Source organism: Streptomyces sp. NPDC039480 (assembly GCF_055597165.1).
In genome coordinates this window covers 1-57,671 of the sequence record NZ_JBVITX010000004.1, presented here as the reverse complement: position 1 = coordinate 57,671, position 57,671 = coordinate 1, and the positions used below count along the sequence as shown (strand labels likewise).

Genomic DNA, 57,671 nt, shown 5'->3' with positions numbered 1-57,671 from the left:
CGGGCGTAGATCTTGGTGACGGCGTCCAGGGGCTTGCGGTTGTCACCGTGATAGGTGAAGGCGATGTCGTACGTCTCGACGTCGTAGCCGGGGTTGCCCAGGTGCGGGAAGAGCCGGTCGCCGATGCCGAGCGGGGTGGCCGGTGACGGTGCGCCGGCCGCGAGGAGGGCGGTGGACGCGGCCGCAGCGATCAGGGCGGCGCCGATACGGGGGGTACGGAGGGCCTTCGGCCGGGAGGCCGTGGTCCGAGGGGTGAGCAGCATGAACCACCGCTATCAGCGCGCGTCTTGTCAGCACGTGACGGCGCGCGCCGAGACACTCGAACGGGTCGCCCGGTGCGCCCCCTCCGACCAGGGCACCGCGCGAGGGCGGGCTCTTCAGTGAGCGGCGGCCGCCGGGTGCTGGGCTCGGTTCACGTCGTACACCCCGGGGACCGCGCGCATCGCGCGCATCAGCCCCGGCAGGTAGGCGGCGTCGGGGAGTTGCAGCGTGTACGTGTGGCGCACGCGCTGTTGGCTCGGCGGCTCCACGGTCGCCGAGATGATCTCCACTCCTTCGAGGGCGATCGCTTCGGTGAGGTCGGCGAGGAGGTGCGCCCGGCCGAACGATTCGGCGATCAGGGTGACGCGGCACTCGGCGGTGTCTCCCCAGCGCACGCCGACCTCCGCGCGCCCCGCCTCCTTCATGCGCTCCACTCCGGGGCAGCCGATCCGGTGGACGGTCACCACGCCCCCGCGGACGGCGAAGGCGGTGATGTCGTCGGGCGGCACCGGCGTACAACAGCCGGCGAGGCGCACGGTCGCGCCCTCGCGGTCCACGACGGCGTTCGCGGCGGCGGGCCGCAGGACTCCGGCCGGCTCCGGCTTGGGCACGGGTGCCGGGGCCTGCAGGGGCGGCCGCTGCACGGAGGGGGTCGGTACGGGGGCCGCGGGCGCCGGGTGTGAGGTGAGCCAGCGCCGGATGGCGATCCGCGCGGCGGGCGTGCGCGCATGGTCCAGCCACTCGCGTGACGGCCCGGAGGTGAGGTCCTGGCCCATGAGGAGCTGCACGGTGTCGCCGTCCCGCAGGACCGTGCTGAGCGTCGCCAGCCGGCCATTGACCCGGGCGCCGATGCAGGCGTGGGCGTCCTCGCCGTACTGGACGTACGCGGCGTCCACGCAGCTGGCGCCTGCGGGCAGGCCGAGCGTGCCGCCGTCGGGCCGGAAGACGGCGATCTCGCGGTCCTGGGCGAGGTCCTCCCGGAGCGTCGACCAGAACGTGTCGGGGTCGGGGGCGGCCTGCTGCCAGTCGAGGAGCCGGGAGAGCCAGCCGGGCCTGGTGGGGTCCACGCGCTCGTCGTCGGCGCCGTCGGACGGCTCCTCCGAAGGAGGAGCGTAGGGATTGCGCAGGGCGACGACGCCCGCTTCGGCGACCTGGTGCATCTGATGGGTGCGGATGAGGACTTCGGCGACCTCGCCGTCGGCGCGGGTCACGGCCGTGTGCAGCGACTGGTAGAGGTTGAACTTCGGTACGGCGATGAAGTCCTTGAACTCCGAGACGACCGGTGTGAAGCAGGTGTGCAGCTCTCCGAGGACTCCGTAGCAGTCGGCGTCCTCGTTCACGAGGACGAGGAGACGGCCGAAGTCGGAGGCGCGCAGCTCGCCGCGCTTGCGGTGCACGCGGTGCACGGAGACCGAGTGCCGGGGCCTGATGAGCACTTCGGCCGTGATGCCCGCGTCGCGCAGCACGCCGCGCACCTCGCCCGCGATGTCCCCGAGAGGGTCGTCCGCGCTCGCCTCATTGGCGGCGATCATGGCCTTGACCTGCGCGCACTCCTCCGGGTGGAGGATCGCGAAGACGAGGTCCTCCAGCTCCGTCTTGAGTGCTTGCACACCGAGGCGCTCGGCGAGCGGGATGAGCACGTCCCGGGTGACCTTGGCGATGCGGGCCTGTTTCTCGGGCCGCATGACACCGAGGGTGCGCATGTTGTGCAGGCGGTCGGCGAGCTTGATCGACATGACGCGTACGTCGTTGCCGGTGGCGACGAGCATCTTGCGGAAGGTCTCGGGCTCCGCCGCCGCTCCGTAGTCGACCTTTTCCAGCTTCGTGACGCCGTCGACCAGATAACAGACGTCGTCGCCGAACTCGGCGCGCACCTGGTCGAGCGTCACGTCCGTGTCCTCGACCGTGTCGTGGAGCAGGGACGCGGTCAGGGTCGTGATCTCCGCGCCGAGCTGGGCGAGGATCAGGGTCACCGCGAGCGGGTGGGTGATGTAGGGCTCACCGCTCTTGCGCGTCTGGCCGCGGTGCGAGGACTCGGCGAGGACGTAGGCGCGGCGGAGGGGCTCCAGGTCCGCGTCCGGGTAGTGGCCCCGGTGGGCCTCCGCCACATGGCCGATCGCGTCGGGGAGCCGATCCCGGGTGCCGGATCCGAGGAGAGCGGCGCGCCCGAGCCTGCGCAGGTCGAGACGGGCGCGGCCGCGCCTGCGCTGGGCCCCGGACACGACGGGGCCGGGCGTGGCCGGATTCGTGGCCTCCGCACTCATGAGCACCTCCGGCTGCTTCGACCGGCGGTGATCGGACGGTGGCGTACTCCGTCCGGGCCGGTGCTTGATGCTACCGAGCCCATCACGCGGCGCTGACCGCCTCTCGCCGAGCGTGAAACGGATCACCCATTCGAGCGACACTTCATGAGGTTGCCGTTTCGATCCATGCGGGCGTGATCTCGCCTTCGGCGACGATCACGGCTCCGCCCGTCATCTCGATCTCGCCGTCGGGCCGCTCGGTGATCACCAGGCGCCCGCCGGGCAGATCGACGGTGTACGTGACCGGGGCGCCGGTCACGGCCGGGTCCAGGCCGTCCTTGCGGGCCGCCGCGACGGCCACGGCGCAGGCGCCGGTGCCGCAGGAGCGGGTCTCGCCCGCGCCGCGCTCGTGCACGCGCATGGCGACGTGGCGTGGGCCGCGGGGGACGACGAATTCCACGTTCGCCCCGTCGGGGTAGGCGGAGGCCGGGCTGAGGGGCGGCGGGTCGTAGAGGTTGCCCGCTTCGGAGAGGTCGTCGATGAAGGCGACCGCGTGCGGGTTGCCCATGTTCACGTTGAGCGCGGGCCAGCGGTGGTCGCCGGCCGAGACGGTGACGTCCCCTTCGGGGAGCAGCGCCTTGCCCATCTCCACGGTGATGTCGCCGCCGGACTCGGCCTTGGCGATGTGCACGGTCTTCACGCCGCCGCGGGTGGCCACTGCCAGGTCGCCCTCGCCGACATACCCCGCGTGCTGCAGGTATCGGGCGAAGACGCGCACTCCATTGCCGCACATCTCGGCGATCGACCCGTCGCCGTTGCGGTAGTCCATGAACCACTCGGCGCGGTCCGCCAGGTGGCGCGCCTCGGGGTGGGCGGCGGAGCGCACGACGTGCAGGAGGCCGTCCCCACCGATGCCCGCGCGGCGGTCGCAGAGGGCGGCCACAGCGGTCGGGGGCAGGTCGATGGTGTTGTCGGGGTCGGGGATGATCACGAAGTCGTTCTCGGTCCCGTGCCCCTTGAGGAAGGCGATCCGCGTGCTCATTCCTCGATCGTACGGGGTGGGTACGACACCCGGTCACGCGGTGCCGTACGGGCGACGCCGAGTGCAGGCGGCCTCAGCGGAGTCTGGCCACCCGCCACACGGCGAGGACCACGGCGCCCAGGAACAGCAGGGCGTACCCGGAGACGACCCGCCAGTCCGGGCGGCGCCCGGAGCCGCGCTCGGGCAGCCCGGGCCAGGTGTGCCCCACGCGGCGGGCGGCCATCATGCCCCAGCCGGCGGCGCAGCAGCTGAGCAGCAGCCCGAGCATGGCGACGACGGCGCCGCCGTCGCCGAACTCGAAGGCGAGCGGGAACGCGAACATCAGGGATCCGACCGCGGCCAGGATCACGATGGGTGCGAGCTGCCAGACGCGCAGCCGGGGCTGCGGGCGCAGCTCGACCTCGACCTCGGGCTCCTGGGACATCTCGTCCGGGTCGGGGCCGTCGTCCGTCACGCTGTCCCGGGTCTCGTCGGGACCGTCGGGACTCAACTGCTCCCCGCCGTCATGTGCGGTGTCACGAGGGCCGGCCTCCATCGCCACGCGCCCTCCCACTTCGGACTTCACCGGTCGATCGATGGTCGATGATGGCACGGCGTCAGGTGCCGGGATGACCGCCGGAGCGTCCCGATGCCATCACGTGATCAGGCTGTGACCGGTCGTTCGACCAACGCCAGTGCGCGTGCCGGGAGTTCCTCGCGGTCGGCCACCGCCCCACTGAGCCAATGCACCCGTGGGTCGCGGCGGAACCACGAGTCCTGGCGGCGCGCGAAGCGCTTGGTGGCGCGGACCGTTTCGGCGCGCGCCTCGTCCTCCGTGCACTCTCCCGCGAGCGCCGTGAGCACCTGCTGGTAGCCGAGCGCGCGGGACGCCGTACGCCCCTCCCGCAGCCCCCTGGCCTCCAGCGCGCGCACCTCGTCGACCAGGCCCAGGTCCCACATGCGGTCCACGCGCGTGGCGATGCGTTCGTCGAGTTCGGGTCGTGCCACGTCGACGCCGATCTGGACGGTGTCGTAGACCGAGTCGTGGCCGGGGAGGTTGGCGGTGAAGGGCTTGCCCGTGATCTCGATGACCTCAAGGGCGCGGACGATCCTGCGGCCGTTGCTGGGCAGGATCGCCCGGGCCGCCTCGGGGTCGGCGGCGGCGAGGCGGGCGTGCAGCGCTCCGGAGCCGCGCAGCGTGAGCTCTTCCTCCAGGCCGGCCCGCACGGCGGGGTCGGTGCCGGGGAACTTCAGGTGGTCCACCGCGCCCTTGACGTACAGGCCGGAGCCGCCGACGAGGATCGGCCAGCGCCCCTCGGCGAGGAGACGGTCGATCTCGGCGCGCGCCAGCTTCTGGTACTCGGCGACACTGGCCGCCTCCGTGACGTCCCAGATGTCGAGGAGGTGGTGGGGCACGCCGCCGCGCTCGTCGGGCGTCAGCTTGGCGGTGCCGATATCCATCCCTCGGTAGAGCTGCATCGAGTCGGCGTTGACGATTTCGCCGCCGAGACGCTGGGCGAGGAAAACGCCCAGATCGGACTTTCCTGCCGCGGTCGGACCGACGACGGCGATGACCCGCGGGGCGGGGGTTGCACTACTCACCGCCCCAGTCTCGCAAACCCCGCGCCCCCTTCCCGAACGAGCGACGTGACGGCACGGCTCTGAGGTCGTTGCCTGTTGCGAGGTTCCGGCCGCCGGTTTCGAGGACCGATCACCCGGGCGACGCAATGAGACGCACCGGGCGGGGCGGGATTTCGCCCACACGAGTAACGTATGGAGTAGATATGGGCGTTTTTGCACGGTTCCGTCGGAAGGCCAAGGACGGCGAAGAGGCTTCGACGGCCGAAGCGGCTGCGGACACGCCGACGGTCGAGTCGGAGGCGGCCGAGAAGGCTCCCGAGGCCGACGCCGATGCGAAGCCCGCTGCCGAGGCCGAGAAGGACGCCGAGGGCGCTGCCGACGGCAAGTCCGCCGAGGCTGCCGAAGAGGCCGACGCGGACGGCGTGGACATTCCGAAGCAGCAGTCCGCGGAGAAGGCCGCCGACAACGAGGCCGGTGAGGGCGCCCGCAAGTAGCTCCCCGGCGAGGGAAGGTGGACCCATGGGCTTCCTGGACCAACTGAAAGCCAAGCTCGCCCCCGCGAAGGACAAGGTCTCGCACCTCGCGCAGCAGCACGGGGACAAGATCGACCAAGGCCTGGACAAGGCCGCGAAGGTGGTCGACGAGAGGACCAAGGGCAAGTACAGCGACAAGATCCGGACGGGCACGGGGAAGGCCAAGGACGCCGTCGACCGCCTCGCCGGGCCGGACCAGGGCAAGGACGCGGGCGGCGGCACCACCCCGCCGACGCCTCCGTCACCCCCTCCGGCTTCCTGAACCGCAGCGGCGGACGGCCGCGGAGCAGCGCGCTTCGCGGCCGCCTCCGCATGTCCGGACGCATCTGCCTGTCGGGGCGGCAGCGACATCCCCTGTGACGGCGACATGGCTTGGCGGCGACGCCCTGCGTGGCTGCTACGGCGCGCGGGCGACTCCGTACACCAGGGCCCGGCGCCGGGCTCTGGAAGCGCCTCAGGAAGCCGCGCTACGACCAGGCAGCCACCACGTACCCCACGCCGTACGGCGCGTCCTCATAGAGCAGCTCGCCGCTCAGCGCCGCGCCGTCCGCCGCGCCGGCGAGCACCTGCCACGGCGCACGGCCCGCCGCCTTCAGCTCCGCCGCGAGACCCGCGTCCAGCGCCTTCAGCGCCGCGATGTCGGCCGCGCCGAGCGCACGCCCCACCTCCGCGTCGAAGCCGGCCGCACGCTCGTCGAGGTACCCCGGAGCCTTCAGGGTGCGGCACGCGCTCGCGTCGCCCATCACGAGCAGTGCCACCCGGTCCGCCCGGGCTGCCATTTCCCCTCCGAGTTGAATACACCGCTCGGCGGCAAGTGGTTCCCCCACGCCGAGACCTTCCACCGGAGCGGTCGACCACCGCGTGCGTTCGAGGAGCCAGCCGGCCACGGCGAGCGACGACGGAAGATCCCGCTCCTCGGCGTCGTCCGGCGTGTGCCGCGGCGCCGGTCCGAGACGTACGTCGATGTCCACGCCGAACCCCCGGAACGACCCGCGCGCGCCCTGCGGGTACGGCCCGCGTCCGCTCTGTCCGGCCGGGCCGACCACGAGGAGCCGGTCGGGCCGCGCGGCGGCGAGCACTCCGATGGCGTCCGAGCACGCCGCGCGCGCGGCGTCCAGTTCAGGGGCGGCGCCCGCGGCGACCTCGGGGACGAGCAGCGGCGGAGAAGGGCAGACGGCTGCGGCGACAAGCATGATCCGCAGCGTAACGCGCCCCTTGGAGGCGGTGGCTACCGAAGCGGTCAGTCGCAGCCGCAGCCGCTGCCCGTCGCGACCGGGAGCGGCTCGGGAGCACCGATCTTCGGCAGCCCCAGCATCACGCCGGCGGGCTTCGCGGCCGCCTGGGCGTTCCGCTTCTCCCAGGCGTCGCCCGCGCGCGTGGGACGCACGTTCAGCACGGCGCCCTCCGCCAGCAGGTGGTGCGGCGCGGCGTAGGTGATCTCGACGGTCACGACGTCGCCGGGGCGTACTTCGGTGTCCGGCTTGGTGAAGTGGACCAGGCGGTTGTCGGGGGCGCGGCCGGACAGGCGGTGCGTGGCGCCGTCCTTGCGGCCCTCGCCCTCGGCGACCATCAGCTCCAGGGTGCGGCCGACCTGCTTCTTGTTCTCCTCCCAGGAGATCTCCTCCTGGAGGGCCACCAGACGCTCGTAACGCGACTGGACGACCTCCTTGGGGATCTGCCCCTCCATGGTCGCCGCCGGGGTCCCGGGGCGCTTGGAGTACTGGAAGGTGAAGGCGCTCCCGAAGCGGGCCTCGCGGACCACGTGCATCGTCTGCTCGAAGTCCTCCTCGGTCTCGCCGGGGAAGCCCACGATGATGTCGGTGGAGATCGCCGCGTCCGGCATGGCGGCGCGGACCTTCTCGATGATGCCCAGGAAACGATCCTGCCGGTACGAGCGGCGCATCGCCTTGAGGATCGGGTCCGAGCCGGACTGCAGCGGCATGTGGAGCTGCGGCATCACGTTCGGCGTCTCGGCCATGGCTGCGATCACGTCGTCCGTGAAGTCGCGCGGGTGCGGGGAGGTGAAGCGGACGCGCTCCAGACCCTCGATCTTGCCGCAGGCGCGCAGCAGCTTGCTGAAGGCCTCGCGGTCGCCGATGTCCGAGCCGTACGCGTTCACGTTCTGCCCGAGGAGGGTGATCTCGGAGACGCCCTCGGCGACGAGGGCCTCGATCTCGGCGAGGATGTCGCCGGTCCTGCGGTCCTTCTCCTTGCCGCGCAGCGCGGGCACGATGCAGAAGGTGCAGGTGTTGTTGCAGCCGACGGAGATGGAGACCCAGGCCGCGTACGCGCTCTCGCGGCGGGTCGGCAGCGTCGACGGGAAGGCTTCGAGCGACTCGGCGATCTCGACCTGCGCCTCCTCCTGGACGCGGGCGCGCTCCAGGAGAACCGGCAGCTTGCCGATGTTGTGCGTGCCGAAGACGACGTCGACCCAGGGCGCCCTCTTGACGATGGTGTCGCGGTCCTTCTGGGCCAGGCATCCGCCGACGGCGATCTGCATCCCGGGACGCTTGGTCTTCATCGGCGCCAGGCGGCCGAGATTGCCGTACAGACGGTTGTCGGCGTTCTCGCGCACGGCGCACGTGTTGAAGACGACGACGTCGGCATCGCCGTCCGCCCCTTCGGGCGCACGTTCGTAGCCGGCGTCCTCCAGGAGGCCCGACAGCCGCTCGGAGTCATGGACGTTCATCTGGCACCCGTAGGTGCGCACCTCGTAAGTCTTCGCGCTCATCTCGCCCCCCAGGGTACGGGGTCGCCACGCGCGCGTGCCCTCGGATTCCGACCTCGGCGCCGGGACGCGGGCTCCGGAGTGGCGCGGTGTGACCTCGCCCCTGGTCAGCACGGTGACCGGCTGGCAGGATCGCGCGCATGCTCAAGGCACTCCCCGACATCAGCAGGCGCCGCGCCCTGCAAGGCTCCGCAGCGGCCCTCGTGGTGTTCGGGCTGCTGTTGTGGTGGCTGGTGCCCATGGGTGAGGACTCCCCGAGTGGACGGATGACGTTCAGTACGGGCGTGAAGAAGGGTGTGTACGAGCGGTACGGCAAGCTCCTGCGGACGGCGATCTCGGAGGACATGCCGAACGTCGACGTCGAGCTCCTCAACAGCGAGGGTTCGCAGCAGAACGTCGCGCGGGTGGCCACCGGGAAGGTCGACTTCACCATCGCCGCCGCCGATGCCGTCGAGACGTACCGTCTGAACGCCGAGCCGGGCTGGCACCGGCTGCGGGGGTGCACACGGCTGTACGACGACTACGTACAGCTCGTGGTGGACCGGTCCTCGAAGATCGACTCCGTCGCGGATCTGCGGAACAAGCGTGTGGCGGTGGGGCAGGAGCACTCCGGAGTGCGGCTGATAGCCGACAGGGTGCTCGACGCCGCGGGCCTGGACCCGGTGAGGGACATCAAGCCGGTGTCCGCCGGGATCGACACGATGCCCGACCTCCTGAAGAACGGCTCCATCGATGCCTTCTTCTGGTCGGGCGGGCTCCCGACCACCTCCGTGCGCGTGCTGTCGAACGAGATGGACATCAAGCTCGTGAAGCTCGGCTACCTCGTGGACTCGCTGCACAAGCAGGGTGGCGCCTCGCGCTACTACCGGGCCGCGACGATGCCGGCCGACGCCTATCCCGAGGCTCAGCTGGGATCCGCCGTGCCGACGCTGGCCGTGGCGAACCTTCTGGTGACCACGGACCGGGCCGATGCCGAACTGACCGAACGACTGACCCGCACCGTCATCGACAGCCGCGACCACATCGGCGACGAGGTGCACGCGGCCCAACTGGTGGATCTGCGCACCGCCCTGTTCACGGACCCGCTGCCGCTGCACCAGGGGGCGCGCCGCTACTACCGCTCGGTCAAGCCCTGAGCCGTCGTGACGCGGCTTCCGCCCCTCATGTGCGGCTACGGCTGCCCGAGGGGGCCGCCGCGCGGGACGCTGACCGTCACCTTCAGTCCGTGCGGTTCGTGATGTGCGTACGAGATGGAGCCGCCGCCCGCCGCGAGCAGGGCCCGTGAGATGGACAGGCCGAGCCCCGAGCCCTTCACGTTCTGGTGGCGGTTGCTGCGCCAGAAGCGGTCGCCGACGCGGGTGAGCTCGTCCTCGGTGAGGCCGGGGCCGCCGTCGGTGACCACGACGGTCGTCGTCATGTCGCAGGAGGAGACCGCCACGTGGACCGGCCCGCCCTCGGGTGTGAACTTCAGGGCGTTGTCGATCACGGCGTCCAGCGCGCTGGAGAGGGTCACCGGGTCGGCCCAGCCGGTGGTGGCCGGGCACTCGCCCGTCAGCCGCACGCCCCGCTCGTCGGCGAGCGGCCGCCAGGAGGCGACGCGCTCGGCGGCCAGCTCCCCGATGTCGGTGAGGCTCAGGTCGGCCGCGACGTGTTCGGCGAGCGCCAGGTCGAGCAGGTCGTCGAGGACCTGGGCGAGGCGCTTGCCCTCGGTGCGGACCGAGGCGATCTCTTCATTGCCCTCGGGCAGCTCGAGGGCGAGGAGCTCGATGCGGAGCAGGAGGGCCGAGAGCGGGTTCCGCAGCTGGTGGGAGGCGTCGGCGACGAAGGCGCGCTGCTGCTCAAGGACGTCCTGGACGTTGTCGGCCATCTCGTTGAACGACCGGGCCAGGCGTCTGAGTTCCGGCGGCCCGCCGGCCGGCGCGACCCGGGACCTGAGGCGCCCTGTCGCTATGTCGTGCGTGGTCGCGTCGAGGATGCGCACCGGGCGCAGCACCCAGCCGGTGAGTCGCAGCGCAGCGCCGACCGCGAGGAGCATGGCCGCCGACTCGCCGGCGCCGATGAGCAGCCAGCCGTGCAGCGTCTGGGAACGCATGCGTCCGGTCGGCGAGTCCGTGACGACGACGGCGATGACGTCGCCGTCCTTGATCACCGGGGAGGCGACGGCCAGCCGTCCCCGCTGCCAGGGCCACACCTGTTCGGGGTCATGGCTGCCGCGGGAGCGGAGCGCTTCTTCGAAGGCGTCCCGCAGGGCTCCGCGGCGGGGCAGGAACCAGTCGTTCGGGGACTGGGCCATGGCGCCGTCGTCGCGGTAGAAGACGCCCGCGCGGATGCCGTACACGTCGTGGTAGTCGTCGAGTTCCTTCTGCAGGGTCTCCCGGCGCTCGTCCGTGCTGCCCATTTCGAGCGGCCCTGTGGGGCGTTTGGTGACGAACTGCGCGAGTGAGGCGAAGCGGGCCGTGTCGTCGATCCGGTCGACGACCACCTTCTGCTGCTGGGCGGCGGCGACGCTGACGGCGAGCGGAAATCCGAGCGCGAGCAGGACGCCCGCCATCAGGATGATCAGCAGCGGGAGGAGCCGAGAGCGCACCTGTCCTCGCTCTTCGCTACGCGGCCGGGGCGACGAGGCGGTAGCCCACGCCGCGCACGGTCTCGATCAGGGCCGGCATGTGCAGCTTGGAACGCAGGGAGGCCACGTGCACCTCCAGGGTGCGGCCCGTCCCTTCCCAACTGGTGCGCCACACCTCGCTGATGATCTGCTCCCTGCGGAACACCACTCCGGGGCGCTGGGCGAGGAGGGCGAGCAAGTCGAACTCCTTGCGAGTCAGTTGGACAACCGAACCGTCCACGCTGACCTGCCGGGTGGGGAGTTCGATGCGTACGGGACCCAGCCGCAGGTCGCTGTCTCCAGGGGTCGACGCGTCAGTGGGGGCGGGACGCCGGATGACCGCATGGATACGGGCGATGAGTTCCCCGGTGTCGTACGGCTTCACTACGTAGTCATCGGCTCCGAGGTTGAGGCCGTGAATCCGGGAGCGTACGTCGGAGCGCGCCGTCACCATGATCACCGGAATCGAGCCGCGCTTGCGGATCTTGCCGCACACCTCGTAGCCGTCCTGGTCGGGCAGCCCCAGGTCGAGAAGCACCACTCCGAAGGGGGGCGTTTCGGCGGGCAGCAGGGCCTGGAGGGCCTCCTCGCCGCTGCGGGCGTGCACGACGTCGAAGCCGTGCCGGGCCAGGACCGCGGACAGGGCGGCGGCCACATGATCGTCATCCTCGACGAGAAGCAGTCGCATGAGGGCCCCCTCCAGTTCATCGGTCGTTCCGTTGTGGCCGGTAGTCATGGCCGGTGGCCGCGCGAGCGCCCCAAGGCATCCACGCCGATGGATAAGGACCGCGTCAAGAGGGTTCAGGGCGTCGGCACGTTCCGTTACCCACCCGGTACGCACTCCGTGGGCCGTCTTCACACGGTGTGTCCGGTTGCGGCCGGATCGTTATGCTCAATTTCCCCTCAGATGTAATGACGCTGGTCGCACTGGGTTATTACTGTCCTCCCAACCGAGGAGGATGGAGCAACAAGCCGTGACCGAAGTATCGGTGACCAAGGACGCCATACCGCCTGGGGCGGACGACCTTGTCGTGCTGAAGAACGTCAACAAGCACTTCGGCGCTCTGCACGTCCTCCAGGACATCGACCTGACCATCGCCCGCGGCGAGGTCGTCGTCGTGATCGGCCCCTCGGGGTCCGGCAAGTCGACCCTGTGCCGCGCCATCAACCGCCTGGAGACGATCGATTCGGGAGACATCTCGATCGACGGCAAGCCGCTGCCCCAGGAGGGCAAGGAGCTCGCCAGGCTCCGCGCGGACGTGGGCATGGTCTTCCAGTCCTTCAACCTTTTCGCGCACAAGACCGTGCTCGAGAACGTGACGCTGGGCCAGACCAAGGTGCGCAAGATCGGCAAGGCGGAGGCGGAGACGAAGGCGCGCGGTCTGCTGGACCGCGTGGGCGTCGCCTCCCAGGCCGACAAGTACCCCGCGCAGCTCTCCGGCGGTCAGCAGCAACGCGTCGCCATCGCGCGCGCGTTGGCGATGGACCCCAAGGTGATGCTCTTCGACGAGCCGACATCGGCGCTCGACCCGGAGATGATCAACGAGGTCCTCGAGGTGATGCAGCAGCTCGCCCGGGAGGGGATGACGATGGTCGTCGTCACCCACGAGATGGGTTTCGCCCGCTCCGCGGCCAACCGCGTCGTCTTCATGGCAGACGGCCGGATCGTCGAAGAGGCCGTGCCGGACCAGTTCTTCAACAACCCGCGCAGCGACCGGGCCAAGGACTTCCTGTCGAAGATCCTTAAGCACTGAGGCTCCCACGCCGTCTCAACACCAGTCGAAACAGAGGATGTTCACCATGAAGCTCCGCAAGTCCGCTGCCGCCGTGGCAGCCGTCGCTGCCATCGCGCTGACCGCCACCGCCTGCGGCGGCAAGGAGGGCTCGGCCGGCGACAAGCCGGAAGGCCCGAACGGCAAGGACACGAAGGCCCTCAGCTACACGGTCAAGAAGGACGCTTCGGTCGACTCGTCCGTGTTCAAGGACGCCAAGGAGCGCGGCAAGCTCATCGTGGGCGCCAAGGCCGACCAGCCGTACCTGGGCTTCCAGGACCAGTCGACCAAGGAGTACTCCGGCTTCGACATCGAGATCGCCAAGATGATCGCGGCCGATCTCGGCTTCTCGGCGAAGCAGATCGAGTGGAAGACGATCGACTCCGGCGCGCGTGAGACCGCCGTCTCCAAGGGCGACGTCGATCTGATGATCGGCACGTACACGATGAACGACGAGCGCAAGAAGCAGATCGACTTCGCCGGTCCGTACTACCACGCCGGTGCCTCCCTCCTCGTCCGCAAGGATGAGAAGGACATCAAGGGCCCCGAGACCGTCCGCGGCAAGAAGGTCTGCTCCATCGTCGGCTCCACGCCGCTGCAGAACATCAAGAAGCCGAAGTACGGCGCCAAGGTCACCGAGCTGTCCAAGTACTCCGAGTGCGTGGCCCAGATGCTCAACAACCAGGTCGACGCCGTCACCACCGACGACGCCATCCTGATGGGCTACGCCGCGCAGAACCCCGGCAAGCTCAAGGTCGTCGGCAAGCCCTTCTCCGACGAGCCGTACGGCGTCGGTCTGAAGAAGGGCGACAAGGCGCTGCAGAAGGCCGTCGCGGACGCCATCAAGGCGCACCAGGAGAACGGCGACTACAAGAAGGCGTTCGACGCCACCATCGGCAAGTCCGGCTCCGAGTACAAGGACCCGCCGGCCTTCACCGACCCCAAGTGACACCCCGCGCCCCGCTTCGTACGGTCTGACGGGCCGTGCGGGGCGGGGCGTGTTGTGAGCACATCGCCGTCCGACCGCCCTCTCGCGGAGAATTCATGAACGTACTGACCGACAACCTGTCGCTGTTCCGCGAGGGGTTCATCGGCACCGTGGAGCTGACCGTGGTCAGCGGCGTCATAGCCATGGTGCTCGGCGTGATCATCGCCGCCTTCCGGGTCTCCCCGGTCCCGCCGCTGCGCGTCTTCGGCACCCTGTGGGTGAACATCCTCCGGAACACCCCGCTGACGCTGCTGTTCCTGGTGGCCTTCTTCATCCTGCCGAAGATCCTTTTCCCGGACATGGACTCCTTCGTCCTCGGCGTCACGGCGCTGGGCTTCTACACGTCGTCCTTCGTGGCCGAGGCGCTCCGCTCCGGCATCAACACCGTGCCGATGGGGCAGGCCGAGGCGGCCCGTGCGATCGGCATGAGCTTCACCCAGGTCATGCGGGTCGTGGTGCTCCCGCAGGCCACCCGCGCGGTCATCGCCCCGATGGGTTCGATCTTCATCGCGCTGACGAAGAACTCCGCGATCGCGGGTGGCTTCGACAACGTCGACCTGTTCAACGTCACCAAGACCCTGAGCAATGACGGTTACGACATCACGATGATCTTCGTGTGGGTCACGGTCGCCTACCTGATCATCACGTACGCCATCAATGGCGCCTTCCGGCTGCTGGAGCACCGAATGGAGGTCGCCCGATGAGCGCCAGCGTTCTCTTCGACGCACCGGGCCCCAAGGCCAAGTTCCGCAACAGGATCTACTCCGTGGTCGGCACCGTGGCGGTGCTCGGCCTCGTTGCCTGGGTGGTGCTGCGGCTCAACGAGAAGGGCGAGTTCGACGGCGCCCTGTGGGACATCTTCAACTACTCGGGCATCCGCGAGAACATCTTCGACGCGCTGCTGGCCACACTGAAGGCCTTCGCCCTCGCCGGTGTCCTGTCGCTGGTCTTCGCGGTCGTGCTGTGTGTCGGCCGGCTCTCCGACCACCGCCCGATCCGCTGGTTGTCGGTCATCTTCATCGACCTGTTCCGGTCGATCCCGCTGCTGATCACGATCTTCGCCCTCTGGGTGGGCATCCTCGGCGACATGACGCCGCTGTGGGCGCTCGTCCTGGGTCTGACGATCTACAACGGCTGCGTCCAGGCCGAGGTGCTGCGCGCGGGCATCAACGCCGTGCCCAAGGGCCAGAAGGAAGCGGCGTACGCCCTGGGTCTGAACAAGACCCAGGTGATGACCACCATCCTGTTCCCGCAGGCCGTGCGGTCGATGCTGCCGACGATCATCAGCCAGCTCGTGGTGACCCTCAAGGACACCTCGCTCGGTTTCATGATCCTCTACCCCGAGCTGCTGTACTCGGCACGGCTGATCGCCAACAACACGCCGGTGAACGGCAACTACCCGTTCGTCCAGACGGTCACCGTCTTCGGTGTCATCTACATCTCCCTCTGCCTCGCGCTCTCCTCGCTCGCCACCTGGATCGAGAAGCGCGGACGCCGGGCCAAGACGGGCATCGTGGTGGCCGCGGCCGCCGAGCCCGCGGAGGCTCCCGGCGTGCTCGACGCGGCCACTCCGCTCGGTCCGTCGGTCGCCGCGGAGCCCGCGCCGACTGCTCCAGCCGCTCCGGCCGCGCCCGCCGACGCCGGCGCAGACGGGCCCGAGGACGACCCCAAAGGCCCAGTTGGAAAGTCCAACTGACGCTCTGTAGGTACAGTTGTGGGGGACGGTGATGGCGCCGTCCCCCACACGCGTTGTCGGGTGAACACCGGTGCCATCGTCACTTGACGCAAGCACCGGCAATGGGTTGCATACGTTCTGTGATCGTGCACCGGGCTCCAACTGCCAGTTTCTGTACGTACGTCCAGCGCTTCCGGGCAGTCCGGACCCTCGGAGCCCGACGGGCCGGAGGGTGTGCGCCGTGGACCCGGTGATCGTCGTCGGCGCGGGCCCCGTCGGGCTCGCCCTCGCCCTCGCTCTCGCCCGCCACTCGGTGCCCACCGTCGTCCTCGACGAGGGACCGGGCAAGGACGAGCAGCGGCTCGCGCGGACCGCCGTGCTCCGTGAGGACACGGCGGCGTTCGTGGAACGGCTCGCGGGTCACTCGTTCGGCGACACGGAGTCGGGCGCACGCTGGACCGGCTGGCGCTCCGTGCGGCGCAAACAGCTGATGCGGGAGCTGGAGTTCGACGACGAGACCCCCGCTCCGCTGCACCTGCCGCAGCACGTCCTGACAGGCGCCCTGCGCGACGCCATCGCCGACGAACCGCTCGTCAAGGTCGTGGTCGAGAACAAACTCGACTCCCTGGAACAGGACGCCGGCGGGCTGACCGCGCACACGCGCGGGCCGAAGGGCACATGGTGGCGGGGCAGTTATCTGGTGGGCTGCGACGGTTCCCGCTCCACCGTGCGCAAGCTCCTCGACGTCCGCTTCCCGGGACGTACGGCCGTCGAGCGACACGCCGTGGCCGCGTTGCGCACGGAACTTCCCTGGCCGGGTCAGGCGTTGTTGCACCGGATGCCTCCGTGGCGCCACGGAGGCGCCGAGGTGACCGGCCGTCCCCTCGCCGACGGCGTGTGGCGGATCGACTGGCTGCTTCCGCCCCGCGGTGACCTGGTGACGCCCGACGCCCTCGTCGTGCGCATCCGGGAGACCCTCGCGGGCTGGTGCGGGGGCTCGACACCGCCGTACGAACTGCTCGACACGGGCGTGCACACCGTCCACCACCGGCTCGCCCGGCGGTGGCGGGTCGGCCGCGCCTTCCTCGCCGGGGACGCCGCGCACCTGCTCGGCGCGCTCGGCAGCCAAGGGCTCGACGAAGGCCTGCGGGACGCCGACAACCTCGCGTGGAAACTGGCGCTCTCCTGGCATCACGGCGCACGCGAATCCCTGCTCGACAGCTATCAGGTCGAGCGGCGGGCCGGCGTGGCCGCTCGGCTGCGAACCGCCGACCAGTCGCTGCCCGCGCTGCGCGGCGGCAAGGGCCTGCGCTCGTACGTCCCCGGCTCCGCGCGTGGCCACGACACGCTCCTCACGGACGGCCACGTGGGGCGCGGCCCGCTCGGCGCTCCCCCGTCATACGCCGAGTCGCCCTTGGCGGCCGCTCCGTCCGAGTCCGTCACGGTGGTCGGGACGGAGCCAGGGGCGCCGGTCGCCGATGTGCGGGTGACGGCACCGGACGGCTCTTTCGTACAGCTGCGGGACCGGCTCGGGACGGGTCACCTGCTCGTCGTCCTCGTCGCGCCGGGCACCGTCGTGTGGGAGCGGCGGCACTGGGTGACCGCCGGGATCATGCCGCGGCTCGCGGCGGCCGTCACGGCGCTGCCCCACCCCGCGGAGCTGCTCGTCGCGGAGAGCTATCCCGGGGCCGCCGCCCACTCCGTCCTGCTCGTACGACCCGACGGCCATCTGGTCACCGCCCTCTCCGGAGTGCGGCCTGCCGAGCTGTACGCCGCGGCCGAAGCGGTGCTTGGCGGCCCGGCGTCGCCGGGGGCCGGGGGCGGCGGGGACGGGAACGGGAAGCGGGTGGAGGGGGGCGCCCGAGCGGACGAGGCGCAGAGTGCGGCGGGGGTCACGCGGCGTTAGGCGGTGGGTGGGAGATACCGCGTGGGTGGGAGCACTCAGAGCCATCACGTGGGTCGCCTTCGGGTCCTGTTCGGAGTCCTGTTCGCCGTCGGTGCGTGCCTGGCTCGCATGCTGAGCCAGGGTTGACCGGCCTCGGGCCTCATGGTCTACTCCGGATCGTGACCGACACCGATGTTCGCCTGTGGCGGAGGGTCCACATGGACCTCGTCCGCTACGCAGGCTGCGTGTGTCACCCGTCCTGCTGAACTCGCATCTCTCCCTCGCGCGCCGAGCCCCGTTCCGGGCTGTCTCGCGCGCGCTTCCGCGAACTTCCAGGACGGTACCCGTGTCTGTTGCCCCTTCCTCCCCCGCGCCCTCGACCGCGCGTTCCTCGGCGCCCACCGCCGCCGAACTCCTCGACTTCGTCCGCCGCGCCGCGTCCGATCCCGAGCTCGTCGCCTCCCTGCCGCTCGACCCCGAGGGCCGGACCTGGGTGCGGCTGCAGGGGCCCGGCGGCAGCGAGGCCTGGCTGATCGGCTGGCCGCCCGGCACGGGGACCGGATGGCACGACCACGCGGAGTCGGTCGGCGCCTTCCTCACCGCGACGGGCACCCTCAAGGAGAACTCGCTCGCCGCCCGTCTGCCCACCGACGGGTGGAAGACCTTGGAGCTCTCCGACGACGTCGACCGCGAACGGAAGCTGACGGCCGGCGAGGGCCGCGCCTTCGGCCGTAACCACGTGCACGAGGTGCTGAACGAGTCCACGACCGAACACGCCGTCTCCGTACACGCCTACTACCCGCCGTTGCCACGGATCCGCCGCTACAGCCGCACCGGTGACGTGCTCCGCCTGGAGTCCGTGGAGCGCCCGGAGGACTGGCAGTGAGTGACCGAGAGCGAAGCGACGGAGAGCACAGCGGTCGGCAGCCTGCCGGTGAACAGCCGCTGGGCATTGACGAGTTGCTGGAGCGCGTGCGGCTCGGCCTCGATCGGCTCACTCCGGAGAGGGCGTACGAGACCGCCGAGAGCGGAGGCCTGCTGGTCGACATCCGCTATGCGGCGCTGCGGGAGCGCGACGGGCTGATCCCCGGAGCGCTCGTCGTCGAACGCAACGAGCTGGAGTGGCGCCTCGACCCGCAGGGCAGCCATCGCGCTCCGGAGGCCACCGGTCACGACCTGCGCGTCGTCGTGGTCTGCAACGAGGGGTACGCGTCCAGCCTCGCGGCCGCCTCCTTGCGGCAGTTGGGGCTGCGCCACGCCACCGATCTCGTCGGCGGCTTCCAGGCGTGGCGGGCGGCCGGGCTGCCGGTGGTGGCCGCCGGGACGTGAGCACGCGCGCGTGGGTGCCCCTTTCCTGAAGCTTTCCCTCAAGCTCTTCCTCAAGAGGGGGCACCCTTCGCGTACAGGCTCTACTCCTTGGCCGTCGCCACCGTGACGGGAAGCGGCCTCAGGGCGACGCGGCCCGGCAGGGTGGTCGCGGCGAGGGCGAGCAGCCCGGCGACGGCCACCACGGAGACGTACACCAAGGGGACGACCGTCGGTGCCGCACTGCCGGTCATCCCCACGCTGAACGCCGTCAGGACGGCGAGCGCCACCCCGCTGCCCAGCGCGACGCCGATGAGCAGGACCGACAGCGCCTCGGCGCGCAGCATCCGCAGGACCTGGCGGCGCGTGGCACCCGCGAGACGCAGCATCGCGAACTCACGCACGCGCTCGGAGACGGACATGGCGAGGGTGTTGACGACAGCTATGGCGGTGAAGGCCAGCACCAGGCCCATCGCCAGGAGGTTCACCTCGGCGTTGGCCTGTCGGCTCTCGGCCTGGAGACCGTCCGCGGCCGCCGGGGAGAGAACGCGTACGCCGGGGAACTTCTGGACGCCCGCCGCGAGTTGTTCCTGTGTACGGCCGCTCTTGACGAGGACAGTGCCGGCGAGCGGGTTGTCCACGTGGCGGGCGACCAGGTCGTGCGCCATGGTCAGATCGCCGAACCCGAGGCCGCGTGCGTACACGGCGCGGACGGTGAGTTCCGTCTTCGTGCCGTCCCCCAGGGTGAACCTGAGCGTGCTGCCCGGCTTCAGGCCGAGCCGGTCGGCGGCGAGTTCGCTCACGGCAACGGTGTCCTCGTCGAAGTCCTCGAGCGATCCGGCGGTGACGTCCGGGTCCCAGGTCCGGGTGAGGCCCTCGGGGGTGACGCCCTGCGCCGGGTACTTGTCGAGCCCGACACGGACCGTCGTGCGGACGACCTCGGTGGCGGCCTCGACGCCTTCGGTCGTACGCAGCTTCCGTGCGGCCTCCGCCGGGACGCCCGGCCCCTGCGCGGCCAGCACCCAGTTCGCGCGGATGCCTTCGCGGGCCTGGGCGCGGGCGGCGTCGTCAAGGGTGGGCTGGACGAAGAGCACCGTGCAGGTCATGCCGGTGAGAAGGGCGAGCGGAGTGACGACGGCCGCCATCCTGGCCGCGTTGCCGCGCAGGTTGGCGTGGGCGAGCCTGCCGCCGGGGCCGGTCAGCCGGAGAGGGCCCCGCAGCAGTGCCGCAGCCGCCCGGACCACGAGCGGCCCCAGGAGCGCGATGGCACAGGCGAAGACCACCACGGCCAGGAACGTGACGGGAGTCGATGCCGCCTCGGTGTGCAGCACGCTCAGCACGGCGACCAGGACGATCCCTCCGGCGAGAAGCACCAGACCCGCGACGATACGGCCCCAGGCGGGCCCACGCCGCTCGACCCGTGCCTCGGCGAGTGCCTGTGCCGGGCGGATCCCGGCGATCCTGCGCCCCGCGATGCGGGCGGCGGCCCAGGCACCCAGCAGGGTGGCGGCCACGGCCACGAGGGGCGGGAAGGCGCTGACGGCGCGTTCGAGGGTGGCGGGCACGACTCCCGATGCCACGAATCGGCCGTGCAGCCAGCCGCCGAGCGGAATTCCGGCGAACGCGCCGGTGGTCCCCGCGACGGCACCGACGATCAACGCCTCACGGCCGAGCAGCCTGCGGATCTGCCGCGGGGTCGCGGCGACGGCGCGCAGCAGGGCGAGTTCGCGGTGGCGCTGCTGGACCGAGAGGGCGAAGGTGCCGACGACCACGAGGACGGCGACCAGAAGGGAGGTGCCACCCATGGCGCCGCCCATGCTGACGAGCTTGACGCGCGCTCCCGCCGCGTCCAGGAACTCCACGGGCCCGCGGCCGTCCCCGGCGCTGACCTGGGCCGTCGTCCCGTCGAGAGCGCGTTCGACCGCCTCTTTCAGGTCGGCGACGGAGGTGCCCTCGTCCGGTACGACACCGAAGGCGGTCACCTTTCCGGGGTGCGCGGCGAGCCGCTCGGCCTCCCCGGAGGAGAAGAAGAGCGAGGTCTGGTGCGCCAGGGCGCCTGCCTCGGGTGCGGCGACGCCGGTGATGCGGTAGTCGCGCGGGCTCTGCGTCGACTGGACGGTCAGATGGTCACCCGGCTTCAGACTCGCGCGTTCGGCGAGGTCACGATCGACGACCAGATCATGAGCCGCGCGCGGAGCCTTTCCGTCGACGATGCGGAAGGGAGTGAGCACGGCGGACTTCCAGGCATGCCCGTACGAGGGTTTACCGGCGCCCCTTGCAGCGTCAGGCAACAACGGCTGCGCGAGGAAAGTGAGTTCGGGCACGACCGTAGCGGCCCCCGGCACCCTCTTGAGCCTGTCCTCGATGTCGGCGGCCGGCAGCCAGGCTCTCTCGGCGATCGGTTTCGCCTTGTGCTTGACCTTGGTCTTGCCCTTCTTGTGCTTGACCTTGGTCTTGCCCTTCTTGTGCTTGACCGTGGTCTGGTGGACGTTCTGGTCCGCGGAGACGATGACGGGTGTCGCGGCGTAGCGCTCGGTCTTGATCGTGCCGCGCAGGCCGGTCTCCAGGAGGGTGCCGCAGGCCGTGATGAGGGCCGCGGCACACATCAGCGCGAGGAAGGCGCCGAGGAATCCGCCTTTGCGGTCTCTGACCGTCTGAAGGGCGTAGCGCAGCATCATCATGAGGAGGTCTCCGGCTCGGGGAAGGCCTTCGGTGCGGGGAAGGCGAGGAAGCGCGTGAGGACGGTGCGGGCGTCTGCCGGGGTGTCCGCGTCGGACCGCTTGTAGCGGTTGAGCAGCGCGATGTACTCCTCGAAGAACGCGTGGAGTTCGGGGAGGGTCAGCCGGATCGTGCCCCGCGAGTAGGGCAGCGCGTCGGCCCACTCGTCGGGTTCGGCGGCGTTCGGCCCCTGTTCCTCCTGGCTCCGCTCCCGCTGCAGCCGCGCGAAGAGTTCCAGGTCGGCGGTGTACGAGAGGTTGTTGAGCTCGTCCATGACGAGCCGCGTCTCGGGGCTCTGCCGACTGCGCGGCGGAAAGCGCCGGTCGCCAGGAACGGCCCGCCACCAGCGCTCACGCCCGTGTCCCGAGCCACGCGTCTCCTCGACGAAGCCGTATCGGGCGAGTTCGCGTAAGTGGTAGCTGGTCGCCCCCGTGTTGAGGCCGAGGGCGCGGGCGAGCGTCGCGGAGGTGGCCGGGCCGTGCACGGTGAGGTGCTGCAGCATCTGCTGCCGCCGCGGCTGGGCGAGCGCCTTGAGAACGCGCAGGTCGCTCAGTTCTTGCGGAGCCGGGGCCCCCGTCCCGTGTGGGTCGTCGGGCCGCGCCACGCCGGTCGTGCCGGGTTCCTGTGCCATGCGTACACAGTCGTCTGTGCACAGGTCGATGTGCACTGCGGTGGTCCGGCGTCTCCGCAGGGGGGATAACCCCACCCTGCGGAGCGCGGGTTGGGATACGGGAATCGCTCTGGCTGCCGCCCCACCCCCGTGGGGGCGGCCCGCTCAGAACGCCCCGTACCCCAAGTCCTCGGTGTCCTCGCCCTCTTCCTCGAGTACCTGCCGCACCACTCTGAGGGCCATGCCCTCTCCGTACCCCTTGCGGGCGAGCATGCCTGCGAGGCGGCGCAGGCGCTTGTCCCTCTCGAGGCCCCGCGTGGAGCGGAGCTTGCGGGCGACGAGCTCGCGGGCCGTCGCCTCCTCCTGCTCCGAGTCGAGCTGCCCCACGGCCTCGTCGATCAACGTGGACTCCACGCCCTTGGTGCGCAGCTCCCGCGCGAGCGCACGGCGGGCCAGGCCCCGGCCGTGGTGCCGGGACTCCACCCAGGCGTCCGCGAAGGCGCTGTCGTTGATCAGCCCGACCTCTTCGAAGCGGGAGAGCACTTCCTCCGCCACGTCGTCGGGGATCTCCCGCTTGCGCAACGCGTCGGCGAGCTGCTTGCGCGTGCGCGGTGTACCGGTGAGCAGGCGCAGACAGATCGCCCGCGCCCGCTCAGCCGGGTCCCCCGTGGGCGGCTCCCCCTTCTCGGCCCTCGACGAGGAAGGGGAACCGCTGTCCTGGTCGCCGCCGAACCCGCCGCGCCGCCGTCGGCGCCCACGGCTCCGGCCGTCTCCGTCCCGGTGGCCGCCGTCCCGGCCTGTGCCGTCCTGATCCGCACCGTCCCCGTGGCCCCGCCCGGCGGGGCCGGTGCGGCTTTCGGGGGCGGTGTGGTCCGCCCAGTCGGTTCGTCGTGTCACGGACTAGCTCTTGGCCGCCGCGGCCTTGGACTTGGTGGTCTTGACCGCCGGCGCGGGCACCGTCTTGGCGGCGTCGTCGGCCGGGGCCGCGCCCGCCGCGTCCGGGGCCGGCTCGGCGGCCGGGGCCTCGGGCTTCACGCCCACGCCCAGCTTCTCCTTGATCTTCCTCTCGATCTCGTTGGCGAGGTCGGGGTTGTCCTTCAGGAAGTTGCGAGCGTTCTCCTTGCCCTGGCCGAGCTGGTCGCCCTCGTAGGTGTACCAGGCGCCTGCCTTGCGGACGAAGCCGTGCTCGACGCCCATGTCGATCAGGCCGCCCTCACGGCTGATGCCCTGGCCGTAGAGGATGTCGAACTCGGCCTGCTTGAAGGGCGGCGCGACCTTGTTCTTGACGACCTTGACGCGGGTGCGGTTGCCCACCGCGTCCGTGCCGTCCTTCAGGGTCTCGATGCGGCGGATGTCCATGCGCACCGAGGCGTAGAACTTCAGCGCCCGGCCACCGGTCGTGGTCTCCGGGGAGCCGAACATCACACCGATCTTCTCGCGGAGCTGGTTGATGAAGATCGCGGTGGTCTTCGACTGGTTGAGCGCGCTGGTGATCTTCCGGAGCGCCTGGCTCATCAGGCGGGCCTGAAGACCCACGTGCGAGTCGCCCATCTCGCCCTCGATCTCCGCGCGCGGCACCAGGGCGGCGACGGAGTCGATGACGATGAGGTCGAGGGCGCCGGAGCGGACCAGCATGTCGACGATCTCGAGGGCCTGCTCGCCGTTGTCCGGCTGGGACAGGATGAGGTTGTCGATGTCGACGCCGAGCTTCTTCGCGTACTCGGGGTCGAGGGCGTGCTCGGCGTCCACGAAGGCCACCGCGCCGCCCGCCCGCTGGGCGTTGGCCACGGCGTGCAGGGTGAGGGTCGTCTTACCGGAGGACTCCGGGCCGTACACCTCCACCACTCGGCCGCGGGGGATGCCGCCGACGCCGAGCGCGACGTCGAGCGCGGTCGACCCGGTGGGGATGACCTCGATGGGCTCGTTCGGCCGCTCGCCCATGCGCATCACTGCGCCCTTGCCGAATTGCCGTTCAATCTGTGCGAGCGCGGCGTCCAGCGCCTTCTCGCGGTCGGTTCCTGCCATGGGTTCCACCCGATTTGCTTGAGTCGATCGCTTCACGTCAAAGACGCTAACGCCTGCCACTGACAATCCGCCCCGACGCCCGTCCAGCCTGTGGATAACTCGACGCGATCCCTCGACGATCCTTCGTCGATCCCGCGCCGAAATCCTCCGGAGCGTCCCGGGGTTCCCCCGCTCACCTTGCAGAATCACCGCCCGGCCATCCCATAAGAATGGATGTTCGAATTTAGTGTCAAGCGTGGCACGCCGCCCGGGCGCAACAGCGGCGTGGCGGGCGAAGCCCAAGCCTCAGGCCCCCACCCGCCACATCCTCGGACCGCTACCGACGCCCGTCCCGCTTCGGCTCCGCGCTGTCCGCCTCCGGCGGCGCCCCCGGCCTGTTCGGCCCCCGCAGGGCGCCCCGCATACGCGCGAGGAGAGGTGCGCCCACCTGACGTCGGTGCCCGTGGACCCGGGGGTCGTCCGTGACGTCGTACCTCTTCACGTACGCCCCGAGGAAGGCCTGCAGCGTCGCGACGGCGGGGATCGCGATGAGCGCCCCGACCGCGCCGAGGAGCGCCGTGCCCGCGATGACCGAGCCGAACGCGACCGCGGGGTGGATGTCGACGCTCTTGGCGGTGAGCTTGGGCTGCAGCACGTAGTTCTCGAACTGCTGGTAGACGACCACGAAGATCAGCACCCAGAGCGCGAACCAGGGGTCGACCGTGAAGGCGATCAGCATCGGCAGGGCGCCCGCCAGATACGTGCCGATGGTGGGGATGAACTGCGACACGAGGCCCACCCACACGGCGAGCACGGGCGCGTAGGGGACGTCCAGCACCTGGAGCAGGATGTAGTGCGCGATACCGGAGATCAGCGCCATCAGGCCGCGCGAGTAGAGGTAGCCGCCGGTCTTGTCGACCGCGATCTCCCAGGCCCGCAGCACCTCGGCCTGCTTGGCGGGCGGCAGCACCGAGCACAGCGCGCGCCGCAGTCTCGGGCCGTCCGCCGCGAAGTAGAACGAGAACAGCAGGATCGTCAGGAGCTGGAAGAGACCGCCGAGGACCTGCGCGGAGACGTCCAGGACGCCGCTCGCGCTGTTCTGCACGTACTTCTGGAGCCAGTCGGAGTGGACCAGGCTGTCCTGGACCTCGACGCGGGAGAGGTCCGTGTGGAAGGTCTGGTTGATCCAGCTGATGACCTTGTCGAGATAGTCGGGGAAGTCCTCGACCATGTCGACGATCTGGCCCGCGAGCATCGACCCCATCAGTGTGACGAAGCCCGCGCTCGCGATCACGACGCTCAGGAAGACGAGGAAGGTGGCGAAGCCCCTGCGCAGCCCGCGCGCCGCCATCCAGCTGACCGCCGGCTCGACCGCGAGCGCCAGGAAGAACGCGATCAACACGTTGATCAACAGCCCGGTCAGCTGGTGGAACGCCCAACTGCCCAGCTGGAAGCACGCGATGAGCGCGAGGGCGAGAACCATGGCGCGCGGCAGCCAGCGCGGCATGCGGGCGCCGTGCCCTGCCTCGGCCCCGGCGGGGGGCTGTGCGGGCGGCGTCGTGCCGGGCGGAACGGTGTCCTGGGTGACCTGCGCGGTCTCTTCTGTCGGTGCCACGGAGCAAGTCTCACTCACGCCGCGGGCAATCGGCCGCCACCCTCACATCTTGGGACGGCCCCACGCGCGCGTGGCGCCCTCCGACGGCGATGAACCGCCGGTGGTCAGCGCTTGTCGGCCGGTACGTCCATCGCCGCGCACACCGCACGCCAGACGTCCTTGGCCTCCCAGCCCGCGTCCAGCGCCTCGTTGACCGTACGGCCGCCCAGTTCCGTCATCACGTGATCGCGCGCGAAGGAGTCGGCGTACGCCGCACCGAAGTGAGCCGCCATCCGCTGCCAGAAGACCGTCAACCGCATGCCTCCAGTATCGCGCCCCTGAGAGTGCAGCCGGGCACAGGGGGCTTGCCGGAAACGCTTTCCGCCCTACCGTCGGAGCATGGCCGAAACCGGAGCATCCCCCGACGCAGTGCCCTCCCCCGGCACGCTCTCCCCGCTGGCCCGCGCCGAGCACTTCGTCTGGCTCACCGCACGCGTCCTCGAGCAGCGACGGTTCGCGTACCACTTCCTCGACGGCGCGGGCGGCGACGCGGCCGCGGACGCGGTCGAGACCGCTCTGACCTCGTACGCCACCGGTGACGGCGGGTACGGCTATGCGCTCGAACCCGATCTGCGCGGCCCCGTCGGCCAGCCGCTGCACACGGCGCACGCACTGCGCGTGCTGGACTCGATCCGCCGCTGCGGCGGACAGCGGGTGGAGCGCGTGTGCCGGTATCTGACCTCGGTGTCGACTCCGGAGGGCGCCCTTCCCGCGATCCATCCCAGCCAGCGCGGCTACCCCTCGGCGCCGTTCGTACCGGTCGTGGACGACCCGCCCGGCGAGTTGCTCGCCACCGGCCCCGTGGTGGGCCTGCTGCACCGCAACGAGGTGTGGCACGCCTGGCTCTTCCGGGCCACGGACTTCTGCTGGGCGGCCGTCGAATCGCTCGAGGAGTCGCATCCGTACGAGATCCAGGCGGCCGTCGCCTTCCTGGACGGCGTCCCCGACCGCCCACGCGCGCGTGCCGCCGCCGACCGCCTCGGCCGCCTCGTGCGGCAGCAGCGGCTCGCGGCGCTGGACCCGGACGACCTGGAGGCATATCCCGTGGCGCCCGGTTACGCGCCGGGCGAGCACCACTTCCCGCATGACTACGCGAAGGTTCCCGAATCGCTCGCGCGCGCGTGGTTCACCGACGCGGAGATGGACCGCTCACTCGACTTCCTGGCCCGGGAACAGCAGGCGGACGCCGGCTGGCCCGTGCGCTGGCGGCAGTGGGCGCCGGGCACGGCCCTGGAGTCGCGTCCGATCGTCACCATCGAGGCACTGCGCACGCTCCGGGCGTACGGGCGGCCCATCGACTGATGGGGGGGCGACCCTCCGCCGACTGACCGGGGGGGGGCGGCACCCTCCCGCCCCGCCGGCGCTTCTTTCCGCTCTTTCCGTACGAACGCTGGTCGATCCGGCTCCGGGGCCCGACACTCTTGCCTGTGCATCCGCCAGAGCCGCACACCACTCCCGAACGGTCGCCGCTGGTGAGCGGGGCCTGGCGCACCACGTGGTTGTTGCTGGCCTTCATGGTGGTCAACTTCGCCGACAAGGCGGTCCTAGGGCTCGCGGGGCCGGAGATCCGTGCGGACTTCGACCTCACCCGGCAGGAGTTCGGCACGGCACAGTCGGCGTTCTTCGCACTCTTCTCCGTAGCGGCCCTCGGGGTCTCTCTGCTGACCCGGCGCGTGCGGACGACCCCGCTGCTCCTGGTGCTCGTGCTGCTGTGGTCGGCCGCGCAGCTGCCGATGGTGTGGGGCGCGGCGGGGTTCGGCACGCTGGTGGCCACGCGGGTCCTCCTGGGCGCGGCGGAAGGCCCTTCCGCGCCGGTGGCCATCCACCACGTCCACGGCTGGTTCCCGCAGCGTGAACGGGCCCTTCCCACCGCGGTCCTGCTGTTCGGCGCGGCGGCCGGAGTGGCCGTGGCCGCGCCCGTACTGAGCTGGGTGATCACCCAGTGGGGCTGGCGCTGGTCGTTCGGGGTGGTAGGGCTCGTCGGTCTCGTCTGGGCGGTGGCCTGGCAGATCTGGGGCGCCGAGGGGCCGCTTGCCCCACAGGTCGGAAGGGCTGCGGAGAGCAGCAGGGGCGGCGGGGACACACCCGCGTCGGACAGGGTCCCGCTGCGCGCCGTTCTGCTCTCGGGCACCTTCATGACGGCGGCCTTCGGCGCCTTCGCCGCGTACTGGCTGATGAGCACCCTGCTGACGTGGACACCGGACTACCTGGAGAGCGTCGTGGGCTGGGATCTCAACCGGGCCGGCACGCTGGTGGGTGTCGGAGCCCTCGCCAACGGCGTGGTGCTGCTCGTCCACGGCCTGATCTCACAGCGCTCCGCCCGGCGGGAGCCGACCGGCCGGCGGCTGCCGGTGGGGGCGGGTGCCGGACTGCTCATGGTGGTTTCGGGCTGTGCTGTGGCCGTGTTCGGAACGGTCGGCTCGATGTGGTGCAAGGTGCCTCTGATGCTGGGCCCCATGACCCTCGCCATGATCACGCTCACGGTGGCCATGACGGCGTGCGCCCGCATCGCCCCGCCCTCCCAACGGGGCGTCGTGCTGGGCGTGCTGACCTTCGTGTACGCGCTCGGCGGCATCCTGTCGCCGCTGGTTCTCGGCGGCGTGGTGGACCGGGCGGACACGGTGTCCGTGGGCTACGAGCAGGGCTGGCTGCTGACTTCGGGGCTGCTGTTGGCCGCGGGCGTCCTGGCGGCGCTCTTCTGCCGTCCGGAAGCGACCGCGAAACGACTCGGGGTTTCCGAGGCCCCGTCGGCGGGGGTGCCGCTCGTCCCCTGAACCGACGTGTCACGCGCCTCACCCCGCGAGCGCCCGAAGTCCCGCCGTGACGACGACGGCCGTCGCGATGACGACGAGGAACGGCGCGCGCAGCAGCAGCGCCAAAGCCGCTGCGGCGAGCCCTGCCGCCTTGGCGTCCAGGCCGAGTGTCTGTCCCTCGGCGAAGGTCTGCTGGGCCGTGAGAGCCGCCAGCAGGGCCACGGGGAGCAGGGCTGCCATCCGTCGGACGAGCGGTCGCTCCAAGGCGCCCGCGGGCACCAGTAGACCGGCGAGCTTGACGAGGTAGCAGCTGACGAAGGTCGCTCCGATGGCGATCCAGACGTTCACCGGCCCTCCCTCCGTGCGTCGTCGCGGGCCCGTCGGCCCTCTACGTAGAGGACGATCGGTACGGCGAGAGCAGCGACCAGGACGGGCACGCCCGCGGGCAGTACCGGCAGCAGGCCCAGTCCGAGGAGTACGGCGACGCTCGCGGCGGCACGCTCCGTAGAGGTACGCAGCATCGGTGCGAGCAGCGCGAGGAAGACCGCGGGACCGGCCGCGTCGAGGCCCCACGCGTCGGTGTCGCCGATCGCCTCGGCGCCCAGCGCGCCGAGCAGCGTGGTGAGGTTCCAGAGCGCGTAGAGGCTGAGCCCGGTGACGGTGAAGCCGATGCGGGCGCTGCGCCGCGTGGGCTGGGCCAGGGAGACGGCCGTGGTCTCGTCGATGACCCAGTGCGCGGCGAGCGGGCGGATCGCGCGGGGCAGGGCGAGCAGCTGCGAGAGACGCAGTCCGTAGAACGCGTTGCGCACTCCGAGGAAGAAGGCGCCCGCGGCGGCCGTGAACGGGTTCCCGCCGCCGGCGAGCGCCCCCACCAGGGCGAACTGCGACGCACCGGTGAACACGAACAGGCTCAGCGCGCAGGTCTGGAGCAGGGTGAGACCGCTGCCCGCAGAGGTCACTCCGAAGGCGAAGCCGGAGAGTCCAACGGCGACCCCGACGCCGAGCGCGTCACGGACGACGGCTGCGTCGGGCTTCTCCAGGGGTGTGCCGTATTCCTCTGGAAGTGCATCCCGCCCCTCTGGACGTCCATCCTGTCCCTCCGGAAGTGCATCCCGCTCCTCCGGAGGGCTGGGCTCGGCTTGTGCGCGTATGCGTGCGCTGTCTGGTGCGTCTAGGCCCGCAGGGGGCGTCTGTTCTGCCACGCACCGGACGGTACGAGTGGCCCCGCGCCCGGGTCTTGTACGTTCTTGCGCTCGCGCTGATACGCCCCTGGGGGCACCCCCACGATCCGGGTGAAGTGCCGGTTGAGGTGCGGCTGATCGGTGAAGCCCACGGCGACGGCCGCGTCGGCGGGCGCCGTGCCCGCGTCGAGAAGGTGCCGGGCCCGGCGCACCCGCGCGTCGGTGAGCCAGGCGTGCGGCGGCATGCCGTACGTGTCCCGGAACGCGCGCAGCAGGGCGAAGGGGCTGGTGCCGAGGTCGGTGGCGAGCCGCTCCAGACTCGGTGGATCGGCGAGGCTGTCCTCGAGGACGGCACGCGCGCGTGCCGCCGTCCTCGCGCCCGCCGTGCGCACGGTGCGCTGCGGCAGGGGGCCGCCGTTGAGGCGCAGCAGCCGGGTGACCGCCACCCGCAACAGGGTGTCGGCAGCGAGCGCGTTGCCGTCCTCCGCCGCATGCAGCACGCGGTGTACGAGCGCCACGGAGTACGGGTCGTCGAGCACCGGGCGGAGGAATCCGGGCGCGCCCCGGAGGGTCGTCGTTTCCGCCGCGATGGCGGCGACCACCTCCGGCGCGGGGTAGACCGCCCCGTAGCGCCAGCCTTCGGGCGCGCCGGCCCGGCCCGTGTGCGGGGTGTCGGGGTTGATCAGGGCGAGGGTTCCCGGACCCGCGTGCCGGTCGGCCCCGCTGTGCCGGAAGACGTCGACGCCCTCGGCTATCGCGGCGATCACGAAGTGCTCGTGGGTGTGCCGCACGAACGTCCTGCGGATGTAGCGCGCCCGCAGAAGGTCGACGCCCGGCAGCTCCGCGTACCGCCAATGCCGCGCCTGCTCCGCCGAACCCGGCCCGTCCCCACGCCGCGCCCGCTCCGCCGAACACGCCCCGTTCCCACCCCGCGCCTGCCCCGCCGCACCCGCCATGCACCCATTCTGCGACGGGCGCGCAACCTCTTTTTCGCAGGTCGGCGCCGATGTCAGTGGTGGGGTGCACGATGGGGGCATGGTCAGCTCCGCGTCCAGTGCGCCCGGCGCCCCCAGCGCCCTAGCCGGATTCTCCCCCGCGACCCGCGGTTGGTTCACGGGGGCCTTCTCCGCGCCCACCTCCGCCCAGGCCGGTGCGTGGCACGCCATCTCGGAGGGTTCCGACGTGCTGGTCGTCGCGCCCACGGGCTCCGGAAAGACCCTGGCCGCGTTCCTCGCCGCGCTCGACCAGCTGACCTCGACCCCGCCGCCCGCCGACCCGAAGAAGCGCTGCCGGGTGCTGTACGTGTCGCCGCTGAAGGCCCTCGCGGTGGACGTGGAGCGTAATCTGCGCAGCCCCCTGACCGGCATTCGCCAGGAGTCGGTGCGGCTCGGTCTGCCCGAGCCCGAGGTGCGGGTCGGCATCCGCTCGGGTGACACCCCGGCCGCCGAGCGCCGGGCCCTGTCGACCCGCCCGCCGGACATCCTGATCACCACGCCCGAGTCGCTCTTCCTGATGCTCACCTCGGCCGCGCGGGACGCGCTGACCGGCATCGAGACAGTGATCCTCGACGAGGTGCACGCGGTCGCGGCCACCAAGCGCGGCGCCCATCTCGCCCTGTCCCTGGAGCGGCTCGACGAGGTGCTGCCGAAGCCCGCGCGCCGCATCGGCCTGTCGGCGACGGTGCGCCCGGTCGACGAGGTGGCGCGCTATCTGTCCCCCAAGCGCAAGGTCGAGATCGTCCAGCCGCCGTCCGGCAAGGAGTTCGACCTGTCGGTGGTCGTTCCTGTGGAGGATCTCGGGGAGCTTGGCGGGTCCCCGGCCAGCGACGCCAAGGACGGCCCGGGAGCCGAGGCGGAGCGCCCGTCGATCTGGCCGCACGTCGAGGAGCGCATCACCGACCTCGTGCAGGCCCACCGTTCGACGATCGTGTTCGCCAACTCCCGCCGGCTGGCCGAGCGCCTCTGCAACCGGCTCAACGAGATCGCGTACGAACGGGCGACCGGCGAAGCCCTCCCCGAGGACCACTCCCCGGCGGAGCTGATGGCGGAGGCGGGCGCCGCCAAGGGCGCCCCGCCCCTCCTGGCCCGCGCCCACCACGGGTCGGTCTCCAAGGAGCAGCGCGCACAGGTCGAGGAGGACCTGAAGGCGGGCAGGCTGCCGGCCGTCGTCGCCACGTCCAGCCTGGAGCTGGGCATCGACATGGGCGCGGTCGACCTGGTCGTGCAGGTCGAGTCGCCGCCGTCGGTGGCCTCCGGGCTCCAGCGCGTGGGCCGGGCGGGGCACCAAGTGGGCGCTGTCTCCACGGGAGTCGTCTTCCCGAAGTACCGCGGAGACCTGGTCCAGGCCGCCGTCGTCACGGAGCGGATGCGCACCGGCTCCATCGAGTCCCTGCGCATCCCGGCCAACCCACTGGACGTGCTGGCCCAGCAGCTGGTGGCGATGGTCGCACTCGACACCTGGCAGGTCGACGACCTGCTGACGGTGGTCCGCCGGGCGGCGTCCTTCGCCTCGCTTCCGGAGTCCGCGTTCACGGCGGTCCTGGACATGCTCGCGGGGCGCTATCCCTCCGACGCGTTCGCGGAGCTGCGTCCGCGCGTGGTCTGGGACCGCGTCGCGGGCACGGTCACCGGGCGGCCCGGAGCGCAGCGCCTGGCGGTCACCTCGGGAGGCACCATCCCCGACCGGGGCCTCTTCGGAGTCTTCCTCGCGGGCGCCGACCCCAAGAAGGGCGGCGGCCGGGTCGGGGAGCTCGACGAGGAGATGGTGTACGAGTCCCGGGTGGGCGACGTCTTCACACTCGGCACGAGTTCCTGGCGCATCGAGGACATCACGCGCGACCGGGTCCTCGTCTCCCCCGCCCCCGGTGTCCCGGGCCGCCTCCCCTTCTGGAAGGGCGACCAGCTGGGCCGACCGCTGGAGCTGGGCCGCGCTCTGGGCGCGTTCCTCCGGGAGGTCGGCGCGCTCTCGCGGGAGGACGCGCGCGGGCGGCTCCTCGCCACGGGCCTGGACTCCTGGGCCGCGGACAACGTCCTGGCGTACCTCGCGGAGCAGCGCGAGGCCTGCGGGCACATCCCGGACGACCGCACGATCGTCGTCGAGCGGTTCCGCGACGAGCTGGGCGACTGGCGGGTCGTCGTGCACTCCCCCTTCGGAGCGCAGGTGCACGCCCCGTGGGCCCTCGCCCTCGGCGCCCGCCTCACCGAGCGGTACGGCATGGACGCCCAGGTCATGCACGCCGACGACGGCATCGTGCTGCGGCTGCCCGACGCCGACCTGATGGGCTTCGACCTGCTCGACCAGGAGCCCACCGCGCCCCCTGTGGAGTACGACGCGGAGAAGGCCCCGGTCAGCGCCGGCGACGTGATCTTCGACAAGGGCGAGGTCAACCAGATCGTCACCGATCAGGTGGGCGGCTCGGCGCTGTTCGCCTCCCGCTTCCGCGAATGCGCCGCCCGCGCGCTGCTGCTGCCGCGCCGCAGCCCCGGCAAGCGCACCCCGCTGTGGCAGCAGCGCCAGCGCGCCGCCCAGCTCCTGGAGGTCGCCAGCGAGTACGGCTCGTTCCCGATCGTCCTGGAAGCGATCAGGGAGTGCCTCCAGGACGTCTTCGACGTACCGGGACTGACCGAGCTGATGGGCGACATCGAGTCCCGCCGCGTCCGCCTCGTCGAGGTGACCACACCCGAGCCCTCCCCCTTCGCCCGCTCCCTCCTGTTCGGGTACGTCGCCCAGTTCCTGTACGAGGGCGACTCCCCCCTCGCCGAGCGGCGCGCGGCGGCACTCTCCCTGGACTCCCGGCTGCTCGCGGAGCTCCTCGGCCAGGCAGAGCTGCGCGAACTGCTCGACGCGGACGTCCTGACGGAGCTGGAGCAGGAGCTTCAGTGGCGTACCGAAGACCGCCGCGTCAAGGACTCCGAAGGCGTCGCCGACCTGCTCCGGCTCCTCGGGCCGCTCACCGGGGACGAGTTGGCCGAGCGCGGCGCCGAGCCGGGCTGGGCCGAGGAGCTCGCGGCCGCCCGCCGCGCGATCCGGGTCCGCGTCGCCGGCGCGGACCACTGGGCGGCGATCGAGGACGCGGGCCGGCTGCGCGACGCCCTCGGCACGGCGTTGCCGGTGGGCGTCCCCGAGGCGTTCACCGAGCCCGTCAAGGACCCTCTCGGCGACCTCCTCGCCCGCTTCGCGCGGACGCACGGCCCGTTCACGTCCGCCACCGCCGCCGCCCGCTTCGGCCTGGGAGCGGCGGTCACGGAGGGCGCTTTGCAACGCCTCGCGGCGAACGGCCGCGTGGTGCAGGGAGAGTTCCACCCGGCGGGCATCGGCCAGGAGTGGTGCGACGCCGCGGTACTGCGCCGACTGCGACGCCGCTCCCTCGCCGCCCTGCGGCACGAGCTGGAGCCGGTGCCACCGGCCGCACTGGCCCAGTTCCTGCCCCAGTGGCAGAACCTGAGCGGACACGGCCTGCGCGGCATCGACGGCCTGGCACGCGCCGTCGAACAGCTCCAGGGCGCCACCGTCCCCGCCTCCGCGCTCGAGAAGCTCGTCCTCCCCTCACGCGTCTCGGGCTACCACCCGGCCATGCTCGACGAGCTGACCGCGGCCGGCGAGGTCATCTGGGCCGGCGCGGGCTCCCTGCCGGGCAAGGACGGCTGGGTCTCCCTATACCTGGCCGACACCGCACCCCTGCTCCTGCCTCCCCCGCACCCCCTGGAGCTCACCGCCCTGCACCAGTCGGTCCTGGACACCCTCTCCGGGGGGTACGGCCTCTTCTTCCGCCAGATCGCCGACCAGGTCCGCGCCACCACCCACCCGGACGCCCTGGATCCGCAACTGGCCGACGCCATCTGGGAGCTGGCCTGGTCGGGCCTGCTCACGAACGACACACTCGGCCCGATGCGCTCCCTCCTCGGCTCCGGCCGCACGGCGGGAGCCACGGCCCACCGAGCCAAGCGCAGCACCCCGCGCGGACGCTACGGAAGCCTCACCGCCGCCGCCCGCACCGCGTCCCGCACCGGTCCTCCCACCGTCGCGGGCCGCTGGTCGCTGCTCCCCCTCCGCGAGCCCGACCCGACCCTGCGCGCCCACGCCCTGGCCCGCGCCCTCCTGGACCGGCACGGCGTGGTGACCCGCGGCGCGGTGGCGGCCGAAGGGGTCGAGGGCGGCTTCTCGGCGACGTACCGCGTCCTGTCGGCCTTCGAGGACAGCGGGCAGGCGCGCCGGGGCTATGTCGTCGAGGGCCTGGGCGCCGCACAGTTCGCGATGGACGGCGCGGTGGACCGCCTGCGCGCCACAGCTAATGCCCGGGACCGTACGGACAGCTCGCGCCCCTCCGACACCCAGGCGGCCGTCGTCCTGGCCGCCGCGGACCCCGCCAACGCGTACGGGGCGGCCCTTCCCTGGCCCGAGCCGCCGAACGGCGCGAGTCACAAACCCGGCCGCAAGGCGGGCTCCCTCGTCATCCTGGTCGACGGCGAGCTGACGCTCTACATGGAGCGCGGCGGCAAGACGCTGCTGGCCTGGCCGGCCACTCCGGAGAACCCGGTCGCCGACGACCCCCAGCTGCACGCCGCCGCGGAAGCGCTGGCCGCGGCCGCCCGAGCGGGTTCCCTCGGCACGGTCACCGTGGAGCGGGTCAACGGCTCCGCCGCCCTGACGTCCCCCTTCGCCCCTCTCCTGGAGGGAGCCGGCTTCCACGCCACCCCACGCGGCCTCCGCCTGCGCGCCTGACCATGCCACCTCACGCGGCCTTCGCCTGCGCGCGTGACCACACCGCCCCCCGCGGCATCCACCTCTGCGCCTGACCACACCGCCCCCCGCGGCCACCTCCGCGCCTGACCAAGCACGCCACGCCGCCTTCGCCTCCACGCGTGACCACGCAGCGTCACGCGCCTCACGCGCGGCACGCGCGCTCACGCCCGGCACCCGCGCTCGTGCACCGACAGCCGAGCCCCGACACCCCCGCCCCCCTCCACCCCGCCCATGTCACCCTGGACCCATGCCCGAAGGTGACACCATCCACCAGGCGGCCCGGCGACTGGACTCCGCCCTCGCCGGGCACGTCCTCACGCGCTCCGACCTCCGCGTGCCCAAGCTCGCGACGGTCGACCTCACCGGGCGCACCGTCCTGGACGTCACCCCACGCGGAAAGCACCTCCTGACCCGCATCGAGGGCGGCCTCACCCTGCACTCGCACCTCCGGATGGACGGCTCCTGGCGGTTGTTCGCCCCCGGCGAGCGATGGCGCGGCGGCCCCGGGCACCAGATCCGGGCGATCCTCGGCACCGCCGAGCGCACCGCCGTCGGCTATCGCCTGCCCGTCCTCGAACTGCTCCGCACCACCGACGAGGACAAGGCCGTCGGCCACCTGGGCCCCGACCTCCTCGGCCCCGACTGGGACCCGGAGCGCGCCCTGAGCAACCTCCTGTCCGCGCCCGATCGCCCACTCGGCGAGGCACTCCTGGACCAGCGCAATCTCGCGGGCATCGGCAACGTCTTCAAGAGCGAGATCTGCTTCATCCTGGGCGTCACCCCCTGGCTCCCGATCGGCGAGCTCCCCGAGGAAAAGGCCGCCCGCCTCCCCGCCCTCTCCAAGAAGCTCCTGGAAGCCAATCGCAACCGGCCCTCCCGCACCACTACGGGCCGGGACATCAACGGCCGGCGCCTCTTCGTGTACGGGCGCGCACCCCGGCCCTGCATGCGCTGCGGCACCCCGGTCCGCGTCGGGGAACAGGGCGACGGCTCCCGTAGCCGCCCCACCTACTGGTGCCCCACCTGCCAGCCGGGCCCGACCCAGTAACCCCTCCCGGCAACCCCACGCCCTTGCCACCTAGTTGACGCACCGTCAGGTTCAGTCGTACCGTCCCGTCATGCCCGTCAAGGCGTACGACCTCACCGGACGCACCGCTTTCGTCACCGGCGCCGCGAGCGGCATCGGGCGTGCGACGGCCCTGCTCCTCGCAGAGGCGGGCGCCACCGTCCACTGCGCCGACCGTGACGAGCAGGGCCTCCACGAGACCGCCACCCGCATCAAGACGGCAGGCGGCACCGCACACATCCACCCCGTGGACGTGACCGACCGCGCACAAGTCGACCAAGCCGTCATGGCAGCGGCAACAGCGACAGCAGCGGAACCAGCCGCCTCAACGCCACCGCGCCCCACCAGCCCCCGCCTCGACATCCTCGCCGCCATCGCCGGCGTCATGCACAACAGCCCCGTCCTGGAGACGCGCGACGAGGATCTCGACCGCGTCCTGGACATCAACTTCAAGGGCGTCCTGTACGCCTGCCAGGCCGCGGCCCGCATCATGATCGAGGCGGGCTCCGGCGGCAGCATCGTCACCATGGCGTCCGGCGCCGTCGACACGGGCGGTCCCGGGCTCCTCTGCTACGGCGCGTCGAAAGCGGCCGTCGTCCAGCTCACCAAGACCCTGGCCACCGAGGTCGGCTCGCACGGCATCCGCGTCAACGCCGTCGCACCGGGCTGGATCCGTACACCCATGACGGCCCGGCACGACACGCAGGCCCAGAAGCACACCGAGGCGCTCATGGTGCGCATGTCACCGCTCGGCCGCGTCGGCGAACCGGACGACATCGCTCACGCGGTGCTGCACCTGGCGTCCGACGCCGCGTCCTTCACGACGGGCCAGATCCTCCGCCCCAACGGCGGCGTAGCCATGCCTTGGTAGCGCCGGCACACGCCTTCGTAACCCGGGGCCACCGCCGCCCTCCGTCCGACGCCCTGGCCGCCACGACGGGGGTCTGCCGCCTACCGCCATGCCTGGCCGCCGCCACCTCGTCCTCCGCCCGCGCCTTCGGCACACAGTGCACGGGCAGCACGCTCAAGCCCCACCCGCCGGCCGCGACCGCCCCCTCCAGCGCCCCCGCGTCGGGCGCGAAGGCCAGTCTCAGCACGCCCCACCACCACAGCGCGCCGAACGCAAGGACAGGCACCCATCGCACGGCCCGCCAGGTCACGGTCGTCCCGCTCACGGCTGCCACAGATGCCACCTCCCGCCCAACGCGAGGTCGACGCTAAACGCCAGGGTTCACCCCCTGGGAGGGCGTACTCGCGGCGCCGGAAGCACGTCACCGGCACACAAGCGCACGAACGGCGGACCGCCGCACGGAAGGCGCCCTCATCCGGCAGACGCCCTTCGCACAGCAGACGACCGCACGCAGCAGACGCCCTCACACAGCACGCCCCGGCCGATTGCATTCCCGGCCGGGGCGTGCCGAACGCGTCAGCTGTTCTCGGCCTGGAACATCCAGTGGTGCTTCTCCAGATCGGCCGAGATCTGGATGAAGATGTCCTGGGTGACCGGGTCAGCCTCACCGGTCGCGTCGATGCGTTCCCGCATCCGGGTGATGACCGCACCCAGCGCGTCCACGAGCGTCCCGACCGCGTCCACGTCCTTGACCCAGCCGTCGGGGACCTTGCCGATCCCGCTGCTCTGCGACACGGTCGCCGCGCGCCCGTCCGGCGAGACGCCGAGCGTCGAGGCGCGCTCCGCCACGGTGTCGGAGTGCTGCCTGGCCGTGTCGACGACGTCGTCGAGCTGCAGGTGCACGGAGCGGAAGCGCGGGCCGACCACGTTCCAGTGGATCTGCTTGGCCACCAGCGACAGGTCGACGAGGTCCACGAGTGCGCCCTGCAGGGCCTCCGAGACCGTCTTCAGATCTCCCTCGGACAGCGGACTCTTCACGGCGTACATCTGTCTCCTCCAACTCACGAGCGAATGAGGTAAATCCCCACCAACCATGGCATAAAAGCTGCAAATAGGTCGATTCGGGGCTGTCTGGCTCCTCAGGGACCACCTCGGTACAACACAGCAGCCTCTGCTCATACGACGCAGAAGCCCCTACCGGGTACCCGGCAGGGGCTTCCACACACTTCGGAGCTGCTCAGAGCAGCACCGCGTCACGCGGCGACGACGTCGACCGCCTCCGCGGGTGCCTTGATCGTGACCCGTTCCGGCGGCACTCCGGCCACGGAGACGGAATTGAGCATCGAGCGAACCGGTGCGCGCACCGGTTCGGGGACTGCTGCAGACTCAGCCAGCTCGGCGAGCGACAGTTCGTCGCTCACTTCACGCATGAGCTCGGACATCCGTACGTCAAGCGCGTCGCAGATCGCGGAAAGCAGCTCGGAGGAAGCCTCCTTCTGCCCCCGCTCCACCTCGGAGAGATAGCCGAGCGAGACTCGGGCGGACGAGGAGACTTCGCGCAGAGTACGGCCCTGGCGCTGGCGCTGCCGACGCAGCACGTCACCCAGCAGGCGACGGAGCAGAATCATCGGTGGCTCCCTCCTCGGACCGCGTAGCCGCATCCTTCACGCCCCACCGTACCGCCTTGCGCGGCGGCCGTGCGGGGAGCGATGTCGTGTTCACTCAGGGCTGCAAACATCAATTCCCCCCGTTCTGTTCCGTATCCTGTGCCCGCCCATTCTCGGCACGTTCTCCGGATAGCTGCTGGAGAAGCAGCGTGAGCACGCTCCGCACACTCTCCATACGGATTTCCGAGCGGTCACCGTTCAACCGCAGGGCGGCAACTTTCCCACGCGGTCCGCCATCGGCGTAACCGCGCATGCTTTCGACTTCGGACTCGGTATCTGACTCGGTAACCACGGTTTCCGGCCTCGAAACCGCGATATCCGGCCCCGAAATCGCCACAAACACCGTGCCGACCGGCTGTCCGTCCTGCGGGTCGGGCCCGGCGACCCCGGTGGTCGCGAGCCCCCAGTCCGCGCCGAGCACCTCGCGGACACCGTCCGCCATCTGCCGCGCGACCTCGGGATCCACCGCCCCGCGCTCGTCCAGCAGAGTGCCGTCGACCCCGAGAACATCCCGCTTCAGCTCGGTGGCGTACGCGGTGACGGAGCCGCGGAAGACCTTCGAGGCGCCGGGCACCGACGTGATCTCGGCGGCCGCCAGGCCCCCGGTCAGCGACTCGGCGACGGCGAGCGTCTCCCCGCGCGCGGCCAGCAGACGCACCAGTGCGCTCGCCGGCAGCTCACCGGCCGACAGCGCCGACTGCACCGACTGCACCGACTGCACCGACTGCTCAGCACCCGAGACCCCGGGGGACGTCACTTCGCGGCCTCCCGGGCGGACTCCGCGGTCGCCGCACGCGCCTCGGCCATGCCCTGCCTGCGCAGCACGACGGCCTGCTTCACATAGTCGAGCCCGGTCACCACGGTCAGCACCACGGCGACCGCCATCACCCAGAACCGCAGGCTGGCGAGCGGGCCGGTCAGGGCCAGAACGTACATCCCGACGGCGGTGCCCTGCGCCAGCGTCTTCATCTTTCCGCCGCGGCTGGCCGGAATGACCCCGTAACGGATCACCCAGAAGCGCAGCAGCGTGATCCCGAGCTCACGCCCGAGAATCACTCCCGTCACCCACCAGGGCAGGTCGCCGAGCCAGGACAGACAGATCAGCGCGGCACCCATGATCGCTTTGTCGGCGATGGGGTCGGCGATCTTCCCGAAGTCCGTGACCAGGTTGTACGTGCGTGCCAGGTGGCCGTCGAAGAGGTCGGTGATCATGGCGACGGCGAAGGCGGCCCAGGCGAACGAGCGCCAGGCCGGGTCGTACCCGCCGTTGCCGAGCAGCAGCATCACGAAGCCTGGCACGAGCAGCAGCCGCATCATGGTCAGCAGGTTCGCGACGTTCCACAGGCTGGCCTGATTGACCGCCGCGGCGCCCAGCTTTCCGCCGCGCACCGGCTTGGCGCTCGAAGCGCCCTGCGCGCCGGAGCCGCCCGCGGAGGCCGGGACTCCGGTCATCTGCCGGCCTCCTCGAGACACTCAGCCACCAAGTCCACGCCCTCCGTGCCGACGACCTTTGCCACGACCATACGGCCGACCTGCAGCCCGTCGTCGGCCGCGGCGCCCGTCAGGCGGATCTGGCCGTCCGTCTCGGGGGCCTGGTGCGCGGCTCTGCCGAGCGGGCCCTCCTCCTCGTCGAGGGACTCCACGAGGACCTCGACGGTCTCACCGAGCCGCTCGTCGGCGCGCTGCGAGGTGAGCTCCTCGGCGAGCCGCGCGATGTGCGCGAGCCGCGCGTCGACGACGTCCTGGTCGAGCTTCTGGTCGTACGTGGCCGCTTCGGTGCCCTCCTCGTCGGAGTACCCGAAGACGCCGATGGCGTCCAGGCGTGCGCCGGTGAGGAAGCGCTCCAGCTCCGCGAGGTCCGACTCGCTCTCGCCGGGGAAGCCCACGATGAAGTTGGAGCGCACGCCGGCCTGCGGCGCCTTGCTCCTGATGGTGTCCAGGAGCTCCAGGAAGCGGTCGGTGTCCCCGAAGCGGCGCATGGCGCGCAGCACGCCGGGCGCGGAGTGCTGGAAGGACAGGTCGAAGTAGGGGGCGACCTTCTCCGTCGACGTGAGGACGTCGATGAGGCCGGGCCGCATCTCGGCGGGCTGGAGGTAGCTGACGCGCACCCGCTCGATGCCGTCGACGGCGGCCAGCTCGGGCAGGAGCGTCTCCAGGAGCCGGATGTCGCCGAGGTCCTTGCCGTACGAGGTGTTGTTCTCGGAGACGAGCATGACCTCCTTGACGCCCTGCTCTGCGAGCCAGCGGGTCTCGCCGAGGACGTCGGAGGGGCGGCGCGAGATGAAGGAGCCGCGGAAGGAGGGGATGGCGCAGAACGAGCAGCGCCGGTCGCAGCCGGAGGCCAGCTTCACGGAGGCGACGGGGTTGCTGCCGAGGCGGCGGCGCAGCGGGGCGCGCGGCCCCGACGCGGGCGCGACGCCCTCGGGCAGGTCCTGCGGCGCCTCCGCGGGGGCGTGTCCGGGCAGGGCGACCCCGGATCCGGCGGCCTGTCGCTCGGCGGGGCTGATCGGCAGCAGCTTGCGCCGGTCTCGCGGGGTGTGGGCCTCGACACTGCCACCGCTGAGGATGGTGTTCAGGCGGTTGGAGATGTCGGAGTAGTCATCGAACCCGAGCACGCCGTCGGCCTCGGGCAGCGCGTCGGCGAGCTCCTTGCCGTACCGCTCGGCCATGCAGCCGACCGCGACGACGGCCTGGGTCTTGCCGTGGCCCTTCAGGTCATTGGCTTCAAGGAGGGCGTCGACGGAGTCCTTCTTGGCGGCTTCGACGAAGCCGCAGGTGTTGACGACGGCGACATCCGCGTCCTCGGCGTCCTCGACGAGCTGCCAGCCATCCGCCTCCAAGCGGCCTGCGAGCTCCTCCGAGTCCACCTCGTTACGGGCGCAGCCAAGAGTGACAAGGGCGACGGTGCGGCGTTCAGGCATGGTCTCAAGACTACTTCGTCCGCGCCTCGGCCCCGGCCGCGAGGGTTACCGGCCGGTCCGCCGCCGGCCGCCGGCACGTCACCCGACCGTCACCGTGCCTCGTGGAACCCGGCTGGCCGGCGCCTGGTCAGCGCCTTTCAGGGGTCCGGTCAGCCGGCTTCGGGGTCGCCCTTCGTGTAGCTGAGGCGCTCCACCGTGCCGGGCTCGAATTCGTTCTCGACCGGCTTTCCGTTCACGTACAGGTTGATCGCGCCCGCGTCGCCGAGGACGAGGTCGATCTTCTGCTTGTCCTGGAACGTCTTGTCCTGGCCCTGCTCCAGGACGCCGTCGAAGAGGGTGCGGCCGTTGTGGTCCTTGGCGGAGATCCAGCTGCGGCCGTCGGCGGCGTCGACCTTGACGGTGACCTTGTCGAGCGGGGCACCGGCGATGGCGCTGTCCGACGGGTCGGGCTTGGGGTCGGCGGGCTTGGTGGGCTTCGGCTTCTCCGCGGGCTTGGTGCTCGCGGGGGCGGAGCCCTCGGCCACCGCCTTCGAACCGTCGTCCCCGTCGTCGCCGCTGAACGCGGTGAAACCGACGAAGCCGATCACCGCGACGATCGCGGCGACCATGGCGGCGGTCCAGTTCGGCCTGCGCGGCTCGGAGCGGATGCGCTCGGCCTCGAAGAGGGGCGCCGCCGGCGTGGGCGCGGGCGGGCGGCCGCCGTGGCCCTCGTCGTACTGCGCGACCAGCGGGGCCGGATCGAGTCCGACGGCGCGCGCCAGCGTCCTGATGTGGCCGCGGGCGTACACATCGCCGCCGCACCGGGAGAAGTCGTCCTGTTCGATCGCGTGCACGATCGGGATGCGCACGCGCGTGGACGAGCTGACTTCGTCGACGGTCAGGCCGGCGGCGACCCGGGCCTGCTGCAGGACACGGCCGATCGAGGGGCGCTCGGCCGCCTGCTGTTCGCCGGTGCGGGTCTCGTCTGCCGGGACTTCGTCCGCGGCAAGGTCAGGGCCGTCCGCGACGCGGTCGGGGCGGTCGAGGCGGTCGTCCGAAGGTCGGTCGTCTTCAGGGGAGTTACCGATGGACACGGGGGCGCCTTTCGAGCGTGTAGCCACCTGCCGGAGGTTCAGTTTAGGCGGGTCTTGAAAGGGTGGGGCAACCGGACGGCCGGACTTTGTACGCCATCAGAATGGCCGGACATCCTGATGGTGGGACATCGTGCTCTTCTCTCCCTCAACTTGACGTGTGTCGAGAGGAAACGGTTGCCTGTCGATCCCTTATGGGTGAGCCTCTCCCACCCTTATGGCTGAGCCTCCCCGCGGATCACGGCGAGCACGCCGTCCAGTTCGTCAGGTTTCACAAGAACGTCACGCGCCTTGGAGCCCTCGCTGGGTCCGACGATGGAGCGGGACTCCATCAGGTCCATCAGCCGGCCGGCCTTGGCGAAGCCGACGCGCAGCTTGCGCTGGAGCATGGACGTGGACCCGAACTGGGTGGAGACCACCAGTTCAGCGGCCTGGCACAGCAGATCGAGGTCGTCGCCGATGTCCTCGTCGATCTCCTTCTTCTGCTTGGTGCCGACGGTGACGTCGTCCCGGAAGACGGGCGCCATCTGGTCCTTGCAGTGCTGTACGACCGCGTGGATCTCGTCCTCGGTGACGAACGCGCCCTGCATACGGACGGGCTTGTTCGCCCCCATCGGCAGGAACAGGCCGTCACCCTTTCCGATGAGCTTCTCCGCGCCCGGCTGGTCGAGAATGACGCGGCTGTCGGCGAGCGAGGAGGTCGCGAAGGCGAGCCGCGACGGCACGTTCGCCTTGATCAGGCCGGTCACGACATCCACCGAGGGACGCTGGGTGGCGAGCACCAGGTGGATGCCGGCCGCGCGCGCGAGCTGCGTGATGCGCACGATCGAGTCCTCGACGTCGCGCGGCGCGACCATCATCAGGTCGGCGAGCTCGTCGACGATCACCAGCAGGTACGGGTACGGCTGGAGCTCCCGCTCACTGCCCTCGGGCGTCTTGAGCTTGCCCTCGCGGACGGCCTGGTTGAAGTCGTCGATGTGCCGGTAGCCGAACGCCGCGAGGTCGTCGTAGCGCAGATCCATCTCGCGTACGACCCATTGGAGCGCCTCGGCGGCCCGCTTGGGGTTGGTGATGATCGGCGTGATCAGGTGCGGGATGCCCTCGTACGCGGTGAGCTCGACGCGCTTGGGGTCGACGAGGACCATCCGGACGTCCTCGGGCGTCGCTCTTATCATGATCGACGTGATCAGGCAGTTGATGCAGGACGACTTGCCGGATCCCGTGGCACCGGCGACCAGGATGTGCGGCATCTTCGCCATGTTCGCCATGACGTAGCCGCCCTCGACGTCCTTGCCGAGCGCGACGAGCATGGGGTGGTCGTCCTCGGCCGCGTCCGCGAGGCGCAGCACGTCGCCGACGTTGACCATCTCGCGGTCGGTGTTCGGGATCTCGATGCCGACCGCGGACTTGCCGGGGATGGGCGAGATGATCCGGACATCCGGGGAGGCGACCGCGTACGCGATGTTCTTGGCCAGCGCCGTGATCTTCTCGACCTTCACGGCCGGGCCCAGCTCGATCTCGTAGCGCGTGACCGTCGGACCGCGCGTGAAGCCGGTGACGGCCGCGTCGACCTTGAACTCGGTGAAGACGTTCGTCAGCGAGTGCACGACCGCGTCGTTCGCGGCGCTGCGGGTCTTGCCCGGGCCGCCCCGCTCCAGGAGGTCGAGCGAGGGCAGCGCGTAGGTGATGTCCCCGGCGAGCTGCAGCTGCTCGGCGCGCGCCGGCAGCTCGCGCTCGGCCTCGGGCGCGGCCTTGGTGAGGTCCGGTACGGGTCCGGATGCGCTGCCCGCCCTGTCGGCGCCGACGGCGCTCTCAGCGGGCTTCTGCGGCTTCTTCTTGAGCTTGCCGGGCACCGGCGCGTCCGTGGCGCGCGCGGTCGGTACAGGGGCCGTGGGCTCCCGCTCCTCGCGCTCCCCCGACACGCCCTGCGTCAGATCGGCGACCAGCGGCGACGGCGGCATGCCGTGCATCACCGCACCGTCCAGGGCGGCCGCCGCGGCGGCGGCCACGTCCACGGCGTCCATCGGCCGGTCCATGTCCGGCTGTACGGGGGCTCTGCGCGGCCTGCGACGGGTGGAGAGCGCCTGCTCCTCGGCCTGGTCGGGGTCGTACGCGTCGGGGGCGGGGCCGCGCCGACGCGAGGGGCGCGCGGGCAGCGCCTCGCGCCACTGCTCCTCGTAGCGCTCGTCGTCCGCGTACTCGTAGGCCTCGTAGCCCTCGGCGGCCTCGGGGGCCGGCTGGATCACGCCGAGCCTGACACCGAGCAGCCGCAGCCGCTGCGGGATGGCGTTGACGGGCGTCGCCGTGACGACGAGCAGCCCGAAGACGGTGAGGAGCACCAGGAGCGGCACCGCGAGGATCTCGCCCATGGTGAAGATCAGGGGGGTGGAGGCGCCCCAGCCGATGAGGCCGCCGGCGTCCCTTATCGCCTGCATGCCGTCGCTGCGGGCCGGTGAGCCACAGGCGACGTGGACCTGGCCGAGCACGCCGATGACGAGGGCGGACAGGCCGATCACGATGCGGCCGTTCGCCTCGGGCTTCTCCGGGTGCCGGATGAAGCGGACGGCGATGGTGCCGAGCAGCAGCGGCACGAGCAGGTCCAGACGGCCGAAGGCGCCGGTCACCAGGATCTCGACGAGGTCGCCGACCGGGCCGCGAAGGTTCGACCAGGTGCCCGCAGCGACGATCAGCGCCAGGCCGAGGAGCAGGAGCGCGAGGCCGTCCTTGCGGTGGGCGGGGTCGAGGCCCTTGGCGCCGCGCCCTATGCCGCGGAACATCGCGCCGACCCCGTGCGCCAGGCCCAGCCAGACGGCGCGGACGAGCCTGTACACGCCCCCGGTGGGGCTCGGCGCCGCTTTGGGCGCGGGCTTCGCGGCGATCTTCCTGGCCGGTGCCTTCTTCGCGGGCGCCTTCTTCACCGCGGCTTTCTTCGCGGGCGGTCTGGCAGCGGCCTTCTTCGCCGGAGCCTTTGTCGGCGCGGCCGCCTTCTTCGCGGGCGTCTTCTTGGCTGCGGGCTGACGTGAGGCCATGAGTGTGAGGTTACCGTTGCCGACCACTGTGGACACGTGTGCCCACAGCTTCACCCGTTCGTGTCGTCCCTGTAGAGGCTGAGAACTGACGGTGATTCACCGGGTGGACCCGGCACGAAACCTCGTCAGTGAGGCTCCGTGCCGCGTCAGTTCTGCGAGGGGACCGAGGGGGCACCGCTGCCGGTGCCCGGTTCCAGGGCGTCAAGAGCCCGCCGCAGACCGGTCAGTTTGCGTTCGAGATGGGCGGCGGTGGCGACCGCCGCCGCGTCCGCCGACTCGTCGTCGAGCTGTTTGGACAGCGCCTCGGCCTGTTCCTCGACCGCGGCGAGCCGCGCCGACAGCTCGGCGAGCAGACCCGCGGGCTCCTTCGCGTCCCCGGCCGCGGCCTTGCCGCCGCCCTCGAGCTGGAGACGCAGCAGCGCCGCCTGCTCCCGCAGTTGGCAGTTCTTCATGTACAGCTCGACGAACACCGACACCTTCGCGCGCAGCACCCACGGGTCGAACGGCTTGGAGATGTAGTCCACCGCGCCGGCGGCATAGCCCCGGAAGGTGTGGTGCGGCCCGTGGTTGATGGCGGTGAGGAAGATGATCGGGATGTCCCGGGTCCGCTCCCGCCGCTTGATGTGCGCCGCGGTTTCGAAACCGTCCATTCCCGGCATCTGGACGTCCAGCAGAATGACCGCGAAGTCGTCCGTGAGTAGTGCTTTGAGCGCTTCCTCCCCGGACGATGCCCGCACCAGTGTCTGATCGAGCGCAGAGAGGATGGCCTCCAGCGCCAGCAGATTCTCCGGCCGGTCATCGACCAGGAGGATCTTGGCCTTCTGCACCATGGCCCGCCCTCCTCGCCCCGGCGGTACACCGGGCGCCGCCCCAGGGGACGACTCCCTTGCGCCGCCCGTCCTTGTGCCGGTCATGGTAGCCGCACCCCGCCTGTCGCCACACCCTGTCACCGCGATGTCACTGTGCACGTAGCAGAAACGCGGTGGGAGACCAGAAGGTTCCCCGAATACCGCGGTTCTACACGACCTCGGCCACACTCTGTCAGCAACTCCGTGTGACGACGCCGGTTCTCGGTCACTGAGCGCGCATCCACTGCTCCATCACCGACAACAGATGATCCGGGTCGACCGGCTTCGTGACGTAATCGGAAGCTCCGGAGTCGATCGCCTTCTCCCGGTCGCCCTTCATCGCCTTCGCGGTGAGCGCGATGATCGGGAGTCCGGCGAACTGCGGCATCCTGCGGATCGCCGTCGTCGTCGCGTACCCGTCCATCTCCGGCATCATGATGTCCATCAGGACGACCGTCACGTCGTCGTGCTGTTCCAGCACCTCGATGCCCTCACGGCCGTTCTCCGCGTACAGCACCGCAAGGCCGTGCTGCTCCAGGACGCTGGTGAGCGCGAAGACATTGCGGATGTCGTCGTCGACGATCAGGACCTTCTCGCCGCCGAACTGGAAACCGGTGCGCGGCGCGACAGGCGTCTCCTGGCCCGCGTTGGGCCACGGCTCCTGCGTCCGCTGCGGCTCCGGGGCGCCGGCGGCCGGCTGCCCCGGCAGCGACGAGGGCTCCTGGACGGGCGCGGCACGGCGCCTCCTCCGGAACAGCGCGGCAGGGCTCGTGGGCTCCTCGCGGTGCGCCGGGGGTGCCGCCTGCCGCTCCGTCTCCTCGGCCGCGGGGGCCTCCTCCAGGGCGGGCAGTTCGCGCGTCTGCGGCGCGGGCGCCAGCTGGGCGTAACCCTGGGGCGGCAGTTCGCTCGGGTGCAGCGGCAAATAGAGCGTGAAGGTGGAGCCGCGGCCCGGCTCGCTCTGCGCGTGGATCTCGCCGCCGAGCAGCCGTGCGATCTCCCGGCTGATGGAGAGCCCGAGGCCGGTGCCGCCGTACTTCCTGCTGGTCGTGCCGTCGGCCTGCTTGAACGCCTCGAAGATGACCCGCATCTTGCTCGCCGCGATGCCGATGCCGGTGTCCGTCACCGAGAAGGCGATCAGATCGGAGTCGGCGTCGCGCAGCGAGCCGGCCTCCAGGAGCTGCTCGCGGATCGCGTTGGGCACGTCGTTGCTGGCGTGCCGGATCACCAGCTCGACCGCTCCGGAGTCGGTGAACTTCACCGCGTTGGACAGGAGGTTGCGCAGCACCTGCAGCAGGCGCTGTTCGTCCGTGTGCAGCGTCGCGGGCAGCTCCGGAGACACCCGTACGGAGAAGTCGAGACCCTTCTCGGCGGTCAGCGGGCGGAAAGTGGCCTCTACGTAGTCGACGAGTTGGACGAGTGCGATGCGCGTCGGGGAGACGTCCATCTTGCCCGCCTCGACCTTCGACAGGTCGAGGATGTCGTTGATCAGCTGCAGCAGGTCCGAGCCCGCCCCGTGGATCGTCTCGGCGAACTCGACCTGCTTCGGGGTGAGGTTCGCGTCGGCGTTGTCCGCGAGCAACTTGGCCAGGATCAACAGGGAGTTGAGCGGTGTACGCAGCTCGTGCGACATGTTCGCGAGGAACTCGGACTTGTAGCGCATCGAGACCGCGAGCTGTTCGGCCCGCTCCTCCAGGACCTGCCTGGCCTCTTCGATCTCGGTGTTCTTGACCTCGATGTCACGGTTCTGCTGGGCGAGCAGCTCCGCCTTCTCCTCCAGCTCCGCGTTCGAGTCCTGGAGCGCCTTCTGCCGGTTCTCCAACTCCGCGGAACGCTCACGCAGTTGCTCGGTCAGCTTCTGCGACTGCTTGAGCAGCACCTCGGTCTTCGTGTTGACGCTGATCGTGTTGACGCTCGTCGCGATCATCTCGGCGATCTGGCTGAGGAAGTCCTTCTGGATCTGTGTGAAGGGCTGGAAGGCCGCCAGCTCGATCACGCCGAGGACGGTCCCTTCGAAGAGCACCGGCAACACGATGACCTGCGCGGGCGGCGCCTCGCCGAGGCCGGACGCGATCCGCAGATAGCCGGAGGGCGCGTTCTCCACGAGGATGGTGCGCCGCTCCTTGGCGGCCGTCCCGATGAGGGTCTCGCCGGGCCGGAAGGACGTCGGCATGGACCCCATGGAGTAGCCGTAGCTGCCGAGCATGCGCAGTTCGTACGCGTCCTCCTGGTCGCCCCCGAGGTCCTGGGCGTCGTCCGTCGGCATCGCGAGGAAGAACGCGCCGTGCTGCGCGGAGACGACGGGCGTCAGCTCGCTCATGATCAGCGAGGCGACGTCCTCCAGGTCCCGGCGGCCCTGCATCAGGCCGGAGATCCGCGCGAGGTTGCCCTTGAGCCAGTCCTGCTCCTTGTTGGCCAGGGTCGTGTCGCGGAGGTTCGCGATCATCGTGTTGATGTTGTCCTGGAGGGCCTGGATCTCACCCGCCGCGTCGACCTCGATCTTCAGATTGAGGTCGCCGCGCGTCACCGCGGTGGCAACCTTCGCGATGGCGCGCACCTGACGGGTCAGGTTCCCGGCCATCTCGTTCACGGACTCGGTGAGGTCGCGCCACGTCCCGTCGACGTCACGCACGCGCGCCTGACCGCCCAGCTGGCCCTCCGTGCCCACCTCGCGGGCCACCCGGGTCACCTGCTCGGCGAAGGACGACAGCTGGTCGACCATCGTGTTGATGGTGGTCTTGAGCTCCAGGATCTCGCCCCGGGCGTCGATGTCGATCTTCTTGGTCAGGTCGCCCTTGGCGATCGCGGTGGTGACCATCGCGATGTTGCGGACCTGACCGGTCAGGTTGGACGCCATCGAGTTCACGGACTCGGTGAGGTCCTTCCACGTACCGGAGACGCCCGGCACGCGCGCCTGGCCGCCGAGGATGCCGTCCGTGCCCACCTCACGGGCCACGCGCGTGACCTCGTCGGCGAACGAACTCAGCGTCGTCACCATGGTGTTCACCGTGTCGGCGAGCTGCGCGACCTCGCCGCGCGCCTCGACCGTGACCTTCTTGGTGAGGTCGCCGTTGGCGACGGCCGCCGAGACCTGGGAGATGTTCCGCACCTGGCTGGTCAGGTTGTTGGCCATCAGGTTGACGTTGTCGCTCAGGTCCTTCCAGATGCCCGTGACGCCCGGCACGCGCGCCTGGCCGCCCAACTGGCCCTCCGTGCCCACCTCGCGGGCCACCCGCGTGACCTGCTCGGCGAACGACGACAGCTGGTCGACCATGGTGTTGACGGTCGTGACGAGTTCGAGGATCTCGCCCTTCGCGTCGACGGTGATCTTCTTGGAGAGATCGCCCATGGCGACGGCCGTCGTGACCTCGGCGATGTTCCGCACCTGCAAGGTGAGGTTGTTCGCCATGCCGTTCACGGACTGCGTGAGGTCCTTCCAGGTGCCGGAGACGCCCTGGACCTCGGCCTGGCCGCCCAGGATGCCGTCGGTGCCCACCTCGCGGGAGACCCGCGTGACCTGCTCCGCGAAGGCGGACAGCTGGTCCACCATCGTGTTCAGGGTGTTCTTCAGCTCCAGGATCTCGCCGCGAGCGTCCACGTCGATCTTCTGCGACAGGTCACCGCGGGCCACCGCCGTCGCGACCTGCGCGATGTTGCGCACCTGCGCGGTGAGGTTCCCGGCCATGCCGTTCACGGAGTCCGTCAGATCGCGCCACACACCGGCCACGCCGGGCACCTGCGCCTGACCGCCGAGACGCCCCTCGGTGCCCACCTCGCGGGCCACCCGGGTCACCTGATCCGCGAAGGCGGACAGCTGGTCGACCATCGTGTTGATGGTGTTCTTCAGCTCCAGGATCTCGCCACGCGCGTCGACCTCGATCTTCTGCGACAGATCACCGCGCGCCACGGCCGTCGTCACCTGCGCGATCTGGCGCACCTGCGACGTCAGGTTCCCCGCCATGAAGTTGACGGAGTCCGTGAGGTCCTTCCACGTACCGCTCACGCCGTCCACTCGGGCCTGACCGCCGAGGCGGCCCTCGGTGCCCACGTCGCGCGCCATCCGCGTGACCTGGTCGGCGAAGGACGACAGCTGGTCCACCATCGTGTTCACGGTGTTCTTCAGCTGGAGCATCTCTCCGGAGACGTCCACCGTGACCTTCTGCGACAGGTCGCCGTTCGCGACCGCCGTCGTCACCTGGGCGATGTTCCTGACCTGACCGGTGAGGTTGCGGAAGGCGGTGTTCACCGAGTCGGTGAGGTCCTTCCACGTACCGGCCGCGCCCTGCACCTGCGCCTGACCGCCGAGCTCACCCTCGACACCGATCTCCCGCGCCACCCGCGTCACTTCGGAACCGAAGGCCGAGAGCTGGTCGACCATCGTGTTCACGGTGTTCTTCAGCTCGAGCATCTCGCCCGCGACATCGACGGTGACCTTCTGCGACAGATCGCCGTTCGCCACCGCCGTCGTCACCGTCGCGATGTCCCGCACCTGCGTGGTGAGGTTGCGGAAGACCGTGTTGACCGAGTCGGTCAGATCCTTCCAAGTCCCCGCCGCGCCCGGCACATTGGCCTGACCACCGAGCTGCCCCTCGGCCCCGACCTCGTTCGCCACCCGGGTGATCTCGTCCGCGAACGTACGCAGCGTCTCGGTCATCTGGTTGATCGTCTCGGCGAGCTGGGCGACCTCGCCGCGCGCGCTCACCGTCACCTTCCGGGACAGGTCACCGCTCGCGACCGCCGTGGTCACCTCGGCGATCCCGCGCACCTGGGCGGTGAGGTTGCCGGCCATCAGGTTCACCGAGTCGGTGAGGTCCTTCCACACACCCGCCACACCCGGCACCTGCGCCTGGCCGCCGAGCTCGCCCTCCGTACCGACCTCCCGGGCGACGCGCGTCACCTCGGAGGAGAACGACGAGAGCTGGTCCACCATCGTGTTGACGGTGTTCTTCAACTCCAACATCTCGCCCGCGACATGGACGGTGACCTTCCGTGACAGGTCGCCCTTCGCCACCGCCGTCGTCACCAGCGCGATGTCCCGCACCTGAGCGGTCAGCCGGTACGCCATGGTGTTCACGGAGTCCGTGAGGTCCTTCCACGACCCGGACATCCCGCGCACCCTGGCCTGCCCGCCGAGCTTGCCCTCGGTGCCGACCTCGCTGGCCACCCGCGTGACCTCGTCCGTGAACGTGGAGAGCTGGTCGACGAGGTTGTTCACCGTCCGCCCGACCTTCAGGAACTCCCCGCGCAGCGGATGACCGTTTCCGTCGGCTCCCTGCGCCCGCAGCTCCATCCGCTGCTCCAGGTCGCCCTCCGCTACCGCGGAGAGGACCCGGCCGACCTCGGAGACCGGTCGTACGAGATCGTCGACGAGCGCGTTCGACGCGTCGATCGCGGCGGCCCAGGAGCCCTCGCTCGCTCCGGTCTCGAGCCGTTCCGTGAGTTTTCCCTCACGTCCGACCGTGCGCCGCACCCTCGAAAGCTCGCCCGTCAGGTGCAGATTCCGGTCGGCCACCTCGTTGAAGACGGCCGCGATCTCCGACATGACGTCGTCGCCGGAGACCGTGAGCCGCTTGCGGAAGTTGCCGTCCCGCATCGCGACCAGGGCCGCGAGCAGCCTGTTCAGAGCCGCAGCGTCCACCGAAGCCGTCGTCCCATTGCGCGGTTTGCGCTGTTTGTTCAGGGACTGTCCGTCTTTCGCGCGCGTGTTAGTGCCCCGCGTCGCTGCGCCAGACTCCACTGTGTCCCTCCCGCAAGGGTCGACCGGTACTGCTCGGGTTGTTCTGACCTGTCCCATGAAGCTTGCCCAGTGTTTCACCATGGCCGAACCAGGCCATAACAGTTCGGCAGCTTCGCACACCGTCCGCACACCCTCCGGGCGGAAACACTGACGACCGGCATCAGCATGGACGGCGAAGGTAAGTAACCTTGCATCCGGCTGTCCAACCACCCCGGTCCTGCCCGGCCAGGGCGGTGGTACACGAAACAAGCGGGCATCGGAGGGGCGGCCGCACCATGGGTTCGGGAGAACTGGGCGTCGAGACAGTGGCCACTGTCGACGCCGTCGATACTCGTACGAGGAGTGCTGTGATCACCGCGCGTGCGGCTGCCACCTTCGAACCCGTCGGGCGTTCCGTCGCGACGGCCCGCTCCTTCGTGCGCGACACCCTCCAGGGCTGGGGGTTCTCCGACATCGTCGACGACGCAGTCGTCCTCACCAGCGAGCTGGTCACCAACGCCGTGGTGCACGCCGGCACCGCCGCCGACGTCGAGTGTCTGCGCAGCGAGGACGCCGTCCGCATCGAGGTGTCCGACCGCTATCCGGAGCGCGAGATCCCGCTCCAGCAGTCCTCCGTCAACATGGGCAGCCCGGACCGCGAGGGCGGCCGCGGCCTCCAGCTCTGCGCCGCGCTCGCCACCCGCTGGGGCGTCGACTACAGCCCCACCCACAAGCAGGTCTGGTTCCAGCTCGACCTGCCCCACCGCCCCGTGGGCACCCGCACCGCAGGGCCCTCGCTCCCGGCGGACCTGCTGCCCATCGCCGACGGCAGGGTCCGCGTCGCCGTCATCCAGATCGACCGCCTCGGCGCGATCTCCGCCTGGAACGAAGACGCGGGGGAACTCTTCGGGTACGCGGCCGAGCAGGTCATGGGCAAGCCGCTCATGGACCTCGCGGCCTGGCCGCACACCCCGGGCACCAGCACGGGCATCGCCGAGGCGCTGCGGCTCTCCCGCTGGGAGGGCAGCTACGGCGTCCGCGGCGCCCACGGCCGCGTCATCCCCGTCTACGCCTCCCATCTGCGCGTCCGCGACACCGACGGCGAACCGTCCACGGTCTGCCTCCTCGTGCGCGACGACGAGCGCGCCGTGCTCCAGACCCCGCTGCGCGGCGCCGCCCCGGAGCCGGGCGCCCGCAGCGAGTCGCACACCGCGGACCCCTTCGAGGTCTTCATCGGCTCCCCCGCCCCCGACGACCTCGACGGACTGCTCCAGCGCACCGTGGAGCGCGCCCGCGACATGCTCGACGGCGACGCGGCCTTCCTGCTCCTCGCCACCGACGACGAGACGGAGCTGGAGGTCCGCGCCTCCACGGGCCTGCCGTCGGCCCGCCAGCGCTTCGCCCGCGTCCAGGTCGAGTCGGCCCCCGGACGGTACGGCTCCGCCCGTATGCCGGCCGTCCACGAGGACCTGACGGTGGTGCCGGGCGCGGTCCCGCTGCTCGAAGGCACGGGCATGCGCTCCGTCGTCACCGTCCCGCTGAAGGTGGAGGGCCGCCTCACCGGTTCGCTGGGCGTCGCCGCCGAGGCCTCCGGCCGGTACTCGAACGAAGAGGCCCTGCGCCTCCAGTTCGCCGCCGACCGCATCGCGCTGGCCGTGGAGTCCGCGCGCCTCGGCGAACTGGAGCGGCTCCGCCGCGGCTCGCTCTCCTTCCTCGTCGAGGCCTCCGACCTCCTCGCGGGCACCCTCGACCGCGACCAGACCCTGGCCCTCATGGCCCAGATGACGGTCCCGACGCTCGCCACCTGGTGCGCCGTCTACACCATCGCGGACCAGTCGGCGGAGCCCTATCTGTCGTACGTCCTGCACGAGGACGAGGAGCGCATCGACGGCCTCAAGGCCCTGCTCTCCAAGATCTCCCCACCGGACCCGGTGCCGACCCCGGGCGCCCGTATCTGGGCGGCCCCCTCCGAGGCCGCACACCAGGCGGCGCTGCGCACCTCGATGCGCAGCGTGGGCCTGGGCGAGCCGATGACCCTGGGCTCGGGCATCGGCACGTCGCTCTCCACCGCGTCGGCGGTGGGCGGCGAGACCGTGGTCCTTCCGCTGGTCGCCCGCAACCGCGTCATCGGCATGCTCACGCTCGGTAAGCCCGCCGACGAACACTTCCGTCAAGAGATCCTCGAATTGGCCGAAGATCTCTCCCGCCGGGCGGCCCTCGCCCTCGACAACGCCCGTCTCTACTCCGAGCGCATGGCCATCAGCCAGTCCCTCCAGCGCAGCCTGCTGCCGCCGGGGCTCCCGCAGGTCCCGGGCGTCGAGGTCGAGGTCATCTACCGCGCGGCCGGCGAGGGCAACGAAGTCGGCGGTGACTTCTACGACCTCTTCCCCATCCGCGACGGCGCGTACGGCTTCGCGATCGGCGACGTCTGCGGCACGGGTCCGGAGGCCGCGGCCGTCACGGGGCTCGCCCGGCACGCCCTGCGCCTGCTCGCCCGCGAGGGCTTCGGCGGGCCCGCGGTCCTGGAGCGCCTCAACGCCGCGATCCTCGACGAGGGCTCCCGGAGCCGCTTCCTCACGCTCCTCTACGGCGAGTTGTGGCCCCAGGAGGACGGCTCGGCGGTCCTGAAGATCGTCTGCGCCGGCCATCCCCTGCCGCTGCGCCTCCGCCAGGACGGCACCGTCGAGCCGTACGCCGAACCGCAGCCGCTGCTCGGCGTCATGGAGGACCTCGAACTGTACGAGCAGACGATGACGCTGGACCCGGGCGACGTCCTGCTCTGTGTGACGGACGGCGTCACCGAGCGCCGCGAGGGCACCCGCATGCTCGGCGACGACGGCCTGGCGGACGTCCTCACGACCTGCACGGGTCTGACGGCGGGCGCGGTCGCGGCGCGCATCATGCGCGCGGTGGAGCGCTTCGCGACGGACGCGCCCTCGGACGACATGGCGATCCTCGCGATGCGGGTCCCCGGCCTCCAGAAGGACTGAGCGCGCCGGGGCACCTCGGGGCCCCGGACATGAAGAAGGCCCCCGCCCAACTGGGCGGGGGCCTTTCTTACTTGAGCCCCCAAGCGGAATCGAACCGCTGACCTTCTCCTTACCATGGAGACGCTCTACCGACTGAGCTATAGGGGCCTGCTGCGCTTCGGGGTTTTCCCCGCGGCAACGGAATAGATCATACCTGAAATCGAAGCTGTCTCGAACCGCCCCTTCCTCTGGACCGCCCTTCCCGGCGCTGCCACTCTGCGCGCATGCCGACCCGAACCGGTACACCTTTGCGGCACGCCTTGCCCATGGCTCTTGCCGCCCTGCTCCTGCCACTCGCGGCCTGCGGCTCCGACGACGACAACGCCTCGGACCGGAAGGCCGCCAAGAAGCCGACCACCGCGGAAACCCCGCGTCCCGGCACCCAGAAGGTGACGATCTCCTGGAAGGGCGAGAAGCGCGTCTATACGGTCCACGCGCCGCCCGGCTTCCAGCACACGCAGAAGCTCCCGCTCGTCATCGCCATGCACCCGTACCCGGGCGACGGCAGAGCCGCGGCCGCCATCAGCGGCCTGAACACCAAAGCGGACAAGGAGAACTTCCTCGTCGCCTATCCCGACGGGCTCAACAAGGGCTTCAACGCCTTGATCTGCTGCGGCTCCGAGGACGACGTGGGTTTCATTCGTACGATGACGAAGCGGCTGACCGGCGCGTGGAACGCCGATCCGGACCGCGTCTACGCCACCGGCATCTCCAACGGCGGCGACATGTCGTACAAGCTCGCCGTCGAACTCCCCGACACCTTCGCGGCCATCGCCCCGGTCAGCGGCGGATATCTCGGCACCGACGCGGCGGACGCCTCGTACATGCCGAAGACGCCGGTATCGGTGCTCACGTTCCTGGGCGGCCTCGACAAGCACTACGCGGCGATGGACGAGGGCATCAAGACGTGGCAGCAACACCTGTCCTGCAAGCCGGGCCGACCGGACAAACTGAAGAACAAAATCAAGAAGACGACAGCCGAGTGCCGTGACGGTTCGGACGTCGTCGTCTACCGGCTGCCCGAGATGGGCCATTCCTGGCCGAACGGCGCGGGCGGCGGCATGTCAGACCCGACGGCGGGCGTCAATGCGACGGACCTCATGTGGGAATTCTTCAAGTCCCACAGCAAGGCAGCCTCTTAAAGGCGGGCTCCTAGCGGTTCAGAAGGCCGGCTGCAGAAGCCCGCCGAGCGCGTTGCACGCGGATACGACGCGCTGGAGCTCGCGGCGCGTCATCGACGCACCGGCCGGCAGCGCCAGCGTCTCGTCGGCGGCCCGCTCGGTCTCCGGCAGCTGTACGTCCCGCCAGAACCGCGGCGTGCGGTGCACAGGCGTCTTCACCGGCACCCGGCAGTCGACGCCCTTGGCCCGGACGGCACGCGCGAAAGCGTCCCGGTCGGGCCGCCCGTTCCCCGGCACGCGCACGACGTACTCCTGGAAGCTGTGCCCTTCGCCTTCGTCGGGCGTCACGACTCCGCTGAGCCGCCCGCTGAGGTACGCGGCATGCGCACGCCGCGCCTCCAGCCCGTCGTACGGAGACTCCGTCTCGCCCTGCTCCAGGACGAGAAGCCCCTGCCGCTGCCCCAGCTCCCGCAGCCGCCGCACGTCGGCCCGGTGACCGAAGCGGTGCACGACCACGACGGCGGCCGTACGCGGCGTCACCACGGCGGCGACGGCATCGGGGTCGAGGCAGTACGTGGCCGGCTCTATGTCAGCGAAGACGGGCATGGCTCCGGCGAGGACCACGTCCTCGGCGACTTCGGCGTTCCCGTAGGCCGGCACGATGACCTCGTCACCGGTACCGACACCCGCGGCGCGCAACATTCCAACTGTCCCCATGCCTACGGAGGTTGGCTGCGCAACGTGAACAGCAAGTAACGCAAAACAAAAAAGAGCTGGTCCCTGAACCGAAGTTCAGGGACCAGCTCTATCAAGATGAGTTCGGCGGCGTCCTACTCTCCCACAGGGTCCCCCCTGCAGTACCATCGGCGCTATGAGGCTTAGCTTCCGGGTTCGGAATGTAACCGGGCGTTTCCCTCATGCTATGACCACCGAAACACTATGAAACTGTCAACCGCACCGTAGTCGTGGCCCGACATACGGGGTTGTTCGTGGTTTCAGAACCAACACAGTGGACGCGAGCAACTGAGGACAAGCCCTCGGCCTATTAGTACCAGTCACCTCCACCCGTTACCGGGCTTCCAGATCTGGCCTATCAAC

At 70.8% G+C, this 57,671-nt stretch carries 47 protein-coding genes, 1 tRNA gene and 1 rRNA gene (1 of these 49 running past the window's edge); 18 read left to right on the top strand and 31 right to left on the bottom strand.

Annotated features, from left to right (window positions below; translation table 11 throughout):
• The 5 genes from ACZ56E_RS14320 to miaA all read right to left on the bottom strand — a co-directional run.
• A protein-coding gene (locus ACZ56E_RS14320) for a M1 family metallopeptidase (RefSeq protein ID WP_471214170.1) crosses the window boundary here: on the bottom strand, positions 1–263 show its start. The gene continues 1,222 nt to the left of window position 1, outside the view; 263 of the gene's 1,485 nt are visible here — the first part of the coding sequence; the start codon lies at positions 261–263; its stop codon lies beyond the left edge, outside the window.
• 114 nt (positions 264–377) lie between these two features.
• The gene (locus tag ACZ56E_RS14315) at positions 378–2,525 is read right to left on the bottom strand and encodes a RelA/SpoT family protein (protein ID WP_471214167.1); all 2,148 of its coding nucleotides are present in this window, start codon (positions 2,523–2,525) and stop codon (positions 378–380) included.
• A gap of 142 nt (positions 2,526–2,667) precedes the next feature.
• Complete coding sequence (dapF, locus tag ACZ56E_RS14310) at positions 2,668–3,546, bottom strand: diaminopimelate epimerase (protein ID WP_471214166.1); 879 nt, start codon at positions 3,544–3,546, stop codon at positions 2,668–2,670.
• Between the two features lie 73 nt (positions 3,547–3,619).
• Entirely contained in the window at positions 3,620–4,081 is a 462-nt protein-coding gene (locus tag ACZ56E_RS14305) for a hypothetical protein (protein WP_398306013.1), read from the bottom strand.
• Between the two features lie 107 nt (positions 4,082–4,188).
• On the bottom strand, positions 4,189–5,127 hold the full coding sequence (gene miaA, locus ACZ56E_RS14300) for a tRNA (adenosine(37)-N6)-dimethylallyltransferase MiaA (RefSeq protein WP_471214163.1): 939 nt from the start codon (positions 5,125–5,127) through the stop codon (positions 4,189–4,191).
• 182 nt (positions 5,128–5,309) lie between these two features.
• On the opposite strand from miaA, the gene ACZ56E_RS14295 reads away from it, so the two are divergent.
• Together ACZ56E_RS14295 and ACZ56E_RS14290 are read left to right on the top strand one after the other, a co-directional pair.
• Positions 5,310–5,600: a hypothetical protein gene (locus ACZ56E_RS14295; RefSeq protein WP_471214160.1), complete on the top strand. Its 291-nt coding sequence runs from the start codon at positions 5,310–5,312 to the stop codon at positions 5,598–5,600.
• A 25-nt stretch (positions 5,601–5,625) separates the two neighbouring features.
• Positions 5,626–5,901 (top strand): antitoxin, encoded by a 276-nt coding sequence (locus ACZ56E_RS14290; RefSeq protein WP_468602919.1) that lies wholly within the window; start codon positions 5,626–5,628, stop codon positions 5,899–5,901.
• A gap of 205 nt (positions 5,902–6,106) precedes the next feature.
• Here ACZ56E_RS14290 and ACZ56E_RS14285 read toward each other — a convergent pair whose 3' ends face one another.
• Positions 6,107–6,832, bottom strand: a complete 726-nt coding sequence (locus ACZ56E_RS14285) for a class III extradiol dioxygenase subunit B-like domain-containing protein (RefSeq protein ID WP_471214155.1) — start codon at positions 6,830–6,832, stop codon at positions 6,107–6,109.
• A gap of 47 nt (positions 6,833–6,879) precedes the next feature.
• On the bottom strand, positions 6,880–8,370 hold the full coding sequence (miaB, locus tag ACZ56E_RS14280; RefSeq protein WP_471214154.1) for a tRNA (N6-isopentenyl adenosine(37)-C2)-methylthiotransferase MiaB: 1,491 nt from the start codon (positions 8,368–8,370) through the stop codon (positions 6,880–6,882).
• Between the two features lie 137 nt (positions 8,371–8,507).
• Here miaB and ACZ56E_RS14275 point away from each other — a divergent pair, with 137 nt between their 5' ends.
• Complete coding sequence (locus ACZ56E_RS14275) at positions 8,508–9,503, top strand: TAXI family TRAP transporter solute-binding subunit (protein WP_471214153.1); 996 nt, start codon at positions 8,508–8,510, stop codon at positions 9,501–9,503.
• A gap of 35 nt (positions 9,504–9,538) precedes the next feature.
• Here the strand turns inward: ACZ56E_RS14275 and ACZ56E_RS14270 are convergent, their stop codons facing one another.
• Together ACZ56E_RS14270 and ACZ56E_RS14265 are read right to left on the bottom strand one after the other, a co-directional pair.
• Positions 9,539–10,954 (bottom strand): sensor histidine kinase, encoded by a 1,416-nt coding sequence (locus ACZ56E_RS14270; protein WP_471214152.1) that lies wholly within the window; start codon positions 10,952–10,954, stop codon positions 9,539–9,541.
• A 16-nt stretch (positions 10,955–10,970) separates the two neighbouring features.
• Positions 10,971–11,660: a response regulator transcription factor gene (locus tag ACZ56E_RS14265; RefSeq protein WP_471214150.1), complete on the bottom strand. Its 690-nt coding sequence runs from the start codon at positions 11,658–11,660 to the stop codon at positions 10,971–10,973.
• A gap of 286 nt (positions 11,661–11,946) precedes the next feature.
• Between ACZ56E_RS14265 and ACZ56E_RS14260 the strand changes: the two genes are divergently transcribed.
• From ACZ56E_RS14260 to ACZ56E_RS14225, 8 genes are all read left to right on the top strand, one after another.
• On the top strand, positions 11,947–12,726 hold the full coding sequence (locus ACZ56E_RS14260; protein WP_365362968.1) for an amino acid ABC transporter ATP-binding protein: 780 nt from the start codon (positions 11,947–11,949) through the stop codon (positions 12,724–12,726).
• Between the two features lie 46 nt (positions 12,727–12,772).
• Complete coding sequence (locus ACZ56E_RS14255; RefSeq protein WP_471214148.1) at positions 12,773–13,693, top strand: glutamate ABC transporter substrate-binding protein; 921 nt, start codon at positions 12,773–12,775, stop codon at positions 13,691–13,693.
• 95 nt (positions 13,694–13,788) lie between these two features.
• Entirely contained in the window at positions 13,789–14,436 is a 648-nt protein-coding gene (locus tag ACZ56E_RS14250) for an amino acid ABC transporter permease (protein ID WP_468602932.1), read from the top strand.
• On the top strand, positions 14,433–15,428 hold the full coding sequence (locus ACZ56E_RS14245) for an amino acid ABC transporter permease (protein WP_471214147.1): 996 nt from the start codon (positions 14,433–14,435) through the stop codon (positions 15,426–15,428). The genes ACZ56E_RS14250 and ACZ56E_RS14245 overlap by 4 nt, the downstream gene beginning before the upstream one ends.
• A 220-nt stretch (positions 15,429–15,648) precedes the next feature.
• Complete coding sequence (locus ACZ56E_RS14240; RefSeq protein WP_471214145.1) at positions 15,649–17,313, top strand: FAD-dependent monooxygenase; 1,665 nt, start codon at positions 15,649–15,651, stop codon at positions 17,311–17,313.
• Between the two features lie 197 nt (positions 17,314–17,510).
• A complete protein-coding gene (locus ACZ56E_RS14235) occupies positions 17,511–17,558 on the top strand; it encodes a hypothetical protein (protein WP_317987190.1) in 48 nt (15 codons plus the stop codon).
• 80 nt (positions 17,559–17,638) lie between these two features.
• On the top strand, positions 17,639–18,178 hold the full coding sequence (locus ACZ56E_RS14230; RefSeq protein WP_471214143.1) for a cupin domain-containing protein: 540 nt from the start codon (positions 17,639–17,641) through the stop codon (positions 18,176–18,178).
• Positions 18,175–18,621, top strand: a complete 447-nt coding sequence (locus ACZ56E_RS14225) for a rhodanese-like domain-containing protein (RefSeq protein WP_471214141.1) — start codon at positions 18,175–18,177, stop codon at positions 18,619–18,621. The genes ACZ56E_RS14230 and ACZ56E_RS14225 overlap by 4 nt, the downstream gene beginning before the upstream one ends.
• Before the next feature lie 80 nt (positions 18,622–18,701).
• Here ACZ56E_RS14225 and ACZ56E_RS14220 read toward each other — a convergent pair whose 3' ends face one another.
• The 6 genes from ACZ56E_RS14220 to ACZ56E_RS14195 all read right to left on the bottom strand — a co-directional run bounded on the left by ACZ56E_RS14220 (position 18,702) and on the right by ACZ56E_RS14195 (position 25,843).
• Positions 18,702–21,275 (bottom strand): FtsX-like permease family protein, encoded by a 2,574-nt coding sequence (locus ACZ56E_RS14220; protein WP_471214800.1) that lies wholly within the window; start codon positions 21,273–21,275, stop codon positions 18,702–18,704.
• A complete protein-coding gene (locus tag ACZ56E_RS14215; RefSeq protein ID WP_471214140.1) occupies positions 21,275–21,946 on the bottom strand; it encodes a helix-turn-helix domain-containing protein in 672 nt (223 codons plus the stop codon). Before ACZ56E_RS14215 ends, ACZ56E_RS14220 begins: the two co-directional genes overlap by 1 nt.
• Before the next feature lie 144 nt (positions 21,947–22,090).
• A complete protein-coding gene (gene recX / locus ACZ56E_RS14210) occupies positions 22,091–22,822 on the bottom strand; it encodes a recombination regulator RecX (protein ID WP_471214138.1) in 732 nt (243 codons plus the stop codon).
• A gap of 3 nt (positions 22,823–22,825) precedes the next feature.
• Complete coding sequence (recA, locus tag ACZ56E_RS14205) at positions 22,826–23,950, bottom strand: recombinase RecA (protein WP_471214137.1); 1,125 nt, start codon at positions 23,948–23,950, stop codon at positions 22,826–22,828.
• Between the two features lie 316 nt (positions 23,951–24,266).
• Positions 24,267–25,544 carry an AI-2E family transporter gene (locus tag ACZ56E_RS14200; RefSeq protein ID WP_471214136.1) on the bottom strand — a complete coding sequence of 426 codons (1,278 nt, stop codon included), beginning with the start codon at positions 25,542–25,544 and terminating at the stop codon, positions 24,267–24,269.
• Between the two features lie 104 nt (positions 25,545–25,648).
• Positions 25,649–25,843, bottom strand: a complete 195-nt coding sequence (locus ACZ56E_RS14195) for a DUF3046 domain-containing protein (protein WP_362992571.1) — start codon at positions 25,841–25,843, stop codon at positions 25,649–25,651.
• 79 nt (positions 25,844–25,922) lie between these two features.
• On the opposite strand from ACZ56E_RS14195, the gene ACZ56E_RS14190 reads away from it, so the two are divergent.
• Together ACZ56E_RS14190 and ACZ56E_RS14185 are read left to right on the top strand one after the other, a co-directional pair.
• The gene (locus tag ACZ56E_RS14190) at positions 25,923–26,885 is read left to right on the top strand and encodes a hypothetical protein (RefSeq protein WP_471214134.1); all 963 of its coding nucleotides are present in this window, start codon (positions 25,923–25,925) and stop codon (positions 26,883–26,885) included.
• 125 nt (positions 26,886–27,010) lie between these two features.
• On the top strand, positions 27,011–28,357 hold the full coding sequence (locus ACZ56E_RS14185; protein ID WP_471214133.1) for an MFS transporter: 1,347 nt from the start codon (positions 27,011–27,013) through the stop codon (positions 28,355–28,357).
• An 18-nt stretch (positions 28,358–28,375) separates the two neighbouring features.
• Here ACZ56E_RS14185 and ACZ56E_RS14180 read toward each other — a convergent pair whose 3' ends face one another.
• The 3 genes from ACZ56E_RS14180 to ACZ56E_RS14170 form a co-directional block, all read right to left on the bottom strand.
• Complete coding sequence (locus ACZ56E_RS14180) at positions 28,376–28,684, bottom strand: AzlD domain-containing protein (protein WP_471214131.1); 309 nt, start codon at positions 28,682–28,684, stop codon at positions 28,376–28,378.
• Positions 28,681–29,376 carry an AzlC family ABC transporter permease gene (locus ACZ56E_RS14175; RefSeq protein ID WP_471214798.1) on the bottom strand — a complete coding sequence of 232 codons (696 nt, stop codon included), beginning with the start codon at positions 29,374–29,376 and terminating at the stop codon, positions 28,681–28,683. The genes ACZ56E_RS14180 and ACZ56E_RS14175 overlap by 4 nt, the downstream gene beginning before the upstream one ends.
• Before the next feature lie 131 nt (positions 29,377–29,507).
• Positions 29,508–30,473, bottom strand: coding sequence for an AraC family transcriptional regulator (locus tag ACZ56E_RS14170; protein ID WP_471214129.1), 966 nt, complete (start codon positions 30,471–30,473; stop codon positions 29,508–29,510).
• A 79-nt stretch (positions 30,474–30,552) separates the two neighbouring features.
• On the opposite strand from ACZ56E_RS14170, the gene ACZ56E_RS14165 reads away from it, so the two are divergent.
• The 3 genes from ACZ56E_RS14165 (at position 30,553) to ACZ56E_RS14155 (ending at position 37,196) form a co-directional block, all read left to right on the top strand.
• Entirely contained in the window at positions 30,553–35,238 is a 4,686-nt protein-coding gene (locus tag ACZ56E_RS14165) for an ATP-dependent helicase (protein WP_471214128.1), read from the top strand.
• A 268-nt stretch (positions 35,239–35,506) separates the two neighbouring features.
• Positions 35,507–36,307, top strand: a complete 801-nt coding sequence (locus ACZ56E_RS14160) for an Fpg/Nei family DNA glycosylase (protein ID WP_471214126.1) — start codon at positions 35,507–35,509, stop codon at positions 36,305–36,307.
• Positions 36,308–36,377: 70 nt separating this feature from the next.
• A complete protein-coding gene (locus ACZ56E_RS14155) occupies positions 36,378–37,196 on the top strand; it encodes an SDR family NAD(P)-dependent oxidoreductase (protein WP_471214124.1) in 819 nt (272 codons plus the stop codon).
• Here ACZ56E_RS14155 and ACZ56E_RS14150 read toward each other — a convergent pair.
• From ACZ56E_RS14150 to ACZ56E_RS14105, 10 genes are all read right to left on the bottom strand, one after another.
• The gene (locus ACZ56E_RS14150; RefSeq protein ID WP_471214796.1) at positions 37,144–37,485 is read right to left on the bottom strand and encodes a hypothetical protein; all 342 of its coding nucleotides are present in this window, start codon (positions 37,483–37,485) and stop codon (positions 37,144–37,146) included. The genes ACZ56E_RS14155 and ACZ56E_RS14150 overlap by 53 nt on opposite strands.
• A gap of 266 nt (positions 37,486–37,751) precedes the next feature.
• The gene (locus tag ACZ56E_RS14145) at positions 37,752–38,222 is read right to left on the bottom strand and encodes a Dps family protein (protein WP_471214122.1); all 471 of its coding nucleotides are present in this window, start codon (positions 38,220–38,222) and stop codon (positions 37,752–37,754) included.
• A 206-nt stretch (positions 38,223–38,428) separates the two neighbouring features.
• Positions 38,429–38,803, bottom strand: a complete 375-nt coding sequence (locus tag ACZ56E_RS14140; protein ID WP_055564110.1) for a helix-turn-helix domain-containing protein — start codon at positions 38,801–38,803, stop codon at positions 38,429–38,431.
• Positions 38,804–38,912: 109 nt separating this feature from the next.
• On the bottom strand, positions 38,913–39,554 hold the full coding sequence (locus tag ACZ56E_RS14135) for a CinA family protein (RefSeq protein WP_471214794.1): 642 nt from the start codon (positions 39,552–39,554) through the stop codon (positions 38,913–38,915).
• A gap of 41 nt (positions 39,555–39,595) precedes the next feature.
• Positions 39,596–40,294, bottom strand: coding sequence for a CDP-diacylglycerol--glycerol-3-phosphate 3-phosphatidyltransferase (gene pgsA, locus ACZ56E_RS14130; protein WP_471214121.1), 699 nt, complete (start codon positions 40,292–40,294; stop codon positions 39,596–39,598).
• Complete coding sequence (rimO, locus tag ACZ56E_RS14125; RefSeq protein WP_471214120.1) at positions 40,291–41,763, bottom strand: 30S ribosomal protein S12 methylthiotransferase RimO; 1,473 nt, start codon at positions 41,761–41,763, stop codon at positions 40,291–40,293. The genes pgsA and rimO overlap by 4 nt, the downstream gene beginning before the upstream one ends.
• 149 nt (positions 41,764–41,912) lie before the next feature.
• Positions 41,913–42,836, bottom strand: coding sequence for a helix-turn-helix domain-containing protein (locus tag ACZ56E_RS14120; protein ID WP_471214118.1), 924 nt, complete (start codon positions 42,834–42,836; stop codon positions 41,913–41,915).
• Positions 42,837–43,048: 212 nt separating this feature from the next.
• Complete coding sequence (locus ACZ56E_RS14115; RefSeq protein ID WP_471214116.1) at positions 43,049–45,862, bottom strand: DNA translocase FtsK; 2,814 nt, start codon at positions 45,860–45,862, stop codon at positions 43,049–43,051.
• 146 nt (positions 45,863–46,008) lie between these two features.
• Positions 46,009–46,692 carry a response regulator gene (locus ACZ56E_RS14110; RefSeq protein ID WP_069886868.1) on the bottom strand — a complete coding sequence of 228 codons (684 nt, stop codon included), beginning with the start codon at positions 46,690–46,692 and terminating at the stop codon, positions 46,009–46,011.
• A 244-nt stretch (positions 46,693–46,936) separates the two neighbouring features.
• A complete protein-coding gene (locus tag ACZ56E_RS14105; RefSeq protein WP_471214115.1) occupies positions 46,937–52,345 on the bottom strand; it encodes a HAMP domain-containing protein in 5,409 nt (1,802 codons plus the stop codon).
• Between the two features lie 446 nt (positions 52,346–52,791).
• Between ACZ56E_RS14105 and ACZ56E_RS14100 the strand changes: the two genes are divergently transcribed.
• Positions 52,792–55,413 (top strand): SpoIIE family protein phosphatase, encoded by a 2,622-nt coding sequence (locus ACZ56E_RS14100; protein ID WP_471214792.1) that lies wholly within the window; start codon positions 52,792–52,794, stop codon positions 55,411–55,413.
• A gap of 74 nt (positions 55,414–55,487) precedes the next feature.
• Here ACZ56E_RS14100 and ACZ56E_RS14095 read toward each other — a convergent pair.
• Positions 55,488–55,560: transfer RNA gene (locus ACZ56E_RS14095), tRNA-Thr, on the bottom strand.
• Positions 55,561–55,718: 158 nt separating this feature from the next.
• Between ACZ56E_RS14095 and ACZ56E_RS14090 the strand changes: the two genes are divergently transcribed.
• Positions 55,719–56,594, top strand: coding sequence for a CE1 family esterase (locus ACZ56E_RS14090; protein ID WP_471214114.1), 876 nt, complete (start codon positions 55,719–55,721; stop codon positions 56,592–56,594).
• An 18-nt stretch (positions 56,595–56,612) separates the two neighbouring features.
• Here the strand turns inward: ACZ56E_RS14090 and ACZ56E_RS14085 are convergent, their stop codons facing one another.
• Together ACZ56E_RS14085 and rrf are read right to left on the bottom strand one after the other, a co-directional pair.
• Positions 56,613–57,275, bottom strand: coding sequence for a DegT/DnrJ/EryC1/StrS family aminotransferase (locus ACZ56E_RS14085; protein ID WP_468603057.1), 663 nt, complete (start codon positions 57,273–57,275; stop codon positions 56,613–56,615).
• Positions 57,276–57,390: 115 nt separating this feature from the next.
• A 5S ribosomal RNA gene (gene rrf / locus ACZ56E_RS14080) occupies positions 57,391–57,507 on the bottom strand.
• Positions 57,508–57,671: the final 164 nt, after the last annotated feature.

What these genes read in the sequence shown, in the direction of transcription:
- rimO (WP_471214120.1), bottom strand. Translation starts at nt 41,763, where the DNA reads ATGCCTGAACGCCGCACCGTCGCCCTTGTCACTCTTGGCTGCGCCCGT.
- ACZ56E_RS14160 (WP_471214126.1), top strand. Translation starts at nt 35,507, where the DNA reads ATGCCCGAAGGTGACACCATCCACCAGGCGGCCCGGCGACTGGACTCC.
- ACZ56E_RS14265 (WP_471214150.1), bottom strand. Translation starts at nt 11,660, where the DNA reads ATGCGACTGCTTCTCGTCGAGGATGACGATCATGTGGCCGCCGCCCTG.
- ACZ56E_RS14250 (WP_468602932.1), top strand. Translation starts at nt 13,789, where the DNA reads ATGAACGTACTGACCGACAACCTGTCGCTGTTCCGCGAGGGGTTCATC.
- ACZ56E_RS14315 (WP_471214167.1), bottom strand. Translation starts at nt 2,525, where the DNA reads ATGAGTGCGGAGGCCACGAATCCGGCCACGCCCGGCCCCGTCGTGTCC.
- ACZ56E_RS14215 (WP_471214140.1), bottom strand. Translation starts at nt 21,946, where the DNA reads ATGGCACAGGAACCCGGCACGACCGGCGTGGCGCGGCCCGACGACCCA.
- ACZ56E_RS14245 (WP_471214147.1), top strand. Translation starts at nt 14,433, where the DNA reads ATGAGCGCCAGCGTTCTCTTCGACGCACCGGGCCCCAAGGCCAAGTTC.
- ACZ56E_RS14115 (WP_471214116.1), bottom strand. Translation starts at nt 45,862, where the DNA reads ATGGCCTCACGTCAGCCCGCAGCCAAGAAGACGCCCGCGAAGAAGGCG.
- ACZ56E_RS14290 (WP_468602919.1), top strand. Translation starts at nt 5,626, where the DNA reads ATGGGCTTCCTGGACCAACTGAAAGCCAAGCTCGCCCCCGCGAAGGAC.
- ACZ56E_RS14220 (WP_471214800.1), bottom strand. Translation starts at nt 21,275, where the DNA reads ATGATGCTGCGCTACGCCCTTCAGACGGTCAGAGACCGCAAAGGCGGA.
- ACZ56E_RS14190 (WP_471214134.1), top strand. Translation starts at nt 25,923, where the DNA reads ATGGCCGAAACCGGAGCATCCCCCGACGCAGTGCCCTCCCCCGGCACG.
- ACZ56E_RS14275 (WP_471214153.1), top strand. Translation starts at nt 8,508, where the DNA reads ATGCTCAAGGCACTCCCCGACATCAGCAGGCGCCGCGCCCTGCAAGGC.
- miaB (WP_471214154.1), bottom strand. Translation starts at nt 8,370, where the DNA reads ATGAGCGCGAAGACTTACGAGGTGCGCACCTACGGGTGCCAGATGAAC.
- ACZ56E_RS14305 (WP_398306013.1), bottom strand. Translation starts at nt 4,081, where the DNA reads ATGGAGGCCGGCCCTCGTGACACCGCACATGACGGCGGGGAGCAGTTG.
- ACZ56E_RS14140 (WP_055564110.1), bottom strand. Translation starts at nt 38,803, where the DNA reads ATGATTCTGCTCCGTCGCCTGCTGGGTGACGTGCTGCGTCGGCAGCGC.
- ACZ56E_RS14110 (WP_069886868.1), bottom strand. Translation starts at nt 46,692, where the DNA reads ATGGTGCAGAAGGCCAAGATCCTCCTGGTCGATGACCGGCCGGAGAAT.
- ACZ56E_RS14195 (WP_362992571.1), bottom strand. Translation starts at nt 25,843, where the DNA reads ATGCGGTTGACGGTCTTCTGGCAGCGGATGGCGGCTCACTTCGGTGCG.
- dapF (WP_471214166.1), bottom strand. Translation starts at nt 3,546, where the DNA reads ATGAGCACGCGGATCGCCTTCCTCAAGGGGCACGGGACCGAGAACGAC.
- ACZ56E_RS14155 (WP_471214124.1), top strand. Translation starts at nt 36,378, where the DNA reads ATGCCCGTCAAGGCGTACGACCTCACCGGACGCACCGCTTTCGTCACC.
- ACZ56E_RS14170 (WP_471214129.1), bottom strand. Translation starts at nt 30,473, where the DNA reads ATGGCGGGTGCGGCGGGGCAGGCGCGGGGTGGGAACGGGGCGTGTTCG.
- ACZ56E_RS14145 (WP_471214122.1), bottom strand. Translation starts at nt 38,222, where the DNA reads ATGTACGCCGTGAAGAGTCCGCTGTCCGAGGGAGATCTGAAGACGGTC.
- ACZ56E_RS14255 (WP_471214148.1), top strand. Translation starts at nt 12,773, where the DNA reads ATGAAGCTCCGCAAGTCCGCTGCCGCCGTGGCAGCCGTCGCTGCCATC.
- ACZ56E_RS14165 (WP_471214128.1), top strand. Translation starts at nt 30,553, where the DNA reads ATGGTCAGCTCCGCGTCCAGTGCGCCCGGCGCCCCCAGCGCCCTAGCC.
- ACZ56E_RS14285 (WP_471214155.1), bottom strand. Translation starts at nt 6,832, where the DNA reads ATGCTTGTCGCCGCAGCCGTCTGCCCTTCTCCGCCGCTGCTCGTCCCC.
- recA (WP_471214137.1), bottom strand. Translation starts at nt 23,950, where the DNA reads ATGGCAGGAACCGACCGCGAGAAGGCGCTGGACGCCGCGCTCGCACAG.
- ACZ56E_RS14295 (WP_471214160.1), top strand. Translation starts at nt 5,310, where the DNA reads ATGGGCGTTTTTGCACGGTTCCGTCGGAAGGCCAAGGACGGCGAAGAG.
- ACZ56E_RS14090 (WP_471214114.1), top strand. Translation starts at nt 55,719, where the DNA reads ATGGCTCTTGCCGCCCTGCTCCTGCCACTCGCGGCCTGCGGCTCCGAC.
- pgsA (WP_471214121.1), bottom strand. Translation starts at nt 40,294, where the DNA reads ATGACCGGAGTCCCGGCCTCCGCGGGCGGCTCCGGCGCGCAGGGCGCT.
- ACZ56E_RS14085 (WP_468603057.1), bottom strand. Translation starts at nt 57,275, where the DNA reads ATGTTGCGCGCCGCGGGTGTCGGTACCGGTGACGAGGTCATCGTGCCG.